The 57671-nt window shown below is 76.4% G+C and carries 30 protein-coding genes (2 of these 30 cut by a window edge); 7 read left to right on the forward strand and 23 right to left on the reverse strand.

What is annotated here, in order from left to right:
- Together MF672_RS20735 and MF672_RS20740 are read left to right on the forward strand one after the other, a co-directional pair.
- Positions 1-1935, forward strand: the 3' portion of a protein-coding gene (locus MF672_RS20735; RefSeq protein ID WP_247815341.1) for an SDR family NAD(P)-dependent oxidoreductase. The gene continues 654 nt to the left of window position 1, outside the view; the window shows 1935 of its 2589 coding nt (coding positions 655-2589); the start codon falls outside the window, past its left edge; the stop codon is at positions 1933-1935.
- Entirely contained in the window at positions 1935-3095 is a 1161-nt protein-coding gene (locus MF672_RS20740; RefSeq protein WP_242375675.1) for an acyl-CoA dehydrogenase family protein, read from the forward strand. The genes MF672_RS20735 and MF672_RS20740 overlap by 1 nt, the downstream gene beginning before the upstream one ends.
- Here MF672_RS20740 and MF672_RS20745 read toward each other — a convergent pair.
- The 13 genes from MF672_RS20745 to MF672_RS20805 form a co-directional block, all read right to left on the reverse strand.
- Complete coding sequence (locus tag MF672_RS20745; protein ID WP_242375676.1) at positions 3058-3903, reverse strand: 4'-phosphopantetheinyl transferase family protein; 846 nt, start codon at positions 3901-3903, stop codon at positions 3058-3060. The genes MF672_RS20740 and MF672_RS20745 overlap by 38 nt on opposite strands.
- Positions 3904-4208: 305 nt before the next feature.
- Complete coding sequence (locus tag MF672_RS20750) at positions 4209-4997, reverse strand: thioesterase II family protein (protein ID WP_242375677.1); 789 nt, start codon at positions 4995-4997, stop codon at positions 4209-4211.
- The gene (locus MF672_RS20755) at positions 4994-6073 is read right to left on the reverse strand and encodes an HAD-IIIC family phosphatase (RefSeq protein ID WP_242375678.1); all 1080 of its coding nucleotides are present in this window, start codon (positions 6071-6073) and stop codon (positions 4994-4996) included. Before MF672_RS20755 ends, MF672_RS20750 begins: the two co-directional genes overlap by 4 nt.
- Positions 6070-7212: an acyl-CoA dehydrogenase family protein gene (locus tag MF672_RS20760; protein ID WP_242375679.1), complete on the reverse strand. Its 1143-nt coding sequence runs from the start codon at positions 7210-7212 to the stop codon at positions 6070-6072. Before MF672_RS20760 ends, MF672_RS20755 begins: the two co-directional genes overlap by 4 nt.
- A complete protein-coding gene (locus MF672_RS20765; RefSeq protein ID WP_242375680.1) occupies positions 7209-7463 on the reverse strand; it encodes an acyl carrier protein in 255 nt (84 codons plus the stop codon). Before MF672_RS20765 ends, MF672_RS20760 begins: the two co-directional genes overlap by 4 nt.
- A 42-nt stretch (positions 7464-7505) precedes the next feature.
- Positions 7506-8357: a 3-hydroxyacyl-CoA dehydrogenase family protein gene (locus tag MF672_RS20770; RefSeq protein ID WP_242375681.1), complete on the reverse strand. Its 852-nt coding sequence runs from the start codon at positions 8355-8357 to the stop codon at positions 7506-7508.
- Positions 8358-8379: 22 nt separating this feature from the next.
- Positions 8380-18042, reverse strand: coding sequence for a type I polyketide synthase (locus tag MF672_RS20775; RefSeq protein WP_247815342.1), 9663 nt, complete (start codon positions 18040-18042; stop codon positions 8380-8382).
- An 8-nt stretch (positions 18043-18050) separates the two neighbouring features.
- Entirely contained in the window at positions 18051-23189 is a 5139-nt protein-coding gene (locus MF672_RS20780; RefSeq protein ID WP_247815343.1) for a type I polyketide synthase, read from the reverse strand.
- Between the two features lie 55 nt (positions 23190-23244).
- On the reverse strand, positions 23245-24564 hold the full coding sequence (locus tag MF672_RS20785; protein ID WP_247815344.1) for a type I polyketide synthase: 1320 nt from the start codon (positions 24562-24564) through the stop codon (positions 23245-23247).
- Between the two features lie 82 nt (positions 24565-24646).
- Complete coding sequence (locus MF672_RS20790) at positions 24647-28606, reverse strand: type I polyketide synthase (protein ID WP_247815345.1); 3960 nt, start codon at positions 28604-28606, stop codon at positions 24647-24649.
- Positions 28607-28622: 16 nt separating this feature from the next.
- On the reverse strand, positions 28623-32360 hold the full coding sequence (locus tag MF672_RS20795; RefSeq protein WP_247815346.1) for a type I polyketide synthase: 3738 nt from the start codon (positions 32358-32360) through the stop codon (positions 28623-28625).
- Complete coding sequence (locus tag MF672_RS20800) at positions 32333-33940, reverse strand: type I polyketide synthase (RefSeq protein WP_302893238.1); 1608 nt, start codon at positions 33938-33940, stop codon at positions 32333-32335. The genes MF672_RS20795 and MF672_RS20800 overlap by 28 nt, the downstream gene beginning before the upstream one ends.
- Positions 33930-42437: an SDR family NAD(P)-dependent oxidoreductase gene (locus tag MF672_RS20805; RefSeq protein WP_247815347.1), complete on the reverse strand. Its 8508-nt coding sequence runs from the start codon at positions 42435-42437 to the stop codon at positions 33930-33932. The genes MF672_RS20800 and MF672_RS20805 overlap by 11 nt, the downstream gene beginning before the upstream one ends.
- 276 nt (positions 42438-42713) lie before the next feature.
- On the opposite strand from MF672_RS20805, the gene MF672_RS20810 reads away from it, so the two are divergent.
- Together MF672_RS20810 and MF672_RS20815 are read left to right on the forward strand one after the other, a co-directional pair.
- Entirely contained in the window at positions 42714-44096 is a 1383-nt protein-coding gene (locus MF672_RS20810) for a condensation domain-containing protein (RefSeq protein WP_242381529.1), read from the forward strand.
- Positions 44097-44144: 48 nt separating this feature from the next.
- The gene (locus tag MF672_RS20815; RefSeq protein WP_242381528.1) at positions 44145-45665 is read left to right on the forward strand and encodes an amino acid adenylation domain-containing protein; all 1521 of its coding nucleotides are present in this window, start codon (positions 44145-44147) and stop codon (positions 45663-45665) included.
- 64 nt (positions 45666-45729) lie between these two features.
- On the opposite strand, the gene MF672_RS20820 is transcribed toward MF672_RS20815, so the two are convergent.
- Positions 45730-45981: a phosphopantetheine-binding protein gene (locus tag MF672_RS20820; protein ID WP_242381527.1), complete on the reverse strand. Its 252-nt coding sequence runs from the start codon at positions 45979-45981 to the stop codon at positions 45730-45732.
- A 194-nt stretch (positions 45982-46175) separates the two neighbouring features.
- Here MF672_RS20820 and MF672_RS20825 point away from each other — a divergent pair, with 194 nt between their 5' ends.
- The 3 genes from MF672_RS20825 to MF672_RS20835 are packed head-to-tail and all read left to right on the forward strand — an operon-like array spanning position 46176 to position 49856.
- Positions 46176-47792: a condensation domain-containing protein gene (locus MF672_RS20825; protein WP_242381526.1), complete on the forward strand. Its 1617-nt coding sequence runs from the start codon at positions 46176-46178 to the stop codon at positions 47790-47792.
- Between the two features lie 5 nt (positions 47793-47797).
- Positions 47798-48688 (forward strand): LPD16 domain-containing protein, encoded by an 891-nt coding sequence (locus tag MF672_RS20830; RefSeq protein ID WP_242381525.1) that lies wholly within the window; start codon positions 47798-47800, stop codon positions 48686-48688.
- A gap of 4 nt (positions 48689-48692) precedes the next feature.
- Positions 48693-49856 (forward strand): cysteine desulfurase family protein, encoded by a 1164-nt coding sequence (locus MF672_RS20835; RefSeq protein ID WP_242381524.1) that lies wholly within the window; start codon positions 48693-48695, stop codon positions 49854-49856.
- A 38-nt stretch (positions 49857-49894) separates the two neighbouring features.
- Here the strand turns inward: MF672_RS20835 and MF672_RS20840 are convergent, their stop codons facing one another.
- The 9 genes from MF672_RS20840 to MF672_RS20880 all read right to left on the reverse strand — a co-directional run.
- Positions 49895-50752: a hypothetical protein gene (locus tag MF672_RS20840; RefSeq protein ID WP_242381523.1), complete on the reverse strand. Its 858-nt coding sequence runs from the start codon at positions 50750-50752 to the stop codon at positions 49895-49897.
- Positions 50749-51645, reverse strand: coding sequence for a glucose-1-phosphate thymidylyltransferase RfbA (gene rfbA / locus MF672_RS20845; RefSeq protein WP_242381522.1), 897 nt, complete (start codon positions 51643-51645; stop codon positions 50749-50751). Before rfbA ends, MF672_RS20840 begins: the two co-directional genes overlap by 4 nt.
- 30 nt (positions 51646-51675) lie before the next feature.
- Positions 51676-52863, reverse strand: coding sequence for an ABC transporter permease (locus MF672_RS20850; RefSeq protein WP_247815348.1), 1188 nt, complete (start codon positions 52861-52863; stop codon positions 51676-51678).
- Positions 52860-54035, reverse strand: coding sequence for an ABC transporter permease (locus MF672_RS20855; protein WP_242383243.1), 1176 nt, complete (start codon positions 54033-54035; stop codon positions 52860-52862). Before MF672_RS20855 ends, MF672_RS20850 begins: the two co-directional genes overlap by 4 nt.
- A 2-nt stretch (positions 54036-54037) precedes the next feature.
- Positions 54038-55000: an ABC transporter ATP-binding protein gene (locus tag MF672_RS20860; RefSeq protein WP_242383245.1), complete on the reverse strand. Its 963-nt coding sequence runs from the start codon at positions 54998-55000 to the stop codon at positions 54038-54040.
- A complete protein-coding gene (locus MF672_RS20865) occupies positions 54997-56121 on the reverse strand; it encodes a right-handed parallel beta-helix repeat-containing protein (protein WP_242383247.1) in 1125 nt (374 codons plus the stop codon). Before MF672_RS20865 ends, MF672_RS20860 begins: the two co-directional genes overlap by 4 nt.
- The gene (locus MF672_RS20870; protein WP_247815349.1) at positions 56118-56288 is read right to left on the reverse strand and encodes a hypothetical protein; all 171 of its coding nucleotides are present in this window, start codon (positions 56286-56288) and stop codon (positions 56118-56120) included. Before MF672_RS20870 ends, MF672_RS20865 begins: the two co-directional genes overlap by 4 nt.
- 276 nt (positions 56289-56564) lie before the next feature.
- A complete protein-coding gene (locus MF672_RS20875; protein WP_242383251.1) occupies positions 56565-57347 on the reverse strand; it encodes an alpha/beta fold hydrolase in 783 nt (260 codons plus the stop codon).
- A 14-nt stretch (positions 57348-57361) separates the two neighbouring features.
- Positions 57362-57671: the end of an ester cyclase gene (locus tag MF672_RS20880; protein WP_242383252.1), read on the reverse strand. It continues 539 nt past the right edge of the window; only the last 310 of its 849 coding nucleotides appear in the window; the start codon falls outside the window, past its right edge; its stop codon occupies positions 57362-57364.

Consider the following 57671-nt stretch of genomic DNA (forward strand, 5'->3'; position numbering starts at 1 on the left):
GAGCTGCCGACGTACCCGTTCCAGCGGCGCCGCTTCTGGGTGAAGGCCGCGCCCGCGCAGGCCGCGGCGCAGGCCGGCGAGGGCAAGACCTACGACCGCGACCGGTGGACGCACCTGCCGAGCTGGCGGCAGCGGCCGCTGCCCGTCGCCGGCCTGGACGAGCGGCTGCGCGAGGCCGGGCCGTGGCTGGTGCTCACGGCCGACGAGCGCGGCGAGGCGCTGGTGAGGCGGCTCGGCCGGGCCGGCGCCGAGGTGACCGCGGTGCGGTACGGCGACCGGTTCGCGCAGCAGGACAGCGGCGACTTCACGATCCGGGCGGGCAAGCCCGACGACGTGGCCGAGCTGATGTACTCGCTGGTCGCGATGCCCCGGGCGATCGTGCACGGCCTCAGCCTGGCCGCCGCGCCGCCCGCGCCCGGCGCCGACCCCGTGGAGCACTTCGCCGCCGCCCAGCACGACGGCTTCTACTCCGCGCTGGCCCTGGCGAGGGAGCTGGTGGACAACACCGGCGCCGCGCCGCGGGCCGAGCTGGTGCTGCTCACGCCGCAGGCCGTGAGCGTGGCCGGCCCCGACCTGCGCCACCCCGAGCACGCCACGCTCGCCGCGCTCGCGCCCAGCCTGCAGCAGGAGAACCCGCGGCTGCGCTGCCGCCACCTCGACCTGGACGCCGCCGCCGGCCCCGCCGCCGCCGACGCCCTGGCCACCCGGGTGCTGGCCGCCGCCGTCTGCCCGCACGAGGGGCCGATGGCGGTGCGCGGCGACGAGACGTGGCTGCGCCACTACGCGCCCTATCCGGTGCCGGAGCCGGCCGAGCCGCCCTTCCGCGACGGCGACACCGTGCTCGTCACCGGCGGGCTCGGCGACGTCGGCCTGGTCCTCGCCCGCCACCTGGCCGACCGGTACGGGGCCCGTCTGGTCCTCACCGCGCGCTCCCCGCTGCCGCCCCGCGCCGAGTGGGACGCCTGGCTGGCCGCGCCCCCGCCCGGCGGCGAGCGCGCCGCCCGGCACGTCGCCAGCATCCTGGACCTGGAACGCCGGGGCGCGAGCGTGCTCGCCCTGTCGGCCGACGTCGCCGACGAGGACGCCATGCGCGCCGTCGTCGAGGCCGCGGTCGAGCGGTTCGGCGGCATCGACGTCGTCGTGCACGGCGCCGGCGTCCAGGACGGCGCCTACTTCAACTTCGCGCACCTGATGGACCGGCCGCAGTGCGAGGCGCACCTGGCCGCCAAGGTGACCGGCTTCCACGTGCTGCAGAAGGTGCTCGGCGAGCACGCCGCCGACCGGCGCATCACGTTGTCGTCGATCGCGGCGGTGCTCGGCGGCATGACGCTCGGCCCGTACGCGGCCGCCAACGCGGCGCTGGACGCGTACGTGCGGACCGCCCGCGCCGAGGGCGCCGGCCGCTGGGTGACCGTCGACTGGGACACCTGGAACATCGACCCCGACCGGGTCGCCGGCCACAGCGGCGCGGTCGTGGACTACGCGATGACCCCGGCCGAGGGCATCGACGTGCTCGAACGGGCGCTGTCGGCCGCCGACCGGGTCGGCCACCTGGTGATCTCCACCGGGTCGCTGGAGGCCAGGCTCGCGCAGTGGGTCACCGGCGACCTGCACGAGGGCGACGACGACTTCGACGACCGCGAACGCCATCCGCGTCCCGAGCTGAACAACCCGTACGTCGAGCCGCGCCCCGGCACCGAGGCGGCGCTCGCCGACATCTGGTCGCGGGTGCTCGGCATCGACCCCATCGGGGCGCTGGACAACTTCTTCGAGCTCGGCGGCCACTCGCTGCTGGCGATCGAGCTGACCACCAGGATCCGGCGCAACCTCGCCGCGTCGGTGCCGGTCACCGGCCTGCTGGAGTGCCCGACGGTGCGCCAGCTCGCCGAGCTGCTCGACGACCGCGACGACGACGTCAGCGGCGGTGAGAGCTGATGAAGCAGCCCGACTACCTGCGGACCGTGCAGGGCTTCGCCCGGCGCGAGCTGCTGGGCAAGGAGCCCTACCTGGACTCGCTGGCCGAGGCGCCGCTGCCGCTCTACCGGCGCTTCGCCGAGACGGGCCTGGCCAACTGGTGGATGCCGAAGGAGTTCGGCGGGCTCGGCATGGGGCTGGAGGAGAGCGTCAGGATCTCCGCCGAGCTGGCCTACGCCGACGCCGGCGTCGCCTTCACCCTGTTCATCCCGGTGCTGGCCACCAGCATGGTCACCTGGTACGGCGAGGCGGCGCTCAAGGAGCGCCACCTCGGGCCGCTCGTCGCGGAGCACGGCTTCGCCGCGACGCTCGGCAGCGAGCACGCGGCCGGCAGCGAGCTGGCCCGCATCTCCACCACCGCCCGGCGCGACGGCGGCGACATCGTCCTGGACGGGCGCAAGGCGTTCTCCACCGACACCGACTTCGCGCGGTTCGTCGTGGTGATCGCGCGCGCCGAGGACGACCCGGCCGGCTACCTGGCCGTCCTGGTGCCGCGCGACACGCCGGGCGTCGCCGTGGAGAAACGGTGGGACGTGATCGGGCTGCGCTCGTCGGCGACGTACCAGGTGTCGCTGTCCGGCGTGCGCGTCCCGGCCGGGAACGTGCTGCGCGGCAACGGCCTGCGCCTGCTGGAGGTCGGCCTGAACGCCAGCCGCATCCTCATCGCCGCCACCGCGCTCGGCATCGCCCGCCGGATCAGGGACGTGTGCATGGAGTACGCCAAGTCCAAGTCGGTCAAGGGCGCGCCGCTGACCGCCAACGCGGTCTTCGCGGGGCGGCTCGGGCAGTTCGAGATGCAGATCGAGGTCATGGCCAACCAGTGCCTGGCGGCGGCGCGCGCCTACGACGAGATCGCCTCCCGGCCGGACGCGGGCGAGGAGTTCCTGCGCGTGGGGACGCTCAAGCAGGCGCTGACCACCAAGATGTTCTGCGGGCAGACGGGCTGGCAGATCGCCTCGGCGGCGTCGGAGATGTTCGGCGGCCTCGGGTACACGCACGAGTCGGTGATCGGCAAGCTGCTGCGGGACATGCGGTACGTGTCCATCGTGGAGGGCGGCGACGACGTGCTGCGCGACCTGGTGTTCAGCCGGTACGTGGTGCCGGTGTCGAAACGATCGTGACCAGCGCGGCGGCGTAGCCGGGGGCGACCCGGAGCCAGCGGACGGGACCATGGAGGGAGCGCGGGCCGGTGGAGGCCGCGCTCCCTTCGTCGTGCCCGTGGTCGGCGACGCGGACGGCGGACAGGCCCGCCAGGCCGGCGCCGGTCGCCTTGACGAACGCCTCCTTGGCGGTCCACAGGCGGAAGTAGCCCGTCAGGGCGGCGGCGGGGGCGGCGGCGCGCAGACGGGCGGCCTCCTCCGGCTGGTACAGGCGGTCGGCCATGGCCAGGGGGTCGAGGTCGGCGCGGATCCGCTCGACGTCCACGCCGGCGCGGACGCCCGGGGGCGCGAGCGCGATCAGGGCCCAGGAGTCGGAGTGCGACAGGTTGAAGTCGACGAGGCCGCCGGGGAGGTGGTCGTGCGTGCCGGGATGCAGGCAGGGGCGGCCGGCGTCGTCCGTGGCGAGGCGCACCTCGTGCGGGGGGAGGCCGCAGACGCGGCCCAGCACCGCCCGCAGGGCGGCGTGGGCGGCCACGTACCGGCGCCGGTCCAGCTCGCCCGCCAGCGCCAGCGCTCGCTCCCGTTCCCGCCCGGACAACCACTCCCACCCGCCCTGCCACCGGGGCCCGTCCAGGAACACCTTCCACACCCGCACCTCGGGCAAGGCCGGGAAGGACCCCCGCCCGCCCACCGGCGACGGGCGCGGGGCGCGCGACCCGATGCCCGCCCCCAGCCGGCGCACGACGAAGGGCCGCGCGCCCACCGGCAGCGGGCGCGAGGCGGGAGGCCGCTCCCCCGCGCGGGATCGACGCAGGACGAAAGACCGCACGCCCACCACCGACGACGGCAGCACCGAAACCCGCACACCCAGCGGACGCGCTCCCGTTGACCGCACACCCGAGGCAAGCCGGCGCAGCGCGAAGGACCCCGCACCCGGCGCCGGCGCAGACCGCGCAGGCGCAGGCAGCGGGCGCGAGGTGACGGGCGCACGAGCGGGGGCCGGGGTGGGCGTCGGGGTTGGGGAGGGCGTCGGGGCCGGGCCGGGAGCCGGGGTGGGGGTGAGGGTTGGTGGGGTGGGGGTGGGGGGACCCGCGGGGACCGCCGCCGGGCGGGGCGGCGGGGCCGCGGGTCCGGTCATGCCCACGGCCGCAGCGCCTCCGCGACGATCCCCTGGGTCCGCGCGGCCTGCTCGAAGACGGCGAAGTGCCCGCCCTCGAACGGGTGCAGGTCGAACGGCCCGGTGGTGAGCGCCCGCCATCCGGCCACCTTGGCGAACGCCACCCGCGGGTCGGCGTTGCTGGGCAGCGCCGTGACCGGCACCTCCAGCGGCGGCTCCGCCTCGTACTCGTAGGTCTCCTTCACGGTGAAGTCGGCCTGCACCGCCGGCAGGATCATGGCGAGGGCCTCCTGGTCGGCGAGCAGCCACTCGGGGGTGCCGCCGAGCGTGCGCAGCAGCTCGACGACCTGTTCCCTGCCCATCTGCCCGACCGGCGGCCCGTCCTCGTAGGTGAGGTGGGGCGCGTCGGAGCCGGAGACGAACAGGTGGACGGGCTGCGGCCCGCCGCGCCGCCGGATCTCGCGGACCAGCTCGAACGCCACGATCGCGCCGAGGCTGTGCCCGTACAGGGCGTAGCGGCGGCCGGCGGCGGCCGTCTCGACGTCGGTGAGGACGGCGTCGGCCAGGTCGGACACCAGCGGCGCCATCCGCCGGTAGGGCGGCTCCCGGTGCCGGGACTCCCGGCCGGGCGGCTGGACCGGCTGGACGGCCACGCCGGGCACCTTGCCCTGCCAGGCGCGGAAGGCCGAGGCCGCGCCCCCGGCGTGCGGCAGGCAGTACAGCGGCAGCGCGCCGGGCTCGGCCCCGGTGAGGGCGCGGAACGGCAGCCACCGCGCCAGCACGTCGTCGCCGGTGAGCACGCTCATGTCCCGATCTCCAGCCGCACGTAGGGCGGCGGCGGCTGCACCGCCTCCAGGTCCGCCTCCAGCACCACGGCGGCGCCGTCCCGCTGGATCTCGCGGAAGCCGGCGAAGGCGTAGGTGATCTGCATCATCCGGTTGCGCCCGGTCTCGACGAAGTCGGCGCGCAGCGCGACGCCCTCGGCGGCGGCCAGGCGCAGCAGGTGGTTGAGCAGCACCATGCCGACGCCGCGCGACATGACCCGGCACGACATCAGCATCATGCGCAGCCACCAGGCGTCCGGCCCCTTCTCCACCAGGGCCAGCCCGATCTTGCCGTAGCTGCCGAACCGGTCGGTGAGCGAGGCGACCAGCAGCAGGTGGTCGGGCGACTCCCGGAGGGCGTCCAGCTCGTCGTAGGAGTAGGTGCGGCCGGTGGAGTTGAGCTGGTTGGTGCGGACGGTCAGCTCCTCGGCCCGCTGCAGGTCCTCCCGGCGGGCGGGCGCGATGGTGAACTCCATCTCCAGCCCGGCCAGGAACTCCTCGTTGGTGCCGACGAACGTGCCCTCCAGCTCGTCACGGGCGAGCTGCCCCCGGTACATCTCGCGCCGCCGCGCCGACTCGTCGGTGACGAAGCGCGGCCGGAACTCCGGCCTGGCCAGCGCCTCCTCCAGCTCCAGCACGTCGACGCAGATGACCTCGGGCAGCTCGTGCGCCACCTCGGCGCGTTCGAACTCCTGGTCGTCGACGAAGGCGAAGGCGTCCACGCCGAGGTTGAGGGCCTTGGCGATGGCCTTGATGGAGTCGGACTTGGCGTTCCAGTTGATCTGCGGGTAGAGGAACATCTCGGTGAGGCCGAGCGCGGCCAGGCGTTCCATGGCGGCCTCGCGGTCGTTCTTGCTCGCGATGGAGTGCAGCACGCCCATGCGGTCGAGCTCGTGGATGCGCTCGACCACCTCGGGGCGTACCCGCACCTCGCCGTCCTCCAGCAGCACCCCGTCCCACAGGGTGTTGTCGAGGTCCCAGACGACGCACTTGACGCGGCCCCGCCTGGGCTTCTCGGGCAGGACGAGGGCGCCGGGCCGTTCGGTGGTCACGCTCATGAGGTCGTCTCCCGTTCCGCCTGGCCGGCGATGGTGATCCGCTGGATCTCGTTGCTGCCCTCGATGATCTCCATGACCTTGGCGTCCCGGTACAGCCGGGCGACCGGGTAGTCCGGGCTGCACCCGTTCGCGCCGTGGATCTGCACGGCCTCGGCGGCGTGCCGGACCGCGGCCGTGGAGGCGAAGTACTTCGCGATCCAGGTGGCCATGAGGGTGCCCGACTCGCCGGCGTCCTTGAGCCGGCCGGCCTCGGCCAGCAGCAGCCGCGCGGCCCGCGCGTCGGTCACCATGTCGGACAGCTTGGCCTGGATGAGCGGCAGCTCGGCGAGGGCCTTGCCGCCGACGCGGCGCTCGGCGGCGTACGCGGCCGACGCCTCCAGGCACGCCTGCACGATGCCGACCGAGCCGGCCGCCACGCTGTAGCGGCCGAGGTCGAGGGTGCCGGTGAGCACCATGCCGGCGGTGAAGCCGCTCGGGCCGAGCAGCGCGTCGGGGCCGAGCGCGACGTCCCTGAAGGAGATCTCGGCCAGCATGGACGCCCGGGTGCCCAGCATGTCGTCGATCGGCCGCACCTCGACGCCGGGCGCCTCACGCGGCACGAGGAACGCGCCGATGCTGGTGGCGGTGCGGGCGAACACCAGGAACAGGTCCGCCCGCTGGCCTCCCGTGGTCCACTTCTTGACCCCGTTGAGCACCCAGCCGTCGCCGCGCGCGGCTGCGGTCGTGGTGATGCCCGCGGTGTCGCTGCCCGCGCCCGGCTCCGACAGGCAGAACGCGCCGAGCGCGTCGCCGGCGGCGAGGGCGGGGGCCCAGCGCTCGCGCTGCGCCGGGGTGCCCCACCGCTGCACGGTCCAGGCCACCATGGTGTGCACGGTCAGCAGGCTGCGCAGCGAGGAGCAGCCGCGGCCCACCTCCTCGTGCACCTCGCCGAGCGTGACCAGGTCCATCCCGGCCCCGCCCGACTCCGGGGGCAGGAACGGCGCCCAGAGGCCCGCCGCGGCGACCTGCCGCAGCAGGTCCTCGGGGACCCGGCCGCTCCTGTCGTAGTCGTCGGCGTACGGCACGACGTGGGTGTCGACGAACGCCCGGGCCGAGCGCCGGTCGACGACCCGGGGCGGCGCCGTGGCGATGAGCGTCACGCGACGGCCAGCGTCGGCGAGAGCCTGGCCACCAGCTCGGCCATGGCGTTGGCGGTGCGGAAGTTGTCGATCTTCAGCTCCTCGTTGGGGATGGTGACGCCGAACGTCTTCTCCACGAACATCACCAGCTCCATCGCGAACAGCGAGTTGACGAAGCCGAGCGCAAAGATGTCCTGCGTCTCGTCGATCTCCGCCTGCGGGTACCGGCCGCGGACGAAGTCGAGGATCTGCTCCTTGGCGGTGTTCGACATGTGCGATGACTCCTTCTGTGCGTTCAGTTGGCTGGTGTGCGTTCAGTTGGCGGTGCTGTAGGTGTAGAAGCCGCGGCCCGACTTGCGGCCGTGCAGGCCCGCGTCCGTCATCTGCTTGAGCAGCGGGCAGGGGCGGTACTTGCTGTCGGCGTAGTGCTCGTAGAGCACCTCGACGCTGTAGAGGATCGTGTCGACGCCGATGAGGTCGGCCGTCTCCAGCGGGCCCATGGGGTGGCCGAAGCAGCTGCGGAAGACCTCGTCGACCGACTCGGCGTCGGCGACGCCCTCGTGCACGAGGTAGGCGGCCTCGTTGACGGTGAGCATGAGGACGCGGTTGGAGATGAAGCCGCAGGAGTCCTTGACGTCCACCGACTTCTTGCCCATCGCGGTCAGCAGGTCGCGGGTGCGCTGGACGGTGCCCGGCGAGGTGTGGAAGCCGGGGATCAGCTCCACGGCGGGCTTGGCGGGCACCGGGTTCATGAAGTGCACGCCGATCACCTTGTCGGGGCGGCCGGTGACGGCGGCGACCTTGGTGATGGGGATGGCGGAGGTGTTGACGACGAAGACGGTGTCGGGGCCGCAGGCGGCGTCCAGCGCCTGGTAGACCTCCCGCTTGACGTCCCAGTTCTCCGTCACGTTCTCGATGATGAGGTCGCACTTGGCGGCGCCGCCGACGCCGACCGAGGTGGTGATCCTGGCCAGCACCTCGTCCGGGTCGAGGGCGGGGCCGCCCATGAGCCGGCTCATCCGCGCGTTGCGGGCGATGGTGCCCAGCGCGTCGGCGAGGATCTGCTCGTCCTTGTCGACCAGCACCACGTCGTGGCCGGTCGAGGCGAGGTTCTGCGCGACGCCGACGCCCATCACGCCGGCGCCGATGACTCCGATCACGGTCATGTCCGCTCCGTTCACTCGTTCGCTATCGGGTCGTTTCCTGGGGGTGCCGTCCGCGTCGGCGGGCGGCGGAGGCTTCGAGGCCGCTGCGGCGCAGCTGGGCGCGCACCTGGCTGCCGCCGTCGGCGCCGGCCAGGGCGGGCGCGGAGCCCTCCCGCAGCGCCTCGACGGTCCGGCTGAGCGCGGCCACGGTCGGGGCCTCGTAGAGGATGTGCGGGGGCAGCTCGTCCAGGTCGAACGCGTTCCGCACGGCGGCGACGATCGCGACGCCGAGCAGGGAGTTGCCGCCGAGCTCGAAGAAGTTGTCGAGCGCGCCGACCCGGTCGAGCCGCAGCGACTCGCGCCAGATCGCCGCGATGGCCTCCTCCTCGGGGCCGGCCGGCTCCTGGTAGGCGGTGACCAGCTCGGGCCTGGGGTGCGACTCGCCGGCCGCGCCGCCGGCGGGCGCGGTGACGGCCTCCAGGGTGAACCTGGCGCTGCCGCGGACGAGGGTGGCGAAGTCCTGGGTGGAGACCACGACGCGCGGCTCGCCGGCGGCGAGGGCGCGGCGCAGGGCGCGCCAGCCGTCGGGGAAGCCGATGCCGATCCTGGAGCGGTTCTGCTTGAAGAACGCGCGCAGCGCCTCGTCGTAGCCGTCGAGGCCGGCCTCCCAGGCGTTCCACGTCCACTCGCCCCAGTCCACGGCGACGACGCGGCGGCCGGTGGCGGCGAGCTTGGCGGCGTAGGTGTCGAGGAAGGCGTTGGCGGCGCAGTAGTCGACCTGGCCGGGGCCGCCGCCGGTGGCGGAGGTGATGGAGGAGAACAGGACGAGGAAGTCCAGCTCGATCTCGCCGGGCTCGCCGAGGCGCAGCGCCTCGGCCAGGGCGAGCGTGCCGGCCACCTTGGGGGCGAGGACCTGCTCCAGCTCCTCGGGCCGTTTGAACTGCATGAGCCCCATGCCGGGGACGCCGGCCGCGTGCAGCACGCCGTGCAGCGCGCCGAAGCGCTCCAGCGCGGTCCCGACCGCGCGGCGCACGTCGTCGGGGTCGGCCGCGTCGCCGGTGACGATCTCCACCTGGGCGCCCAGCTCGACCAGCTCGGACACCTGGCGGACGCGCCGCCGGGTCGTCTCGTCGCCGTCGCCGGCGAGGACGGCGGGCCACTCCTCGCGGGGCGGCAGGCCGTTCCTGGCCAGCAGGACCAGCCGGGCGCGGTGCTCGCGGGCCAGCCGGCCGGCCAGCCCGAGCGCGACGCCGCCGAGGCCGCCGGTGATCAGGTAGACGCCGTCCTCGCGGAACGGGTCCGGCTCGGCGGGCCCGGGGTCGAGGCTCTCGTAGCCGGGCAGCCAGCGGCGGCCGCGGCGCAGCGCCACGACCCGGTCGGCGCGGGGGCGGGACAGCTCGGCGGCCAGCGCGGCCAGGTCGGCGTCCGCCGGGCCGGCGGGCAGGTCGATCAGGCGGGTGGCGACCTTGGGGTACTCCAGCGGGATCACCAGGCAGGGGCCGGTCAGCGTGGCCAGCTCGGGGTGGACGGCGTCGCCGCCGGTCACCTCCTGGGTGCCGGAGACGGCGACGTCGAGCGTCCACTCGGTGACGCCCGCCTCGCCCGCGGCCCTGGCCAGCGCGACGAGGGTGTGCAGGCCGAGCGCGGTGGCGTCCGGCGACGGCTCCAGCGTCCACAGGTGCAGCGCCCTGGTGAGGGGGTGGCCGGCGGCGCGCAGGTCGCGCAGCAGGGCGCGCAGGTCGGCGGCGTCGCCGGGCCGGACGGTGTAGCCGTCGGGCCCGGCCCGGTAGGCCTCGCCCGGCCGGACCGCGACGACCCGGGCGCCGGTGGCGCGCAGCCGGTCGGCGGCGGCGTCGGCGCGGCCGTCGCGGGTGAGGACCAGCCACGGGGCGCCGTCGTCCGGGGCGGGCGCGGGCGGGGCGCTCTGCCGCCACACCGGCAGGTGCAGCCAGCGGTCCTCGGGCAGCTTGGGCAGGCTGGTGATCGCCTCGAACAGGTCGTCGGGCTCGGCCGCGACCACCTGGCCCGGCCTGGGCGGCTCCAGCCAGTGGCGCTCCCGCTGGAAGGGGTAGGTGGGCAGCGGGACGCGGCCGGGCAGCGCGGCCGGGTCGGCGCCCGCGGTCCTGCCGTGGTAGGCGTCCCAGTCGAGGGTGACGCCGCACAGCCACAGCCGGGCCAGGCAGTCGGCGAGCACCTGGTCGCCGGGGCGGGGGTCGCTCGCGGCGGGCAGCGTCGCGGTGATCAGCGGCCAGCGCTCGGGCGGGCAGCCCGCGCCGCGCGCGAGCGCGCCGAGCGACTGGCCGGGGCCGATCTCCACCAGGGCGAGGCCGGGGTCGGCGAGCAGGCGGTCCACGCCGTCGGCGAAGCGGACCGTGCCGCACATGTGGCGGGCCCAGTAGCCGGGGTCGCAGACGAGCCCGGCGTCGGCGAGGCCGCCGGTCACGTTCGACACGTACGGCAGGGCGGGCGGGTTGAGCCGGACGTTGGCCTCGACCCAGCTCGTCAGCTCGGCGGCCAGGGGCTCCAGCATGCGGGAGTGGAAGGCGTGCGTGGTCTCCAGCGGGCGGCAGGGGACGCCGGCCGCGCGCAGGTCACCGGCGAGGCCGGTGACGGCGTCGGGCGGGCCGGCCACGACGGTGACCTGGGGGCCGTTGAGCGCCGCCACGTCCAGGCCGCGCGCGTCCAGCTTGAAGCGGCGGCGCAGCGCGTCGGCGGGCAGCGACACGGCCAGCATCGCGCCCGGCGGCAGCTCGGCGATGAGCCGGGCCCGGTGGGTGACCAGGGCCAGGGCGTCCTTCAGCGACAGGACGCCGGCCAGGGTGGCGGCGACGTACTCGCCGAGGCTGTAGCCGAGCATGAGGGCCGGGCGCAGGCCCCAGGAGATGAGGGTGCGGGCCAGGGCGTACTCGACGGCGAACAGGGCGGGCTGGACGACCTCGGTGCGGCCCAGCTCGGCCGCCCGCCCGCCGCTCCCGGCCGCGCCGCTCCCGGCCTCGTCCCTGCCGCCGGGTCCTTCGCGGCCGAGCAGGGCGGCGAGGGACGCGCCGCCGCCGTCGCGCTCCCCGGCGAGCAGGTCGGCCAGGCCGGGGACGGACTCGGCGAGCAGGCCGAGGCATTCGTCCAGCGCGGCGCGGAAGGCGGGCTCGTGGCGGTACAGGTCGGCGGCCAGCCCCGGGTACTGCTCGCCGACGCCGGCGAACAGGAAGGCGACCTGGCGGCCCTGGGCGGTGTCCACCCGGCTCATCGCCCCCGCCTCGCCGGTGAGCGCCTCGGCCGCCGCGGCGGTGCTCGCGGCGACGACGGCGCGGCGGTGCTCGAAGACCTTGCGCCCGGCCTGCAGCGTGTACGCCACGTCCGCGAGCCGCAGGCCGGGCGTGCCGGCCAGGTGCCGGCCGAGCCGGTCGCGGGCCTGGTCGGCGGCGGCCGCGCCGCGGGCGGAGACGGGCAGGACGTGGTACCGGTGCTCGGCCGGGCTCCCCGCCGGGCGGCCGGGCGGCTGCTCGACCACCATGTGGACGTTGGTGCCGCCCATGCCGAGCGAGTTGAGCCCGGCGATGCGGGGCCGCGCGTCACGGGTGCGCCACGGCGACAGCTCGGTGTTGACGTAGAACGGGCTGTCGTCGAAGTCGATCTCCGGGTTCGGGCGGGTGTAGTGCAGGCTCGCCGGGATGACGCCCTCGCGCAGCGCCAGCGACGTCTTGATCAGGCCGCTGGCCCCGGCCGCCCGGTCGAGGTGGCCGACGTTGGTCTTGACCGAGCCGATCGGGCAGTAGCCCTTGGCGGTCGTGGGGCCGAAGGCCCGGGTCAGGGCCGCCACCTCGATGGGGTCGCCCAGCTCGGTCGCGGTGCCGTGCGCCTCGACGTAGCTGATGTCGTCGCCGGTGACGCCCGCGTCGGCCATCGCGTCGGCGATCACCCGGGCCTGGCCGACGACGCTGGGCGCGGTGTAGCCGACCTTGAGCGCGCCGTCGTTGTTCATGGCCGAGCCGCGGATCACGGCCCAGATGTGGTCGCCGTCGCGCAGCGCGTCGGGCAGCCGCTTGAGCAGCACCACGGCCGCGCCGTCGCCGAACATGCTGCCCCTCGCCTCGGCGTCGAACGTGCGCACGTGGCCGTCGGGCGACTCCTGCCCGCCCGGCCCGTACAGGTGGCCGACCCGGTCGGGCACCCGGATGGACACGCCGCCGGCCAGCGCCAGCTCGCACTCGCCGTTGCGCAGGCTCTGCACCGCCAGGTGCGCGGCGACGAGCGAGGTGGAGCAGAAGGTCTGCACGGCGACGCTCGGGCCGTGCAGGTCGAACAGGTACGACACGGTCGTGGGCAGGGCGTCCTTGTCGTTGCCCATGATGACCTCGAAGTCGCTGAACTCCTGCTTGCCGCCGCCGAGCAGGCGGGCCGTCTGGCGGAGCAGGTACGTGCTGATGTTCGCGCCGCCGAACACGCCGACCCGGCCGCGGTGCTCCGGCGCGGCGTACCCGGCCTGCTCCAGCGCCTCCCAGCACACCTCCAGGAAGGCCCGCTGCTGCGGGTCGGTGACGGCGGCCATGCGGGGGCTCATGCCGAAGAAGGCGGCGTCGAAGCCGGCCACGTCGTCCAGGACGGGGCGGGCGGGCACGTAGGCGGGGTCGCGGAGCTGGTCGGGGTCCACGCCGGCGGCCAGGAGCTCGTCCTCGGAGAAGAAGCTGATGGACTCGACGCCGTCGCGCAGGTTGCGCCAGAACGTCTCGACGTCGGGCGCGCCGGGGAACCGGCCGGCCATGCCGACGACGGCGATCCGCCGGTCGTCGGCGTCCGCGTGGCTCTCGGGGCTACCGGGGCTTCCGGCGCTCTCGGCGCTTTCGGGGTTTCCGGCGCTTTCGGGGCTACGCGGGGCGGGCTCGGTCACACGGGCGGGCGGGCGCGGGGCGGCGCGCTCGCCGAGGACGGCGGCCAAGGTGTGCACGGTCGGCGCCTCGAACAGCACCACCGTCGGCACCGCCACCCCGAACCGCTGCTTCACCAGCGCCAGCATCTGCAACGCCACCAGGGAGTTGCCGCCCAGGTCGAAGAAGTTGTCCCGGGTGCCGACCGGCTCGACGCCGAGCACCTCCGACCAGAGCTCGGCCAGGTCGCGTTCCGCCTGGGTGAGCGGCGCGGCGTACGGCTGGGGCAGCTCGGGGCGGGGAAACCGGTCGCGGGTCCCGGGCGCCTCGGCCGTCGCCCGCCGGGGCAGGCGGTCCTCCAGGCCGCCGGCGGCCACCACGACGTCCGGCCGGCCGGCGGACAGCAGCCGGTCGAAGGCCGCCAGCGCCTCCCCGGCGGACATGGCGTGCGCGGCCATGGCCGCGCCCAGCCCGCCGTCCAGCCGGTCGAGGGTGACCTGCCAGGTGTCCCAGCTCGCCGCCGTCCAGCCGGGGTTGCGGTGGGCGAGCGCGGTGAGCGCCGCGTTGGCCGCGGCGTAGCTGCCGAACGTGATGCCGCCGAGCAGCGCGGAGGTGGAGGAGAACAGCACGCAGAACGCGGGCCGCTGCCCCGTCTCCGCCAGGACCCGCTCCAGGACCAGGGCGCCGGTGACCTTGGCGGCGAAATGCCGGGCCACGGCGGGCCCGTCGAGGTCGCGGAGGGGGAGGAAGGTGCCGGGAGAGGTCTCGGCGGCGGCGTGCACGACGCCGTCCAGCCGCGGCTCCCCTTGCGACGGCTCCCCTTGCGACGGCCCCCCTTGTGACGGAGCGGGGCCGGGGGTCAGGGCCTCGGTGAGGGCCCGGCGCATGGCGGCGGGGTCGGTGACGTCCACGCGCGGGGTCAGGACCTCGGCCCCGGCCTCCCTCAGGCGATCGACGGCGCGGCGACGCGGGTGGTCCGGGTCGGCGGGCAGGCCGGCGCGGCTGGTCAGGACGAGGCGGCGGGCGCCCTGGCGTACCAGGTGCTCGGCCACGAGCAGGCCGACGTCGCCGAGACCGCCCGTGATCAGGTAGGTGCCGCCCTCGCGGACGGCGGGCGCGGGCGCGTCCGCCGGCTCGGCCGGGACGTGAGCGCGCACGAGCCGGGCCCCGTCGCGGTAGGCGACGAACGTGTCGTCGCCGGTGGAGCCGCCGGCCTCGGCGGCGAGGAGGTCCGCCACGTCCTGCGGGGTGTCGCCGGGGGCGAGGTCCACGGTGCGGCAGTCGAGGGTGAGGTACTCCTGGTTGGCCACCATCGGGAGGGTCGCGGCGGCGGCCTGGCCGGGCTCGGGGGCCTCGCCGTCCCGCACCGCCTGGCCGCCCCTGGTGACCAGGACGACGCGGGTGGCGTCCCCGCCCTCCTCGCCCCAGGCGTGCAGCAGGCGGGCGACGGGCAGCAGCGCGTCCCGCCCGTCGGGTGCGGGCTCCTCGGGGCGGTCGAGCAGGCGAAGGTCCAGGACGACGGCGGCCTCGCGCAGGCGGCGGGCCAGCGCGGCGTGGTCCGCCGCCGAGCCCGGGTCGATGACGACGCCGGTGGCCGTCTCGGCGAAGGCGGCTCCCGGCAGCACGGTCACGACCTCCCCGCCCGCGCCGCGCAGAGCCTCCACCACCGGCTCGGCGGTGGCGGCCTCCCCCGCGAGCACCACGCACGTCCCCGGGGACCCGGTGGTGACGGCAGGGAGCGGGGACGGGACCCAATGGGGGGTCATCAGCCGCACGTGCGGAGGCGCGACGGCGGACGCGCCGGCCGGCACGGCACCAGGCACGGCCGCTCGTGCGTAGGCGGAACCGGAGGCGGAAACGACCGGGTCCCCGGGCGCCGCGGACCCCGCCGCCGTCCCCCCGGCCGGCAAAACGGCCGCAGACCCCGCCACCCCTCCCGCCGGGGAGACGGCCGCGGACCCCGCCACCCCTCCTTCCGAGAAGGCGGTCGCGTCCCCAGGCGGGGAGACGGTCGCGCCCGCGGACGGGGCTGCGGCGTGGGAAGCGGGTGACGTCCCGGCGCGGGCGGGCTGGGGGCGGGCGGGGGCGTCGATCCAGTAGCGGGCGCGCTGGAACGGGTACGTGGGCAGGGCGACCTTGGCGACCGGCCGGTCCTGCCGGTAGCCGGACCAGTCGACCGGGACGCCGCAGAGCCACAGCCGCCCGGCCGCCTCGGCCAGCACCTCCCGCGCCCCCCGCGGGTCGTCGGCCCCGGGCAGGGTGGCGACGACGAGGGGCCAGCGGCCGGGCGGGCAGCCGCGGTGGCCGCGGGCCATGGCGCCGAGCGAGCGTCCTGGCCCGAGCTCCAGCAGCGCCGCCTCCTCGTCCAGCCTGAGCAGCGTGTCCAGGACGGCGTCGAAGCGCACCGGCGCGCACATGTGCTCGGCCCAGTACGCCGGGTCGGTGGCCTGCTCGGCGGTGATGAGCTGGCCGGTGACGTTCGACACGTACGGGATCGCGGGCGCGCGCAGGGTGACGTTCGCGGCGATCCAGGCGGTGAGCCGGTCCCTGGCGGGCTCCATCATGCGGGAGTGGAAGGCGTGCGTGGTGGCCAGCGGCCGGCACGGCACCGCCTCGGCCGCCAGCAGCTCGCGGGCGGCCCGCATGGCGGCGGGCTCGCCGGACAGGACGGTGAGGTCGGGGCCGCTGACCGCGCCCACGTCCACGCCGGTGATGCCGGCGCGGCGGAGCCGGTCGGTGAGGTCGGCGGCGGGCAGCGGGACGGCGCTCATCTCGCCGGCGGGCAGCTCGCCGATGAGGCGGGCGCGGTGGGCGACCAGGGCGAGGGCGTCCTCCGGCGTCAGCACGCCGGCGAGGGTGGCGGCGACGTACTCGCCGAGGCTGTAGCCGGCCAGCGCGGCGGGGCGGACGCCCCAGGACAGCACCAGCTCGGCCAGGGCGTACTCGACGGCGAACAGCGCGGGCTGCAGGATCTCGGTCGGGGTGGCGGCGTCGGGGGTGGCCGCGCGGCCGAGCAGCCGCCCGAGCGCGGTCCCGCCCCCGTCCCCGCCCCCGTCGCCGTCGCCGTCGCCGTTCCCGGGACGGGAGCGGGGGGCGAGCATCTCCGCGAGCGGGTCCGCGGCGCCGGTGTCCAGGTGGCGGCGGAGCGCGGCCCGGCAGCGGTCCAGGGCGTCGCGGAAGACCGGCTCGGCGTGGTACAGCTCCTCGGCCAGGCCCGGGTACTGCTCGCCGGTCCCGGCGATGAGGAAGGCCACGGGACGGTCGGCGCGGCTCTCGGCGCGGCTGAGCACGGCCGGGCCGCGCAGCGCGGCGGCGGCCTCGGCGGGGGTCGCGGCGACCAGCAGGCGGCGGTGCCCGAACACCTGGCGGCCGGTCTGCAGGGTGTGCGCCACGTCCGACAGCCGCTGCCCGGCGCCGTCGCCCGCCAGGTGCTCGGCGAGGCGGGCGGTCATCGCGTCGGCGGCCTCGGCCGTGCGGGCGGACCAGATGATCGGCTCGGGCCGGGCGGGCTCCTCGGTGCGCGGCACCAGCGGCGCCTCCTCCAGCACGACGTGCGCGTTGGTGCCGCCGATGCCGAACGCGCTCACCCCCGCCCGCCGGGTCCGGCCCGCCTCGCGCGGCCAGCTCCGCAGGCCGGTGACGACCTCCAGCCGGGCCTCGCCGGCGGCGAGCTGCGGGTTCGGCTCGGCCAGGTTGAGCGTGGGCGGGATCTCGTCGTGGCTGAGGGCGAGGGCGGCCTTGATGAGGTTGGTGACGCCGGCCGCCCGGTCGAGGTGGCCGACGTTGGTCTTGACCGAGCCGAGCAGCAGCGACTGGCCGCGGAAGACCTGCTGCAACGCGGCCAGCTCGGCGGCGTCGCCGAGCGCGGTGCCGGTGCCGTGCGCCTCGACGTAGTCGATGTCGGCGGGCGTCAGGTCGGCGCTGGCCAGCGCCTCGGCCATGACGGCGGCCTGCCCCTGGACGCCGGGCGCGGTGAAGCCGACCTTGCGCCCGGCGTCGTTGTTGACCGCCCAGCCGCGGATGACGGCGTAGATCTGGTCGCCGTCGGCGAGCGCGTCCTCCAGCCGGCGCAGCGCGACCACGCCGACGCCGCTGCCGAGCGGCGCGCCGAGGCCGCCCGCGTCGAAGGCGCGGCACTCCCCGTCGGGCGGCGCGATGCCGCCCTGCTGGTAGAGGTAGCCGACGCGGTGCGGCACGTTGACGGCGACGCCGCCGGCGAGCGCGAGGTCGCACTCGAACCCGGCGAGGCTGGTGGCGGCCGCGCACGCCGCGACGAGCGAGGTGGAGCAGTAGCTCTGCACGCCGTAGCTGGGGCCGGACAGGCCGAGGGCGTGCGCGACGCGGGTGGTGAGCGAGTCCTTGTCGTTGGCGAGGCCGAGCGCGAGGTCGCCCATGACGGCGGCGAGGCCGCCCGGCAGGAGGTTGTTCTGCAGGTACGAGCTGTGGGCGCAGCCGCCGAACACGCCGATCGCGCCGTCGAACCGCTTGGGGTCGCAGCCCGCGTCCTCCAGCGCCGCCCAGCTGTGCTCCAGGAACAGGCGGTGCTGCGGGTCGAGGATCTGCGCCTCCTTCGGGCCGAAGCCGAAGAAGGCGGCGTCGAACAGCTCCACGCCGTCGATGACGGGGGCGGCCTTGACGTACGCGGGGTCGGCCAGCACGTCCTCGGGCACCCCGGCGGCGCGCAGCTCGTCGTCGCCGAAGCGGGTGATCCCGGAGCGGCCCGCCCGGATGACCGACCAGAGCTCGGCGACGTCGGACGCCCCGGGGAAACGGCCGGACATCCCGACGATCGCGATGTCGCTGCCGGGGCTCTCGATGTCGTCGTTCACGTCTAGCGTCCTCATTTCCGGCCTCATTTGCGGTTGCTGGAACGGGCCCGGCGCCGCCGCTGCCCCCGTGCCGAACTGGTGGTGAGCGTCTCCTCCTGGTCCGCGCCGCCGTGCAGGGCCGCCGCGAACTCGGCGACGGTGGGGTGCTCGAACAGCAGCGCCGGCGGCACCGGCCGGCCGAGCTCCTTCTCCAGGGCGAGGACCATGGCCATGCCGAGCAGGGAGTTGCCGCCGAGGTCGAAGAACGGGTCGTGCACTCCGACCCGGTCGATGCCGAGGTAGGCGCCCCACAGCTCGGCGATCTCGGTCTCGGGCTCGGTGCGGGGGGCGGCGTAGTCGGTGCGGAGCTGCGGGCGGGGGAAGCGCTGCCCCTGCGGGACGACGGTGGCCGCGCCGACGAGGTCGTCCAGGTCGAGCATGGCCGACCAGGCGCGCAGGACGTCGCGCAGCGGCTGCCGGACGGCCAGGACGCTGCCGTGCCCGGCGGCGGCGAGGCGGTCCAGCAGGGCGCAGCCGGCGTCGTCGGGGAAGCCGTGGCGGGCGCGGTAGTCCGCGACCTTCCCGGCCAGGCCGCCGCCGGTCGCCTTCAGCCCTTCGGACTGCCACACGTCGTGCTGCCAGGGCCCCCAGGCGACGGACACGACCCGGGTGGCGGGGGCGGCGGCGGCCAGGGCCTGGCCGTAGGCGTCGAGGAGGGTGTTGGCGGCGCAGTAGTCGGCCTCGCCGACGCCGCCGTACGCGGTGACGGCCGAGGAGTAGAGCACCAGCAGCTCGGGACGCTCGCCGGGCGGGGTCGCGGGGCCGGTCAGCTCGGCGAGGGGGCCCATGGCGAGCACCTTCGGCGCGAGGACGCGGCGGGCCTCCGCCGGGGTGCGGCGGCGCAGCATCCCGCCGGCGGGGAGGCCGGCGGCGTGGATGACGCCGGTGAGTGCGCCGAAGTGCTCGCGGGCACGGCGCAGGGCCGCGCGCAACTCGCCGGGGACGCCGGTGTCGGCGGCGAGCAGCAGCACCTCGACCCCGGCCGCCTCCAGCTCGGCCACGTCACGCAGGGTCCGCGCGGCGGACGTCAGGCCCTCGCCCGCGGGGGCCTCCGCGACGGCGGGCGGGATGGCGGGCGGGATGGCGGGCGGGATGGCGGGCGGGGCAGCGGGCGGGGCGGCCTCCGCGACGGCGGCCGGAATGGCGGCCGGCGTGCGGTCGGCCGGGGCGGTCGGGCGGGTGATGGGGGTGCGGGCGAGGAGGGCGAGGCGGCGGACGCCGGCGCGGGCCAGGTGCTTGGCGAGGGCCATGCCGAGGCCGCGGGTGCCGCCGGTGATGAGGTAGGCGCCGTCCGCCCGCCAGACGGGGGCCGGGGGCGGCGGGACGGCGGCCTCGGCCCAGGTGCGGGCCCAGCGGCGGCCGCGGCGCCAGCCGGTCAGCGGGTCGGGGGCCTCGGGGGTGGCGGCGTCCTCCTGCGGCGGGGTCGTCAGCTCCAGGGCGAGCTGGGCGGCGGCGGACGTGGCGGCGCAGCCGGTCTCGGCGTCCAGGTCGACGCCGCTCCAGGTGAGGGCGGCGTACTCGTGGCGGGCGGCGCGGCCGAGGCCGTGCGCCAGCGACTGGTGCGGGGCGGGGACGTCGCCGCCGAGGATCTCGCTCGCGCCCCGGCTCACGGTCAGCAGCCGGGCGGGACGGTCGCCGAGGGCCTGGAGGGCGAGCATGAGGCTGTCGAAGCCGAGCCCGATGGCCTCCCGCAGCTCGTCGTCGCCGGGCAGCGCGGCGGTGGTGGCGAGGCTCCACAGGTGGACGACGTGCACCGGGCCGGGCGGGAGGCCGGCGAACGCCTCCGCGTAGTGGGCGGGCACGGCCGGGTCGACGGTCAGCCGGCGGCCGTCGCGGCGCGGCTCGGGCGTCGTCCCGGCGACCACCTCGACGACGGGGGTGCCGGAGGCGGCGGCCAGGTCGGCGAGCGCCGCCCCGATCCCCTCGGGGTCGGCGAGGACGACCAGGGGGCCGGGCAGGGTCAGGGCGGCGGGGAGCACGGCGGGGCACGCGGCGTCACGCCGCCAGACCGGCACGAAGGCGAAGTCGGCGGCCTGGGCGTCCCTCGGCCCTGCACCGCCCATCCCGGCGGCGCTCATCTCAGCGGCGGCGCTCAGTCCAGCGGCGGTCCCCCCGGTGGCGTTCGCCCCGGTGGTGCTCGGTCCGGCGGCGTCCGACCCGGTGGTGTTCGGTCCGGCGGCGTCCGACCCGGCGGTGCTCACGTCGGGGGTGTTCGGCCCGGCGGCGGGCGGCTCGAGGGTGCTCGTACCGTTCGCGGAGCGCCCAGCGGCGGCGGGCAGGGGGTCGGGCCAGAAGCGGGTGCGCTGGAACGGGTACGTGGGGAGGCTCAGGACGCGGCCCCCGGCCGGACGGGTGCGCTCCCAGGCGACGCCGGCGCCCAGCTCCCACAGCGCGGCGCAGGCGGCCAGCACGTCGGCGCGGGCGTCGCGCGGCCCGGGCCCGGCCGTCCAGTACGGCGGCAGCGTCCCGAGCACGGCGGCGGGCTCGCCGCCCGCCAGGTTCTGCCGCACCAGCCCGCCGAGGGTCTGCCCCGGCCCCAGCTCGACGAAGGCGGTCACGTCCTGGTCCAGGCAGTGCCGGACGCCGTCGGCGAAGCGGACCGTGCTGACGAGCTGGTCGGCCCAGTACGAGGTGCCGGTGGCCTGCTCGGCGGTGAGCGGCCGGCCGGTGAGGTTGGCGACGACCGTGACGGCCGGCGGGTCGCGCCGGACCGTCTCCAGCACCGCGACCAGCTTCTCCCTGGCCGGCTGCAGCAGCGACGAGTGGAAGGCGTGCGCGGAGCGCAGGGGACGGCAGGCGACGCCGTCGGACGTCAGCAGCGCGGTCGCGGCCTCGATCTCGGCGGGCAGGCCGGACAGGACGGTCATGGCCGGACCGTTCAGCGCGGCGACGTCCACCTCGACGCCGGCCGCGGCGAGGGCGGCCCGGACGCGGTCGCCGGGGGCCGCCGCGGCGACCATGCGGCCGGCGGGGACGGCGGCGATGAGGTGGGCGCGCTCGATGACGACGTGCAGCGCGTCCTCCAGGCTGAAGACGCCGGCCAGGCAGGCGGCGACGTACTCGCCGAGGCTGTAGCCGATGAGCAGGTCGGGGGTGAGGCCCCAGTGGCGGAGGAGGCGGGCCAGGGCGTACTCGGCGGCGAAGAGGAAGGGGTGGGCCACGGCGGCGTGGCTGAGCGGGTCGTCGGCGGGGGCCGCCGGGGCGTCGCCGCGTCCCAGGAGGGCGGCGAGGTCGCCGTGGGGAGCGGCGGCGGTGGCGGCGAAGTGCCGGCGGAGGTCGACGCCGGTGCGGGCGCGTACCAGGTCGGCGCACTGGTCGACGGCTTCGGCGTAGACGGGCTCGCGGGCGTACAGGTCGCTGCCGAGGCCCGCGTACTGGTCGCCGACGCCGGGGAGGAGGAAGGCGACGCGGGGGGCGCCCTTGACGCGGTGGCCGCCGCCGTCCTCGGCGAGGGCGCGCAGCCGGCGGACGGCCTCGCCGGGGTCGGCGCAGAGGAGGGCGCGGCGGTGGTCGAGCTGGGCGCGGCCGGTCTGGAGGGTGTGGGCGAGGTCGGCGAGGGGGGTGCCGGGGTGCTCGGTCAGCCAGCCGGCCAGGCGTCCGGCCTGCTCGCGGAGCGCGTCGGGAGCCGCCGCCGACACCGGCAGCACGTACGGCCCCTCGGGGGTGGCGGCACCGGTGGTGCTCGTGGCGGTGCTCGTGGTGGTGGTGCTTCGGGTGGTGGTCGCGGCCTCGGCGGCGGCGAGGGCGGCGGGGGCGGACTGGAGGACGAGGTGCGCGTTGGTGCCGGACAGGCCGAAGGAGCTGACGCCGGCGAGCGTCACGTCCCCCAGCGGCGCCGCCGCCGTGACGGGCAGGACGGTCCCGTCCTCCGGGATGGCGGCGGCCGGGGTGGACAGGTTGAGGCTGGGCGGGATGAGCCCGTTCTCCAGCATGAGGATGGTCTTGATGACGCCGGCCACCCCGGCGGCGGCCTGGGTGTGGCCGATGTTGGTCTTGACCGCGCCCACCCGCAGCGGCCGCCCGGCCGGGCGCCGCCCGAAGACGTCGTGCAGGGCCGACAGCTCGATCGCGTCCCCGAGGTGGGTGCCGGAGCCGTGCGCCTCGACGTAGCCGATCTCGTCGGGCGAGACGCGGGCCGCCGCGAGCGCGCGGGTGATGACGTCGGCCTGGGCGCGCCTGCTGGGGGCGGTGAGGCCGTTGCTGCGGCCGTCCTGGTTGACGGCGGAGCCGCGCAGCACGGCGCGGACGCGGCGGCCGTTGGCGAGCGCCTTGGACAGCGGCTCCAGCACGAGCAGGCCGCCGCCCTCCCCCATGACGTAGCCGTCGGCCTGCTCGTCGAAGGTCTTGCACCGCCCGTCGGCGCACATCATGAGCCCGGCGCAGGCCTGCTGGAAGGTGGTGGGGTGCAGGGTGAGGGACGCGCCGCCGGCGAGGGCGAGGTCGCACTCGCCGCGCCGCAGGCTCTCGACGGCGAGGTGGACGGCGATCAGGGACGAGGAGCAGGCGGTGTCCACGGTGACGGTGGGGCCGACCAGGTCGAGCTGGTAGGCGATGCGGCCGGCCGCCACGCTGGGGATGGAGCCCTGCCCGAGGTAGGGGTCGGAGGCGGCCTCGCCGCCCTGGCGTTCGAGCTGGATGCGGCCGTACTGGAGGGTGTCCATGAAGCCGACCAGCACGCCGGTGCGGCTGCCCGCCATCCGGGTGGGCGACAGGCCGGCGTTCTCCAGGGCCTCCCAGGCGAGCTCCAGCAGGAGCCGCTGGTGCGGGTCCATGCGCAGCGCCTCGCGGGGCGACAGGCCGAAGAAGGCGGCGTCCCAGCCGGCGACGTCGTCGAGGAACGCGCCGTAGCGGGTGTACATGCCGCCGGGGACGCCGGGCCGGGGGTCGTAGTAGGCGTCGATGTCCCAGCGCGCGGCGGGCACCTCGCGTACGGCGCTGCCGCCGCGCCGCAGCAGGTCCCAGAAGCCCTCGACCGACTCGCCGCCGGGGTAGCGGCAGGCGATGCCGACGACGGCGACGGGCTCGTGGCGGCGTTCCTCCACGTCGGCGAGCCGCTGGCGGGTCTGAGCCAGTTCGACGGTCACGCGCTTGAGGTAGGAGCGGAGCTTTTCCTCGGTCCCCATCGGGAAGCCTTTCCGGTCGCGGTCGTGGGCGCTGTGGTGGGGCGGCGGGCAGGGGTCACAGGTCGTTGTCGATGAGGGCGAAGATCTCCTCGTCGGACGCGGAGTCGATCTTGTCCATGACGCCTCCGGCGGTCGCGAGGACGGAGCCGAGCCTGGTGAGCGCGTTCTGCAGGAGGGGCACCACGCGCTGCCGGATGGCGGCGGCCTCGCCGTTGGCGTGTTCGAGCACCTGGTCGAGGCGGTCGAGGGCGGCGCGGAGGGTGTCCTCGGGGGCGGACTCGGGGGCGGTCGACGGGGTCACAGACGGGGCGAGCGCGCCGATCAGGTGCGTGGCGAGCGCGGCGACGGTGGGGTGGTCGAAGACGAGCGTGGGGGGCAGCCGCAGCCCGGTGTCGGCGTTGAGCCGGTTGCGCAGCTCGACGGCGGTGAGGGAGTCGAAGCCGAGCTCGTTGAAGGGGCGGTCGATGTCGACGCCGTCGGCGCTGCCGTGGGCGAGGACGGTCGCGACGTGAGCCTGCACGGTCTCGGTGAGCACGCGCAGCGCCTCGGCGCGCGGCAGGGCGGACAGGCGCGCGACGAGCCCGGCGGCCGGGGCGGCGGCCTGCGGCCCGGTGGCGGCGCTCTGGCGTGGGGCGCGGACCAGGCCCTTGAGCAGGTGCGGCAGGTCGCCGTTCGCGGCGCGGGCGCGCAGCCCCGAGGTGTTCCAGCGGGCGGCGACGACGAGCGGGTCGGGCGCGGTGAGGGCGGCGTCGAACAGGGCGAGGCCCTGCTGGACGTCGAGCGGGGCGATCCCGGCGCGGGCCAGCCTGGCCCGGTCGGCGTGGCCGAGGGCCCCGGTCATGCCGGACTCGGCGTCCCACAGGCCCCAGGCGATGGAGACGGCGGGCAGGCCGAGGTCGTGGCGGTGCTCGGCGAGGGCGTCGAGGAAGGCGTTCGCGGCGGCGTAGTTGCCCTGCCCGGCGTTGCCCAGCACCCCGGCCAGGGACGAGAACAGCACGAAGAGGGACAGCGGCCGGTCGCGGGTCAGCTCGTGCAGGTGCCAGGCCGCGTCCGCCTTCGGGGCGAGGACGGTGTCCAGGCGGGTGGCGGTGAGGTCCTGGACGAGGGCGTCGTCCAGGACGCCGGCCGTGTGCACGACGCCGGTGAGGCCGGGGGTCGCGTCCAGGACCTCGCGCAGGGCCTCGCGGTCGGCGACGTCGCAGGCCAGGACGGTGACGTGCGCGCCCAGGGCCTCCAGCTCGGCCGTCAGGGCGGGCGCGCCGGGGGCGTCAGGGCCGCGCCGCGAGAGCAGGACGAGGTCGCGGACGCCGTGCCGCCGCACCAGGTGCCCGGCGACCAGCGCGCCGAGGCCGCCGGTGCCGCCGGTGACGAGCACCGTCCCGGCCGGGCCGGGGTGGCGGTCGCGGGGCGCTCGTCAGGCCGGGGTGGCCGCTGCGGCGGGGTCGCGGGGGCGCTCGTCAGCCGGGGGTGGCCGCGGCGGCGGGCGTCGCGGCGGCCAGCCGGGGCACCAGGAAGGCGCCGTCGCGGACCAGGACGCGCGGCTCGCCGACGGCGGCGACCTCCCGCCAGGGGACGTCGGCGTCGTCGGTCTCGACGATCGTGAAGCGGCCGGGCTGCTCGGCCTGCGCCGCGCCGACCAGGCCGCGCACGGCGGCGCCGGCCAGGTCGCCGGGCCGGGTGACGAACATGACGGGCACGTCGTCGGGGTGGGCGGCGACGGCGTCGAGGACGCGGGCGGTCAGGTCGCGGGCGGCGGCGGCCGGGTCGGGGTCGTCGCTGACGCAGGGGACGACGACGGGCTCGGGGGCTCCGGCGGCGGTGAGCGCGGCCTCGGTCCAGTCCACCCCGTACGGGACGGGCGCGGCGGCGGGAGCGGGGGCGGCGGCCCGGGTGCGCAGGGCCTCGATCGCGAGCACCGGCGCGCCGGCCGGGTCGGCGGCCTCGACGGTGGCGTCCTGGTCCGCGCCGGACAGCCGGACGCGGAGGACGCCTGCCTCGGCGGTGTGCAGCCGCACGCCGGAGAAGGCGAACGGCAGCCGCAGCTCGCCGTCGTCGCGGGCCAGCACCAGGGGGTGGAAGGCGGCGTCGAGCAGCGCCGGGTGCACACCGAAGCCGGTCACGTCGAGCCCTTCCGGCGCGGCGACCTCGGCGTACAGGTCGTCGCCCGACCGCCACAGGGCGCGCAGCCCCTGGAAGGCGGGGCCGTACTCGTAGCCGCGCTCGGCCAGGCGGGCGTAGCCGTCGGCGAGGTCCACGGGGGTCGCGCCGGGGGGCGGCCAGGCGGCGGCCCACGCGTACGGCGCGGCGGGCGCGGGGTCCTCGGCGAGGACGCCGCTGGCGTGCCGCTGCCAGGCGTCGCCGCCGGGCGGGCGGGACCAGATCGCGACCTGGCGGCGTCCGGCGTCCGCCGGGCCCACGGTGACCTGGAGGGCGAGCGGCCCGGACAGGTACAGCGGGGTCTCGATGACCAGCTCGTCGAGGCGGTCGCAGCCGGCGTGGGCGGCGGCTTCGAGCGCGAGGTCGGCGAAGGCGGCGCCGGGCAGCAGGACGCCGCCGCGCACGGCGTGGTCGGCCAGCCAGGGCGCGCCGGACCGGGCGAGCCGGCCGGTCAGCACGTGGGAGCCGTCGGCGGCGGACACCACCGTGTCGAGGAGGGGGTGGCGGGAGCCTTCGACGCCGGCGCCGGCCGGGCGGCCGACGGCGAGGCCGTCACCGAGCCAGTAGCGGCTGCGCTGGAAGGCGTAGGTGGGGGGCTGCGGCTCGGGACGGGGGCCGTCGCCGAGCACCGTGGCCCAGTCGACCGGCGCGCCCTCGGCCCACGCCTGGGCGAAGGAGGCGAGCAGGCGGGCGGGGCCGCCCTCGCCGCGCCGCAGCGACCCGGTGACGCCCGCCTGCACCCCGGCGTCCTCGCAGATCGCGGTGACGTCGCCGACGAGCACCGGGTGCGGGCTGGCCTCGACGAACACCGGCCGCCGCACCTGGGCGGCGGCGGCCCGCACCGCCGGGTCGAAACGCACCGGCAGGCACAGGTTGTCCACCCAGTAACGGCCGGTCAGCTCCGGCCCCTCCAGCAGGGCGCCGGTCACCGAGGAGCAGAACGCCACCGTGGCCGGGCCGGGCCGGACGTCGGCCAGCGCCTGGTTCAGCTCGGCCTCCAACGCGCGCATGTGCGGGGTGTGCGAGGCGTAGTCCACCGCGATCCGCCGCACCCGCGCCCCCGTCACCTCCTCCAGAGCCGCCGGGTCACCCGCGACCACGCAGCCGGCCGGGCTGGACTCCACCGCCACCCACAGCCGCTCACCGTCGATCAGCTCCCGCGCCACCGACGCCGGGACATCGAGCGCCGCCATCGCGCCGGTGCCGGTCATCCGCTCCAGAGCGCGGCTGCGCAACACCACCACGCGGGCCGCGTCCCGCAACGACAACGCGCCCGCCACACACGCCGCCGCGATCTCGCCCTGCGACTGGCCCACCACGAGCTGCGGCGACACCCCGGCCGCCGCCCACACCTCGGCCAGCGACACCATCACCGCCCACAACACCGGCTGCACCACGGCGGTCCCGGACAGCTCCGGCGCGCCCGCCTCCTGCCGCAACACCGCACTCGCCGTCCACCCCGTCAACGGGGCGAGCACCCGGTCACACCGCTCCAGCGCCGCCCGGAACACCGGGCACGCATCCAGCAGGCCGGTCGCCATGCCCGTCCACTGCGAGCCCTGGCCGGGGAACACCAGGACCACCCCACCGGCCCCCGGCGCGACCCCGCTGACCACCGAGGCGTGCGGACGGCCGCCGGCCACCGCGTCCAGCCCGTCCAGCAGGTCGTCCCGGCCGGCGGCGACCACCACGGCCCGGTGCGGGAAACGGGCCCGGCGGGCGAGCGTGCGGCCGGCCGCCGCCAGGTGCTCCTCCCCCAGGCCGGCCGCGTAGTCGCGGAGCCGGGCCGCCTGGGCGCGCAACGCCTGCCCGCTCTTGGCCGACACCACCCACACCAGCACACCCGCACCCGCCAACGGCTCACCCCGCGAAACCTCCTGCACGGGCGCCGACTCCACGATCACATGCGCGTTCGTGCCGCTCACCCCGAAACTCGACACCCCCGCCCGCGCCGCACCCGCGAGCCGCACCGGCTCCGTCAGCAACCGCACCCCACCCGCCGACCAGTCCACATGCGGCGTCGGCTCGCTGACGTGCAACGTCCGCGGCAACACCCCGTGCCGCAACGCCATCACCATCTTGATCACACCCGCCACCCCCGCCGCCGCCTGCGTGTGACCGATGTTCGACTTGACCGAGCCGAGCCACAGGGGCCGGTCGGCGGGGCGCATCCGGCCGTAGGTGGCGAGCAGGGCCTGGGCCTCGATGGGGTCGCCGAGGGTGGTGCCGGTGCCGTGCGCCTCGACCACGTCCACGTCGCGGGTGTCGAGCAGGGCGTCGGCGAGCGCCTGCCGGATGACCCGCTCCTGGGCGGGGCCGCTGGGGGCGGTCATGCCGTTGCTGGCGCCGTCCTGATTGACCGCCGTGCCCCGGACGACGGCGAGCACGCGCCGCCCGTTGCGGAGGGCGTCCGGCAGCCGCTCCAGGACGAGCACGCCCGCCCCCTCGGCCCAGGCGGCCCCGTCGGCGCTCGCCGAGAACGACTTGCACCGCCCGTCGGGCGCGAGCGCGCGCTGCCGGGAGAACTCCACGAACGGCACCGGCGACGACATCACCGTCACGCCGCCCGCCAGCGCGAGCGCGCACTCGCCGCGCCGCAGCGCCTGCACGGCCAGGTGCAGCGCGACCAGCGAGGACGAGCACGCCGTGTCCACCGTCAGCGACGGCCCCTCCAGGCCGAGCGTGTAGGAGACCCGGCCGGACACGACGCTGGGCGCGCTGGAGGTGAACAGGGTGCCCTCGACCGACTCGGGCGCGCCGGCGAGGAACCGGGTGGAGTAGTAGTCGTACATGTTGCCCGCGTAGACGCCGGTGCGGGTGCCGCGCAGCGCGCCGGGCTCGATCTCGGCCCGCTCCAGCGCCTCCCAGCAGGTCTGCAGGAACAGCCGGTGCTGCGGGTCGGTGGCGAGGGCGCTGCGCGGGCTCATGCCGAAGAACGCCGCGTCGAAGTCGGCCGCGTCGGGCAGGAAGCCGCCGTGCCGGGTGGAGGACTTGCCGAGCGCCTCGGGGTCGGGGTCGTACAGCCCCTCCACGTCCCAGCCGCGGTCGTCGGGGAACTCGCCGATCGCGTCCACCCCGCCCGCGACCAGCTCCCACAGGTCCTCCGGCGAGCGCACGCCACCCGGGAACCGGCACGCCATGCCGACGATCGCCACCGGCTCGTGCCGGCGGCTCTCCTCGTCCGCCAGCCGCTGCCGGGTCTCGGCGAGCTCGACGGTGGCCCGTCTGAGGTAGTCGCGGAGCTTGTCCTCGGTGCGCATGGGTGGTGCCTTCCGCTCACAGTTCGTTGTCGATGAGGGCGAAGATCTCCTCGTCCGAGGCGGCGTCGATCTTCTCCATGACGGTGTCGGGGGCGCTCTGGGGGGCGCCGAACCTGGCCAGGCCGCTCTGCAGCACGGCGACGAGCTTGCTGCGGATGGCCTCGCCGTCGTCCTTGGCGCTGCTGAGCATGGAGCCGACGCGTTCGAGCGCGCCGCGCAGCGTCTCCTCGGGCGAGGGGGCGGACGCGGCTGGGGCCAGCGTGCTGAACAGGTACTCGGCGAGCGCGCCGACCGTGGGGTGGTCGAAGACGAGCGTGGCGGGCAGCCGCAGCCCGGTGTCGGCGTTGAGCCGGTTGCGCAGCTCGACGGCGGTCAGGGAGTCGAAGCCGAGCTGGGTGAACGCCCGGTCGACGCTGATCTTCTCGGCGCTGCCGTGCGCGAGGACGACGGCGACGTGCCGGCGGACCCGGTCGGTGAGCAGCCGCAGCCCTTCCTCCCTGGTCAGCTCGGCCAGGCGGGACATCAGCGAGGACAGGCTCTCGCCCTGCTCGCCGCCGCCCGCGGCCCTCCTGGGCGTCCTGACCAGACCCTTGAGCAGGTGCGGCAGGTCGCCGTCCGCGGCGCGGGCGCGCAGCCCCGAGGTGTCCCAGCGCACGGCGACCACGACCGGGTCGGGCGCGGCCAGCGCGGCGTCGAACAGCGCGAGGCCTTGCTGGACGTCGAGCGGAGCGATGCCGGCGCGGGCCAGCCTCGCCAGGTCGGCCTGACCGAGGGTGCCGGACATGCCGGACTCGGTGTCCCACAGGCCCCACGCGATCGACACGCCGGGCAGGCCCAGGTCGCGGCGGTGCTCGGCGAGGGCGTCGAGGAAGGCGTTCGCGGCGGCGTAGTTGCCCTGCCCGGCGTTGCCCAGCACCCCGGCCAGGGACGAGAACAGCACGAACATCGACAGCGGCCGGTCGCGGGTCAGCTCGTGCAGGTGCCAGGCCGCGTCCGCCTTCGGGGCGAGCACGGCCGCGACGCGTTCCGGCGTCAGGTCCTCCACGAGGCCGTCGTCGAGGACGCCGGCCGCGTGCACGACCCCGGTCAGCAGCGGCACGGCGGCGAGCACCGACTCCAGCGCGGCCCGGTCGCCGGCGTCGCACGCCTTGACCGTGACGCGCGCCCCCAGCTCCTCCAGCCCGGCCGTCAGCTCGGCCACGCCGGGCGCCTCCGGGCCGCGGCGGGACAGCAGCAGCAGGTCGCGGACGCCGTGCCGCTCCACCAGCCGCCGCGCGACCAGCGCGCCGAGCCCGCTGGTGCCGCCCGTCACCAGCACCGTCCCCGGCAGGTCGGGCGAGGCCGCCGGGGCGGGCTCGCGCCAGGCCAGGCGCGGCACCAGGAGCCGGCCGGCGCGGACCCGGACCTCCGGCTCGCCGACGGCGGCGACCCGCGACCAGTCCGCGTGCCCCTCCTCGGCCTCGGCCAGCACGAACCGGCCCGGCTGCTCGGCCTGCGCCGCCCGCACCAGACCCCGCACGGCGGCGCCGGCCAGGTCTCCCGGCCGGGTGACGAACATCAGCCTCGACCCGGCCAGCCGCTCGTCCTGGACGGCGTCCAGCACCTGCGCGGTGAGCCGCCGCAGCGCGGCGGGCACGCCGTCGCGGCCGCTCGCGCACGGGATGACGACGGCGTCGGCGTCGCCGGGCTCGGCGGCGGCCTCCACCCAGTCCACGCCGTAGGCGGCGGGCGCGGCGGCCCGGCCGAGCGCGCCCGCGGGCAGCGGCCGGGTGCGGACCGAGGCCAGCGCGAACGCGGGCCGCCCCGACGGGTCGGCGGCCTCGACGGCCCACCCGTCGCCGCCGGCGGGGGTGAGCCGCACCCGCAGCCGGGTGGCCCCGGCGGCGAGCAGGCGCACCCGGCGCAGCTCGAACGGCAGCCGCAGGCCGTCCCCCGGCTGGTCGCCGGCGACCAGCAGCGGGTGGAACAGGGCGTCCAGCAGGGCCGGGTGGATGCCGTAGCCGTCCGGGTCCACGTCGCCGGGCAGCTCCACCTCGGCGTACAGGTCCTCGCCGCGCCGCCAGGCGGCCCGCAGGCCCTGGAAGGCTGGGCCGTACTCGTAGCCCTGCTCGGCCAGGCGCTCGTACCCGCCGGACAGCTCGACCGGGGCGGCGTCGGCGGGCGGCCAGGCGGCGGCCCAGGCGGCGGGGGCGTCGCCGGCCTGGTCCTGGGCGAGCAGCCCGGACAGGTGGCGGGTCCAGGCGGCCTCGGGGTCGCCGGCCGGGCGGGAGTGCACCCGGACGGGCCGCGCGCCCGAGGCGTCCGGCGGCTCGACGACGACCTGCACGGCGACGTCGCCGCGCTCGGGCAGGATCAGCGGCGCCTCGAACATCAGCTCCTCGGCCAGCCCGTGCCCGGTGCGGGCGCCGGCGGCCAGGGCGAGGTCGGCGAGCGCCGCGCCCGGCACCACGACGGACCCGGCCACGACGTGCTCGGCCAGCCAGGGGGCGGCGGCGGCCGACAGGCGGCCGGTGAGCGCCACGGGCCCGTTGTCGGCCAGCTCCACGGCCGCGCCGAGCAGCGGGTGCCCGGCCTCGTGCAGCCCGGCGGCGGACAGGTCGGCGCCGCGGGCGGGCGCGCCGAGCCAGAAGCGCTCGCGTTCATAGGCGTAGCCGGGCAGGTCGACGCGGCGGCCGTGGCGGGCCAGCTCAGCCCAGTCGACCTCGGCCCCGGCGGCCCAGGCGGCGGCGAGGCAGGCCGCCAGGGCGTCCGCCTCGTCGTGGTCGCGGCGGTGCAGGGCGAGGATCACGGCGTCCTCGCGGGTGACGCAGTCGTGCGCCATGCCGGCGAGCACGGCCTGCGGCCCGACCTCCAGGTAGACGCCGGCGCCGCCCTCCTCCAGCGCGCCGACGGCCTCGTGGAACAGGACCGGCCGCCGGATCTGGTCGAGCCAGTAGCCGGGGTCCGACCAGTCGCCGGGGGTGCCGGTGACGTACGGCACCTGGCGGCGGCCGAACGTGACCCCGGCCAGCTCGCCGGCGAACGCGGCCAGCATCGGCTCCATGAGCGGCGAGTGGAAGGCGTGGCTGACCGGGAGCCTGCGGACGCGGCGGCCCTGCGCCCGCCACTGCTCGGCGACGGCCAGGCAGGGCCGCTCGGCGCCGGAGATCACGACGCTCGCGGGGCCGTTGACGGCGGCGATGCCGACCTGGTCGGCCAGCCCGGCGAGGGTGGGCGCGACCTCGTCGGCGCCGGCGTTGACGGCGACCATGGCGCCCGGCTCGCACAGCTCGCGCATGAGCCGGCCGCGGGCGGCGATCAGGCGGGCCGCGTCGGCGAGCGACCAGACGCCGGCGACGTGCGCGGCGGCGTACTCGCCGACGGAGTGCCCGGCGACCACGGCGGGCCGCACGCCCAGGGACTCCAGCAGCCGGTGGGCGGCCACCTCGAAGGCGAACAGCGCGGGCTGGGTGTAGGCGGTGTCGTTGAGCAGCTCGGCCCCGGGGCTGCCGGGCTCGGCCCACATGACGTCGCGCAGCGGGCGGTCCAGGTGGGGGGCGAGCGCGGCCAGCACCTCGTCGAGCGCGGCGGCGAACACCGGGGAGGCGGCGGCGAGGCCGCGTCCCATGCCGGGCCGCTGCCCGCCCTGGCCGGTGAACAGGAACGCCGGGCGGGGCTGCTCGCCGGCGACGCCCTCGACGACGTCGGGGACGTTCTCGCCGCGGGCGTAGCGGGCCAGCCGGTCGGTCAGGGCGTCGTGGTCGCGGCCGAGCACAACGGCGCGCTGCGGGAGGGCGGCGCGGCCAGCCAGGGAGCGGGCGACGTCGGCCGGGTCGGGCCGCTCCCCCTCGGTGACGCGGGCGTGCAGCCGCGCCGCCTGCGCGGCCAGCGCCTCTGGCCGCGGGCGCTGATGGGCCAGGCGAGCGGGCCGGTGAAGGCGGGGGCGGGGCGCGGCCCGGGGGCGGGCTCGTACTCCTCGACGATGGCGTGGGCGTTGGTGCCGCTGATACCGAAGCTGGACACCCCGGCCCGGCGCGGCTGCTCGCCGCGCGCCCAGCCGGCCTGCTCGGTGAGCAGCCGGACGTTGCCCGCGGACCAGTCCACGTGCGGGGTGGGCTCGGTGACGTGCAGGGTGCGCGGCAGGACGCCGTGCCGCATGGCCATGACCATCTTGATCACGCCGGCCACGCCGGCGGCGGCCTGGGTGTGGCCGATGTTGGACTTGACCGAGCCGAGCCAGAGCGGCCGGTCGGCGGGGCGCATCCGGCCGTAGGTGGCGAGGAGGGCCTGGGCCTCGATGGGGTCGCCGAGGGTGGTGCCGGTGCCGTGCGCCTCGACGGCGTCGATGTCGCGGGTGTCGAGCAGGGCGTCGGCGAGCGCCTGCTGGATGACGCGCTCCTGGGCGGGGCCGCTGGGGGCGGTCATGCCGTTGCTGGCGCCGTCCTGGTTGATCGCGGTGCCGCGGACGACGGCGAGGATGCGCCGGTTGTTGCGGCGGGCCTGGGACAGGCGTTCCAGGACGAGCACGCCGACGCCCTCGGCCCAGGCGGCCCCGTCGGCGGTGGCGGAGAACGACTTGCACCGCCCGTCGGGGGCGAGGCCGCGCTGGCGGCAGAACTCGACGAAGGCGTCCGGCGAGGCGAGCACGGTGACGCCGCCGGCCAGCGCGAGCGCGCACTCGCCGCGCCGCAGCGCCTGCACGGCCAGGTGCAGCGCGACCAGCGAGGACGAGCACGCCGTGTCGACGGTCAGCGACGGCCCCTCCAGCCCGAGGGTGTAGGAGACCCGGCCGGACAGCACGCTCGGCGTGCTGGAGGTGAGCAGGCTGCCCTCCAGCGACGGCGGGACGGCGCCGTGCATGAAGCGGGAGGAGTAGTCGTTGTGCATGTTGCCGGCGTAGACGCCGGTCTCGCTGCCGCGCAGGCGGGCGGGGTCGATGCCGGCGTGCTCCAGGGCGTCCCAGGACGACTCCAGGAACAGCCGGTGCTGCGGGTCGGTGGCGAGGGCGCTGCGCGGGCTCATGCCGAAGAACGCCGCGTCGAAGTCGCCCGCGTCGTGCAGGAAGCCGCCGTGCCGCGTGTACGTCTTCCCGATCGCCTCGGGGTCGGGGTCGTACAGCCCGTCCACGTCCCAGCCGCGGTCGCCGGGGAACTCGGTGATCGCGTCCACCCCTGAGGAGACCAGCTTCCACAGGTCCTCCGGCGACTCCACGCCGCCGGGGAACCGGCACGCCATCCCGACGATCGCCACCGGCTCGTGGCGGCGGCTCTCCTCGTCCGCCAGCCGCTGGCGGGTCTCGGTCAGCTCGACGGCGACCCGCTTCAGGTATTCGCGAAGCTTGTCCTCATTGGCCATGGCCAGGCCCTTCCAGGGAGGTCCTCAACGGGGATGTCATCGATCGGTTGTCGATCAAGGCGAAGATCTCCTCGTCCGATGCGGACACGATCTCCTCGGCGGCCCCGCCCGAGCCGGGTCGCGTGGTGGCCGGGTCGGCGGCCGAGCCGGCGCCGATCCTGGCCAGGGCGCTCTGGAGGATGGCGACGAGCCGGCGGCGGACGGCGTCCGCCTGGCCGTTCGCGGCCTGGAGCGTCGACTCGGCCTGGTCCACCGCGGCCCGCAGCGCGTCCTCGGGCGAGGGCCCGTCGGGGGCCAGCGAGTGGAACAGGTAGTCGGCGAGCGAGGTGACGGTGGGGTGGTCGAAGACAAGCGTGGCGGGCAGCCGCAGCCCGGTGTCGGCGCCGAGCCGGTTGCGCAGCTCGACGGCGGTCAGCGAGTCGAAGCCCAGCTCGTTGAAGGCGCGGTCCACCTCGACCTGGTCGGGGCTCGGGTGGGCGAGCACGGCGGCCACGTGGCCGCGGACGAGCTGGATGAGGTGCAGGCGGCCGTCCGCCTCGCTCATCGCGGCCAGCCGCTCGGCCAGCTCGGGGCCGTCCGCCGGGGCGGCCGCGGTGGCCTGGCGGGTCTGCGCCGCCGCCCGGCGGGGCGCGCGGACGAGTCCGCGCAGCACGGGCGGCAGGTCGTCGCGTTCGGCCCGGGCGCGGAGGCCGGCGTTGTCCCAGCGGGCGGCGACGACGAGCGGGCCGGGCGCGGTGAGGGCGGCGTCGAACAGGGCGAGGCCCTGCTGGACGTCGAGCGGGGCGATGCCGGCGCGCGCCAGCCTCGCCAGGTCGGCCTGGTCGAGCGTGCCGGTCATGCCGGAGTCGGCGTCCCACAGGCCCCAGGCGATGGAGACGGCGGGCAGTCCGAGGTCGCGGCGGTGCTCGGCGAGAGCGTCGAGGAAGGCGTTCGCGGCGGCGTAGTTGCCCTGCCCGGCGTTGCCCAGCACGCCCGCCACCGAGGAGAACAGCGCGAAGAGGGACAACGGGCGGTCGCGGGTCAGCTCGTGCAGGTGCCAGGCGGCGTCCGCCTTGGGGGCCAGCACGGACGCCACCCGGTCCGGGGTGAGGTCCTGCACGAGAGCGTCGTCCAGGATCCCGGCGGCGTGCACGACGCCGGTCAGGCGGGGCGCGGCGTCCAGCACCCGGCGCAGGGCCTCGCGGTCGCCGACGTCGCAGGCGGCGACGGTGACGTGCGCGCCCAGCTCCTCCAGCTCGGCCGCCAGGTCGAGCGCGCCGGGCGCCTCGGGGCCGCGCCGGGACAGCAGGATCAGGTCGCGGACGCCGTGCCGCTCGGCCAGCCGCCGCGCCACCAGCGCGCCGAGGCCGCCGGTGCCGCCGGTGACGAGCACCGTCCCCGCCAGGCCGGAGGTGACCGGGTCGGGGGCGCCTGTCTGATCGGGCGTGGTCGTCGTGGCGGGGTCGCGGCGGGTCAGCCGGGGCGCGCGCAGGGTGCCGCCGGTCGCGGCGAGCTGGGTCTCGCCGGCCGCGATCGCGGCGGCCAGCCGGTCCCAGGCCGTGAAGCCCGCCGGCAGCTCGGCCAGCGCGAACCGGCCGGGCTGCTCCGACTGCGCCGACCGCACCAGGCCCCGCACCGCCGCGCCGGCCAGGTCGCCGGGCCGGGTGACGAAGACCAGGCGGGAGCCCGTCAGCCGCTCGTCGCCGAGCCAGCCCTGCACCAGGTCGAGCGCCTCGCCGAGCGTGTCGTGCGCGGCGTACGGCAGGTCGCCGGGGTCGCCGCGCAGCGGGGCCAGGACCAGGTCGGGGGGCTCGCCCGCGGCCATGTCGGCGAGGGAGACCAGATCGTAGGAGCGGGGGGCGGCGATCCCCGCCGCGGCGAGCTCCGCCTCGACCTCGTCGGCGAGCGCGGCCACGCCGGTCACCGCCCAGCGCCGCCCGCCGGTGGCGGGCGCGGCCGCCTCCGTCCACTCGATCGTGTACGCGGGCACGGCGGCGGGGCCGGCGGCGGCGGTCCTGCGCAGCGCCAGCGTCTCGACGCCGCCCACCCATTGGCCCGAGGCGTCGAACAGGGCCAGCGCCACCCGGTCGTCGCCCAGGTCGTCGAGGCGGACGCGCAGCGTGCCCGCGCCGGAGGCGGCCATCCGCACGCCGCTCCACGAGAACGGCAGCAGCAGGCCGTCGGCGCCGGCCACGGCCAGGTGGAGCGCGGCGTCCAGCAGGGCCGGGTGCACGCCGAAGCCGGTCACGTCGAGCCCTTCGGGCGTCGCGACCTCGGCGTACGCGGGACCGCCGGGGACGCGCCAGGCGGCGAGCAGGCCGCGGAAGGCGGGGCCGTAGCCGTAGCCGCGGGCGGCGAGCCGTTCGTACAGGTCGCCGGAGTCCAGCTCGTCGCCCTCCGGCGGCCAGGACGGCAGGCGTTCGGCGGGGGGCGCGGGGGCGGTGGCGAGCAGGCCGTGCGCGTGCCGGGTCCAGGGGTCGTCGCCGGCGCGGCGGGCGTGCACGGCGAGGGCGCGGCGGCCGTGCTCGTCGGGGCCGCCGACGGTGACCTGCACCTCGGCCGGGCCGGTGTCCGGCAGGACCAGGGGGGCCTCCAGCGTCAGCTCCTCGACCAGGTCGCACCCGGCGCGGGCGGCGGCCTCCAGCGCCAGCTCGGCGAAGGCGGTGCCGGGCAGGAGCACGACGCCGTCCACGACGTGGTCGGCCAGCCAGGGGGCGGCGGCGCGGGACAGGCGGCCGGTCAGCAGGAAGCCGTCGTCGGCGGCCAGCGGGACGGCCTGGCCGAGCAGGGGGTGGCGGGCGGCGTCGGCGTCCAGCCAGTGGCGGGTGCGCTGGAAGGCGTAGGTGGGGGGCTGCTCGGCGGGACGGGGGCCGTCGCCGAGCACCGTGGCCCAGTCGACCGGCGCGCCCTCGGCCCACGCCTGGGCGAAGGAGGCGAGCAGGCGGGCGGGGCCGCCCTCGCCGCGCCGCAGGGTCCCGCACACTCCGGCGCCGGTGTCGCGGCAGATCTCGGTCACGTCGCCGACGAGCACCGGGTGCGGGCTGGCCTCGACGAACACCGGCCGGCCCGGCACCTGCGCGACCGCCGTCCGGATGGTGGGGTCGAAGCGCACCGGCAGGCACAGGTTGTCCACCCAGTAACGGCCGGTCAGCTCCGGCCCCTCCAGCACAGTTCCGGTCACCGAGGAGCAGAACGCCACCGTGGCCGGGCCCGGCCGGACATCGGCCAGCGCCTGGCCCAGCTCGCCCTCCAACGCGCGCATGTGCGGGGTGTGCGAGGCGTAGTCCACCGCGATCCGCCGCACCCGCGCCCCCGTCACCTCCTCCAAAGCCGCCGGGTCACCGGCCACCACGCAGCCGGCCGGGCTGGACTCCACCGCCACCCACAGCCGCTCACCGTCGATCAGCTCCCGCGCCACCGACGCCGGGACGTCCAGCGCCGCCATCGCGCCGGTGCCGGTCATCCGCTCCAGAGCGCGGCTGCGCAACACCACCACGCGGGCCGCGTCCCGCAGCGACAACGCGCCCGCCACACACGCCGCCGCGATCTCGCCCTGCGACTGGCCCACCACGAGCTGCGGCGACACCCCGGCCGCCGCCCACACCTCGGCCAGCGACACCATCACCGCCCACAACACCGGCTGCACCACGGCGGTCCCGGACAGCTCCGGCGCGCCCGCCTCCTGCCGCAACACCGCACTCGCCGTCCACCCGGTCAACGGCGCCAGCACCCGGTCACACCGCTCCAGCGCCGCCCGGAACACCGGGCACGCATCCAGCAGGCCGGTCGCCATGCCCGTCCACTGCGAGCCCTGGCCGGGGAAGACGAGCACGGTCCCGGTCTCGGCCGGGGCCACGCCGGTGATCACGGAGCTGTGGGGGCGGGCGGCGGCGAGCGCGTCGAGGCCGGCCAGCAGGTCGTCCCGGCCCTCCGCGACCACCACGGCGCGGTGCGCGAGCTTCGCCCGGCGGGCGAGGTCGCGGCCGGCTGCGGCCAGGTCGTCGTCCGCGAGGGTCGCCGCGTAGTCGCGGAGCCGGGCCGCCTGGGCGCGCAACGCCTGCCCGCTCTTGGCCGACACCACCCACACCAGCACACCCGCACCCGCCAACGGCTCACCCCGCGAAACCTCCTGCACGGGCGCCGACTCCACGATCACATGCGCGTTCGTGCCGCTCACCCCGAAACTCGACACCCCCGCCCGCGCCGCACCCCCCAACCGCACCGGCTCCGTCAGCAACCGCACCCCACCCGCCGACCAATCCACATGCGGCGTCGGCTCGCTGACGTGCAACGTCCGCGGCAACACCCCGTGCCGCAACGCCATCACCATCTTGATCACACCCGCCACCCCCGCCGCCGCCTGCGTGTGACCGATGTTCGACTTCAGCGAGCCGAGCCAGAGCGGGCGGCCGGCTGGCCGGTCCTGGCCGTAGGCGGCGATGACCGCCTCCGCCTCGATCGGGTCGCCGAGCCGGGTGCCGGTGCCGTGCGCCTCGACCGCGTCCACGTCGGCGGCCGACAGCCCGGCGTCGGCCAGGGCGCGCCGGATGACCTCCTGCTGGGCCTGGCCGCTGGGGGCGGTGAGGCCGTTGCTGGCGCCGTCCTGGTTGACCGCGCCGCCCCTGATCACGGCCAGCACGGGGTGGCCGCGGCGGCGGGCGTCGGACAGGCGCTCCAGGACGAGCACGCCCGCGCCCTCGGCCCAGCCGGTGCCGTCGGCGGCGGCGGAGAACGCCTTGCAGCGGCCGTCCGGGGCCAGGCCGCCCTGCCTGCTGAACTCCACGAACATGCCCGGGCTCGACATCACCGTCACGCCGCCCGCCAGCGCCAGCTCGCACTCGCCGCGCCGCAGCGCCTGCGTCGCGAGCACGATCGACACCAGCGAGGACGAGCACGCCGTGTCGGTGGTGATGGCCGGGCCGCGCAGGCCCAGGGTGTAGGCGACGCGGCCGGAGACGACGCTGAGCGCGGTGCCGGTGAGCAGGTGGCCGTCGGCGGCGCCGGTGGGCTGGTGCAGGCGGGGGCCGTACTCGGGGGCCATCGCGCCGGCGAACACGCCCGTGGATGAGCCGCGCAGCGCCGCCGGGTCGAGGCCGGCCCGTTCCAGGGCCTCCCAGCACACCTCCAGCAGCAGCCGCTGCTGGGGGTCCATGGCGGCGGCCTCGCGCGGGCTGATGCCGAAGAACGCGGCGTCGAACAGGTCGGCGTCGTGGACGAAACCGCCGTGCCTGGTGTCGCTGGCGCCCGGGCCGCCGGGGGCGAAGAGGGTGTCGAGGTCCCAGCCGCGGTTGGCGGGGAACTCGCCGACGGCGTCCGCGCCGGTCGCGACCAGCCGCCACAGGTCCTCCGGGGAGGCGACGCGGCCGGGGTAGCGGCAGCCGATGCCGATCACGGCGATCGCGTCGTCGTCGTGGTCGTCGTGGTCGGTCGGCGCGGCCCCGGCGGCGACCGTAACGGCCGCGGCGCTGGTGGTCGCCGGGGCGTCGGTGCCGGCGGCGAGCTGGGCGCAGAGGTGGTCGGTGAGGCGGTCGGGGCTCGGGTGGTCGAACAGGAGGCCGGTCGGGAGCCGCAGCCCGGTCGCCGTGCGCAGGCCGTCGCGCAGCTCGACGGCCGCCGCCGACTCCAGCCCGAGGTCCTTGAACGAGCGCCCGGGCGGCACCTCCGCCGGGTCGGCGTAGCCGAGCAGCCGGGCGGTCAGGTCCAGGACGAGGCGGCGCACCTCCTCACGCGAGCGGACCGGCGTCGCGGCGACGCGCTCGCGCGCCTCGGCACCTGCGTCGGGCGGGGTCGCGGCGGGCCCGGTCTCCCGCCGGACCGTGACGGCCGCGCGGGGCGGGGTGTGGGGGCGGCGCTGGAACGGGTACGTCGGCAGGTCCACCGTCCGCGCCCCCGGGCAGAGCCGCGACCAGTCCACCGGCGCGCCCCACACGTACCCCTGGGCCAGGGCGCGCGTCACCCGTCCCGGCCCGCCGTCGTCGCGGCGCAGGGTGCCGAGGGCGGTGACGTCCCGACCGGCGGCCTCCGCCGTCTCCTCCACGCCCGCCACCAGCACCGGGTGCGGGCTGCACTCCACGAACAGGTCGCAGCCGGCCGCCAGCGCCGCCCGCACGGCCGGCTCGAAGCGGACCGGGCGGCGCAGGCTGCGGTACCAGTAGGCGGCGTCGAGGCCGGCGGTGTCCATGGGCTCGCCGGTCAGCGTGGAGACGAACGTCGTGGCGGTGCTGACCGGCCGGATCGGGGCGAGCGCCGCCAGGACCTCGTCGCGTACCTGCTCGACCTCGGGCGAGTGCGAGGCGTAGTCCACCGGGAGGATCTTGGTGGGGTGGCCGTCGAGCCGGGCGGCGAGCGCGGTCAGGGCCTCGCGCGGGCCGGACACCACGACGGCGCGCGGCCCGTTGACGGCGGCGACGTGCACGGGCCCGGGCAGCCCCGCGGCGGCCTCCTCCACGACGGCGAGCGGCGCGGCCACGGACATCATGCCGCCCCGCCCGGCGATGCCCGCGATGGCGCGGCTGCGCAGGGCGACGACCCGGGCCGCGTCCTGGAGGGACAGGGCGCCGGCGACGGTGGCGGCGGCGATCTCGCCCTGGCTGTGGCCGACGACCACGCCGGGCTCGACGCCGTGGGCCCGCCACAGCTCGGCGAGGCCGACCATCACGGCCCACAGGGCGGGCTGGACGACGTCCACGCGGTCCAGGCCGGGGGCGCCGGGGCTGCCGCGGAGCACGTCCAGGAGGGAGAAGCCGGTGAAGGGGGCGAGCGCGCCGGCGCACTCGGCCAGGCGCGCGGCGAACGCGGGCGAGGCGGACAGCAGGTCGCGGGCCATGCCCGGCCACTGCGAGCCCTGCCCGGGGAAGACGAACGCGGTCCCGCCGCCGGTCGCGGTCCCGGTGACGAGCGCGTCGTGCGGGCGGCCGGCGGCCAGGGCGCGCAGCGCGGCCGCGCGGGTCTCGCGGTCGGCGGCGAGGACGACGGCGCGGCGTTCGAACGCCGACCGGGTGGCGGCCAGGCTGTACGCGACGTCGCCGGGCTCCGTCTCCGGGTCGGCGGCCAGGGCGGCCAGGCGGGCGGCCTGCTCCCGCAACGCCCCTTCGTCCCGCCCCGACACCACCCACGGCACCCCCGCCCCGGCCACCCGGAGTGGCGGTTCGGCGGTGAGGGGAGCGGACGGCCCGTCAGACGCTCCGGCGGCGGAGGAAGCGGGCGGCACAGCACGCCGTTCAGGGGCGGGGGGCTCGGTGAGGAGGAGGTGGCAGTTGGTGCCGCCCATGCCGAACGAGCTGACCCCCGCCACCGCCGGCGCCCCGTCCGCCCCCGGCCAGGGCCGGGCCGCCCGTACGACGTCCAGCCGCAGCTCGTCCAGGGGGATCTCGGGCGGCGGCGCGGTGAAGTGCAGGCTGGGCGGCAGCTCGCGGTGCTTGAGCGACAGCACCACCTTCAGCAGGCCGGCGATGCCCGCCGCGCCCTCCAGGTGGCCGATGTTGGTCTTGACCGAGCCGACCAGCAGCGGCTCGCCGTCGGGGCGGGCCGCGCCGTAGGCGGCGCCCAGGGCGGCGGCCTCCACCGGGTCGCCGACCTTGGTGCCGGTGCCGTGCAGCTCGACGTAGCGGACCTGCTCGGGCCGCACCCCGGCGCGGGCGCAGGCGAGCGTGATGACCTCCTGCTGGGCGCGGGCGCTGGGCACGGTGAGCCCGTCGCCGCCGCCGTCGTTGTTGACGGCGCCGCCGAGGAGCACCGCGTGCACGGGGTCGCCGGCCGCCACGGCGTCCGCCAGCCGTTTGAGGACGACCAGTGCGCCGCCCTCGCCGCGCACGTAGCCGTTGGCGCGGGCGTCGAAGACGTGGCAGCGGCCGTCGGGCGACAGCGCGCCGAAGCCGGCGATGGCCTCGGTGGTCTCGGGCAGCAGGTTGAGGTTGACGCCGCCGGCGAGGGCGAGGTCGCTCTCGCCGCGGCGCAGGCTCTCGGCCGCCATCCAGACGGCCACCAGCGACGACGACTGCCCGGTGTCGAGGGTCAGGCTGGGGCCGCGCAGGCCCAGCACGTACGACACCCGGTTGGCGATCATCGCCCGGTTCGCGCCCGTGTAGGCGTGCCGGCTGAGCGCGCCGAGGCCGAGCCGGTCCTGGAGGGCGGCGTAGTCGTTGGAGATGGCGCCGAGGAAGACGCCGGCGGCGCTGCCGCGCAGCGCGGCGGGCACGGCGCGGGCGCTCTCCAGCGCCTCCCAGGCGAGTTCGAGCGCCAGCCGCTGGTGCGGGTCCATGACGGCGGCCTCGTTGGGCGAGATGCCGAAGAAGGCGGCGTCGAAGCCGTCCACGTCGTCCAGGAACCCGCCGCGCGGGTGGGCGGCGCCCGGCGCCCGGCGGCCCTCCGGCGCTTCGGTGACCGCGTCCTCGCCCTCGCGCAGCAGCTCCCAGAACCGGCCGGGATCGGCGGCGCGCGGCAGCCGGCACGCCATGCCGACGACGGCGACGGCCACCGGCTCGTCCTGTACGGCCCCCTGCCTCGACTCACCAGCCATCAATGCGCCACCTCAAAGCCTCGGGAATCGTCGTTGCACGACGCCGGCGGTTTATCCGGACGGCCGCGTGGAATTACTCGACAGCCGTGCAGTTCGCGGCTATTACATAGACATTGCGACTTTAAGGTGGCGGTCCGCCCCGGCACACGCCCGCGCCGCCGGCATGAAGTTGCCGCCATTTGTGGCCACCGCTCCGCGCGCGTCCCGGTCTTGACCCCGGCCATTCGCCTCCGCGATGAATGACGGACGGGAAAAGGCTGCGGAGGGGGATGACCGATGTCCGTCGAGGCGCGGCTCAGCCATGGCCAGCTCTTCAGCTGGCGGGAGATCGAGCGGTATCCGGAGGACTGGCTGGCCGAGGCCAACCTGCCCAGCACCTGGGACCTGCGCGGCAGCTCGGTGGAGCACGTCCTGCGCACGCTGCGGCGGCTGATGGACCGCCACGAGGCGCTGCGCACGACGTACCACGTGGTGGGCGGCGCGCCGGTGCAGCGCGTGCACGCGGCGATCGAGCCGCCGGTCGAGGTCGTGGACCGGGTGGTGACCGACCCGGGCGAGCACGAGCTGACCAAGGCCGAGCTGCTGGCGGTGCCGTTCGCGATGGAGGGCGACCTGAACTGGCGGGGGCGGCTGGTCGCCATGCACGGCTCGCCGCTCTACCTGTCGCTGACGTTCTCGCACCTCATCGTGGACCTGTGGTCGATCCACCACGTCCAGGACCAGTTCAAGGCGCTGCTGGCCGACCCGGGCGCGACCGCCGTCACCGGGCCCGCGCCGCGCGAGCTCGCCCGGCGGCAGCGGGAGGAGTCGTGGCGGCCCCGGCAGGAGGGCGCGGAGCGCTACTGGCGGGGCGTGCTGGCGCAGGGCCTCACGGACGCCCTGCCCACGCTGCCGGCGAAGGCGAAGCGCAACCGGCTGGAGCTGACGCTGCACTCGCGCGCCCTCGGCGGGTGGGCGGCCGAGGCCGGGCGGGTGCACGGCGTGACGGCTCCCGCCGTGCTGATGGCGTTCGTGGCGGCGGGCCTGGCCCGGCACCTGGGCACCGACCGGGTCACGATGAGCCTGATGTCGTCCAACCGGTTCGCGCCCGAGGACCAGCACAACGTGGGCACGATGAACCAGCTCGTGCCGTTCGTCGCGGGCGTGGACCCGCGCGCCACGCTCGCCGAGCACGTCAAGCGCCTGCACTGGGCGAGCGCCAGGGCCTACCGGCACTCCTGCTACGACTTCGACAGGATCGCCGGGCTGGCGGCGGAGCTGGGCGAGCGGCCGGAGCACGGCTGCTGGATGAACCACCTGTTCCGGGCCTGGTTCAACTACATCCAGGTGGACCGCAGGCCGAGCGACGCCCGCGACCCGGAGCCGGCCGAGCTGGCCTGGACGCCGCTGGCGCAGCAGTACGGGCAGGCGTTCCGGGTGCGGGTGGAGGTGCGCGGCGGCCGGACCAGCGTGCTCATGCTGGCCGACCCCGACGTGCTGCCCGCCGAGGCGATGACCGACGTCATGCGGACGGTGGCCGCCGGGGCGCGGCTGGCGGTGACCGATCCCGGGCGCGCGCTGAAGGACCTGTGGGACGGAACGGACCCGGCGCCGCCGCCCGCCCTGTTCCCGCCCGACCCGCCGCCTTACACCCCGTCCCCCCTGGCCCCGGCCCCGTAGCCTGCCGCCCCCGTAACCCCCAGCCCCGCAGCCGATCGTGGAGAGGCCATGGAACGCACGCTCTACCGGTGGTTCGCCGACTCCGCCGCCCGCCACAGCGACCTGGTCGCGCTGGAGACGGGGGACGGCCGGCACACCTACGCCGAGCTGGACGCGCTCTCCCGCCGGCTGGCCGCCGAGCTCGCCGACGCCTGCGGCGGCCCGCCGTCCAGGGTCGGCCTGTACGCGGCCCGCAACCTGCTCGCCTACGCCGGGTACCTGGCCGTCCAGCGGCTCGGCGCGACCGTCGTCCCGCTGAACCCGGCCGCCCCGCCGGCCCGCAACCGGGCGGTGGCGGCGGCGGCCGGGCTGGACCTGGTGCTGGCCGACGCGACGCTCGCCCCGCCGGTGCTGCCCGCCGCGACGCTGGCGGTCCGCCTGGACCGGCTCGGCCCGGGGCCGCGCGGCGTGCCCGACACCGTCGCCGCGAGCCTCGACGCGCCCGCGTACGTGCTGTTCACCAGCGGCTCGACCGGCGTGCCGAAGGGCGTGCCGGTGCGGCACCGCAGCGTGGACGCCTACCTGGCGCACGTCGTGCCCCGCTACGGGCTGGGGCCGGGCTGCCGGCTGTCGCAGACGTTCGACCTGACCTTCGACCTGTCGGTGTTCGACATGTTCGCGGCGTGGGGCAGCGGCGCGACGCTGGTCGTGCCGGGCCCGTACGACCTGCTGAAGCCGGTGGCGTTCGTCGCCAGGGAGCGGCTGACGCACTGGTTCAGCGTGCCGTCGGTGGTGTCGCTGGCGATGCGGCTGCGCCGGCTGGCGCCGGGCTCGATGCCGTCGCTGCGCTGGAGCCTGTTCTGCGGGGAGCCGCTGACGCTGCGGCAGGCCGCGGCGTGGGCCGCCGCCGCGCCGGGCAGCGTGCTGGAGAACCTGTACGGGCCGACGGAGGTCACGATCAGCTGCACCCAGTACCGGCTGCCCGCCGACCGGGAGCGCTGGCCGGTGACGGCCAACGGGACGGTGCCGATCGGGCTGCCGTACCCCGGCGTGGAGCACCTGGTGCTGGACGGCGACGGCCGGCCCGCGGCGGAGGGCGAGCTGTGCCTGCGCGGCGTGCAGCGTTTCCCCGGCTACACCGACCCGGAGGTGAACGCGGGCCGCTTCGCCCGCTCCGACGGCTCCCCCGCCGGCCCGCCGCCGGACGGCGAGGTGCCGCCCGGGCTGTGGTACCGGACCGGCGACCGGGTGGCCTGGCGCGACGGCCTGCTGGTGCACCTCGGCCGGCTGGACCAGCAGGTCAAGATCTCCGGCCACCGGGTGGAGCTGGGCGAGGTCGAGGCGGCGCTGCGCGAGCAGCCGGGCGTGCACGAGGCGGTGGTGCTGGCGGTGCCGGACGCGGACGGCGAGCTGCGGCTGGAGGCGGCCTGCACGGGCGCGGGCCTGGACCCGCCGGCGCTGGTCAGGGGCGTGGCCGCGGTGCTGCCCGGCTACATGGTGCCCCGCTCGGTCACCCTGCTCGACGCCCTGCCGCTGAACGCCAACGGCAAGGTCGACCGCCGCGCCACCGCCGCGGCCCTGCACCCGTAGCGGACAGTGCGACGGCCGCCCCGGTCTCCGGGGCGGCCGCCGGGCGACGCGGTGCGGGCCGGTCTCAGCGCAGCGGCGGCCACACGGTGGCCAGCGTCTGCCAGAGCGACCCGACCGTGGCGAACGTGGACTCGTTCAGCAGGTCGTCGGGCAGCTCGACCCCGTACGCGTCCTCGACGTCCACCAGCAGCCGCACGACCCCCATCGAGTCGAGCCCGAGCGCGCCCAGCTCGTCGTGGGCGGTCAGCTCACCGGAGTCGGCGTACGGCAGATGCGTGCGCAGAATGCTCTGGAAACCGTCGGGTATATCCAGCATGGCGCAGCCCCCATCTCACGATGTCAACCCTTCGGGAAAAGGCTGCCGAAATGGCCGGGCCGCGGTCAATGCCGGCCCCGCTGGCAGGTTGTGCCCCGCCGAACAGGTCAACGCGCGGCCGTTGCCCGATAACCGGGAAACGCCGATTCTCGGGTTATTGGGGTATCACGAATTCCGGCCGAGGTGAATGTGCGATGAAATCCGCGAGCCTGTGCTGGGGGCAGCGCTACATGTGGCTGCGCGTCCACCAGCTCCCGCCGGAGCACCAGCACGAGACGCACGTCGTGCTGCGGTTCCAGGTGCCCGGCGGGCTCACCGTCGCCCAGTGCCGGGCGATCCTCACCCACCTCGCGCGCCGCCACGAGATCCTGCGCACGACCTTCCCCCTCGACCCGGAGCCCGCGCAGCGGGTGGAGCCGCCGGCCGCGCTGCCGGTTACCGTGGCCACCACGGAGCGGGACGGCACGCCCGGCCCTGCCGGGGTGCTCGACGACCTGACCCGCCGCCCGTTCGACCTGGCCGCCGAGTGGCCGGTCCGGGCCTGCCTCATCACCACCGGGGGCCTGCCGCGGCAGTGCGTGCTGGTCTTCAACCACCTGGCCGTGGACGCCTGGACGATCGAGGAGATCAAGCGGGAGCTGCGCACGCAGGCCGCCGGCCTGGCCGCCCGCCGCCCGGCCGCGCTGCCGCCGGTCCGGCACCAGCCGTCCGACCTGGCCCGGCACGAGGCGTCGGCGGACGCGGCGATCGTCGCCGCCCGGTCGATGGCGCACTGGCAGGAGGGGGTGGCGCGGCTGCCGCGCGACCCGTTCGCCCGCCGCCGCCGGGACGCCGAGGGCGCGGGGCACGCGACGCTGATCTCGCCCGCGCTGCTCGCGGCCGGGCGGCGGGTGGCGGCCCGGCACGGGGTGTGGCCGTCGCTGGTGCCGGTGGCGGCGTACGCGGCGATGACCGCCCGCTACACGGGGCAGCGCACGGTGGGGTGGCTGGCGTTCGTCAGCAACCGCGGGTCGCATCCGTACCCGGACGTGCTGACCTGCATGTTCTCGCCGATGCTGGTGACCGTGGACGCCTCCGGCGACCCGCCGTTCGGCGAGCTGCTGCGGCGGCTGGCCGGCGCCTTCGAACAGGCCGGTGAGCACGCGTACGTGCCCTACGACAAGGTCGTGGAGATGGTCTCCCGCGAGGGCTCGCGGCGCGGCGGCGAGGTGCGGCTGGGCTCGGAGGTCAACTTCATCAAGCAGCGCAGCAAGGAGTACGGCGGCCGGCGCACCGCGTTCACCTGGAACCCGGCGCCGCTGTCGTGGGCGCGCTGCGGCCTGGACACCTACCTGCGGATCGACGAGTGGCGGGACGCGGTGTCGCTGTCGCTGCACGCCGCCGCCGCGGTCATGGGGCCGGCCGAGGTCGAGTGGTTCCTGCGCGGCATGGAGGCCCTGGTGCTGGCGCACGACGAGGGCCGCGAGACGCCGGCGGCCCCTCCCCCGCTCCCCCCGCCCCCGCTCCCCGCTCCCCCGCCCGTCGCTGCGCCGGTCCCCGCGGGGCCGGCCCCGGACGCCGCCGTGGCGGCGCTCGCCGAAGCCGTGCGCGAGACGCACGGCCTGTCCCGCGTCGACCCGTCCGACAGCTACGTGCTGGCCGGCGGCCAGGCCCTGCGCGCCCCGCAGGTGCTGGCCCGCCTGGCCGGGCGCGGCTGGACGGGCCTGACGCTCCAGCAGCTCACCGGGCCCGCGCCGCTCGGCGCGCTGGCCGCCAGGCTGGCGCCCGGCCCGCGTACTCCGTCCACCCAGATCCCCAGCAACTCGGAGTGAACCTCATGAACGACACCCTGACCGGCCAGGTGGCCAAGAGCCGCCGCCTCGTCGCCTCGGAGCAGGAGCTGCGCCAGGCGATCGCCCGCGAACTGCCCGCCGACGGCCTCGCCGACCTGGTGGTCATGGGCGGCCACTTCATGCTGTTCGAGGACCCGTCCTCCGGGCGGCTGACGCCGGGCGTCATCGAGGAGCAGCGGGACGAGACCATGCGCGGCCGCATCGCCGGCCGGGTCGGCGTCTTCCCCGGCTACACCTGGCGGATGTCCATCGAGCTGCTCAACGAGTACGCCGCCGCCGGCGCGGACGCCCGGCTGCTGCTGCTCGTCAACGACTGGCAGTACGTGCCGACCGGCGGCCGGCCGGCGAGCGAGCTGCGGGCGGAGTTCTTCGCCGGCCTGACCGCGCTGCCCGCCTCGTACGAGAAGGCGCTGCGCGAGGCCGGCCTGACGCAGGACGTGGTCCTGCCCAGCAGGAAGCACCCGCTGGCCTTCCCCGAGACCTGGCTGAAGTACCGCTTCCAGAAGGCCGCCGACCGCTTCGTCAAGGAGGGCCGCCTGGAGAAGCGCTACCTCGACTCCGGCCCGCGCGACACCGAGGTGGCCTTCCTGGACGCCGACGGCAACTACCGCACGCTCATCAGCTGCGGCATCACCGGCTGCGCCGGCGAGATCACCGAGATGGTGTCGGAGGTGTACAAGGCGGGGCACCGCAACCTGCTGATCTTCGCGCCGGGCGAGTGCCTGATGCCGGTGGAGACGGGCGTGGACATCGCGCTCAGCCTGTACGACCTGCCGGGCATGCGGGTGGTGATCGCCGACCCGGGCGGCAGCGGCGAGATGTCCGCCGAGGAGATCTACGGCAACCTCGTCACCGTCAGCACGTTCCGCAGGTGACGCCATGAAGGTCATCTACCTGGACGGCTGCGCCACCACCCGCGTGGACGACGAGGTGTTCGACGCGATGCTGCCGTACCTGCGGGAGGAGTTCGGCAACCCGTCCTCGCCGCACGTGCTGGGCAAGCGGGCCCGGCGCGCGGTGGACGAGGCGGCCGAGTCGGTGGCGCGGCTCATCGGCGCCGACCCGGCGGACGTGGTGTTCACCTCGGGCGCGACCGAGAGCAACAACCTCGCGCTGCTCGGCATGTTCGGCCACGACGAGCGGGCCCCGGTCAACGGCTTCTTCTGCCCGATCGACCACAAGTCCTCCCTCGCCGTCGGGCAGGCGCTGGCCGCCCGGGGCGTCGAGACGCGCACGGCGCGGGTGCGGCCGAGCGGCCAGGTGGACCTGGACGACCTCGCCGCCCGCCTCGACCTGCACACGAGGGTGGCCACGGCCGCCTGGGTGAACAGCGAGATCGGCGTCGTGCAGCCGGTCGCGGCGATGGCGGCCCTGTGTCACGCCGTGGGCGCCATGCTGCACGCCGACGCGGCGCAGGCGGCCGGGCGCATCCCGATCGCGGTGCGGGAGGCGGAGCTCGACACGTTGTCGCTGTCGGCGCACAAGATCCACGGCCCGAAGGGCGTCGGCGCGCTGTACGTGCGGCCGGAGATCCGGCACCGGCTGCGGCCGGTGCTGTACGGCGGCGGGCAGCACGCGCTGCGCAGCGGCACGATCCCCACGCACCTGGTGGTGGGGATGGGCAAGGCGGCCGAGCTGGCCGCGGCCCGGCTGGACACCGAGTGGCGGCGGGTCAGGGAGCTGCGCGCGACGGCGCTGGACGTGCTCGCGGCCGGCGTCCCCGGCCTGCGGGTCAACGGCGACCCGGACGCGAGCGTGCCGCACGTGCTGAACGTGGTGCTGCCGGGCGTGCGCGGCGAGAGCCTGGTCGCCGGGCTGCGGACGGTGGCGGTGTCGACGGGGTCGGCGTGCAACTCCGGCTCGCAGGAGCCCTCGTACGTGCTGACCGCCATCGGCGTCCCGGCCGAGGACGCGAACTGCTCGGTGCGGATCTGCCTGGACCCCGCGATGAGCTTCGCGGACCTGGTGCTGGGCGTCGAGCTGCTGGTGGAGCGGGCCCGCGCCCTGGCCGGGGTGGCGGTCGCCACGCCCGGCCAGGTGTGAGCCCTCGGGACGCGCCGGGACCTGCCTCGATCCGCGCCTCAGCCGGCGTTGAGGAAGGTCCTGGCCGCCTGGACGCCCGCCTGGAACCGGCTGGTGGCGTCGAGGTCGCGCATCATGGTCGCGATGTGCCGGCGGCAGCTCCGCACCGACATGCCGAGCTTGCGCGCCACCACCTCGTCGGTGTAGCCCTTGGCCATCAGCGCCGCGATGGACTGCTGCAGGTCGTCGGCCACCCCCGCGTAGCCGAAGTCGATGCCCTCCAGCGGCGTCGCCATCTCCCACAGGTGGTTGAACAGGTCGAGGAAGAACTGCGCGATGCCCTGGTTGTGCACCCGGGCCACGTTGGCCTCCTCGTCCTGCACGCCGAACAGCACCACCAGCGACCGGTCGAAGACGATCGCCGAGCGGGGCACGTGGCTGACGGTGTAGATGATCGCGCCGGCGTCGGTGAGGCGCTTCATCCGCATCCGGGTGGCCACGTCCGCGCGGTTGCGGTGCTGGCAGATGATGCGGACCGTCACGCCGCGCGCCACCAGGCCGAGGTAGGTGTCCGACAGCTCCTCGACCACGCCGCCGGCCTGCAGCACCAGCACCTCCTCGCGGCAGCCGTCGGAGGCGGTCTTGAGGAAGCCGCGCACCTCCAGCGTGCCCTCCAGGTACTCCACGGTGCTGCGGGGCTCGCCCTCGCCGTCCCGGCGCGGCTCGAACAGGGTGATGCGCTCGCGGATCTGGTCGATCAGCTCGCGCCGCCGGTAGATCTCGCGTTCCAGGTCCCGCACCGCCTCGCGCAGCTCCCCCGTCCCCATCACGCGGTCGGCGGCCCCGGCCGGCCCGAGCGCGCCGGGTCCGCCCTCTCCTGCGGGCGGCCCGCCCGCGTACGACGTCGTCAACGTCATGGTCGTGCCTCCTGCTGTCTGTTACCGAACTGCTCGGCCACCGAGATCACGTACTGGCCGTAGGCGGACTTGCCGAGTGCGGCGCCGAGCCGGTGGCAGTCCTCGGCGCCGATGTAGCCCATGCGCAGGGCGATCTCCTCCAGGCAGGCGATCCGGACGCCCTGCCGCTGCTCCAGGAGCTGCACGTACTGGCCGGCCTGGAGCAGGGACTCCGGCGTCCCCGCGTCCAGCCAGGCGAAGCCGCGGCCGAGGTGGACCAGGCTCGCCCGGCCGCGTTCCAGGTAGGCGCGGTTGACGTCGCTGATCTCCAGCTCGCCGCGGCCGGAGGGGGCGAGGTTCTTGGCGATGTCGACGGCCTCGTTGTCGTAGAGGTAGAGGCCGACGACGGCGAGGTTGGAGCGGGGGACGGCGGGCTTCTCCTCGATGGACAGCAGCCGGCCGGCCGCGTCGGCCTCGGCGATGCCGTAGCGGTGCGGGTCGCTGACCGGGTAGCCGAACAGCACGCACCCGTCCACGTCGCGGCAGGCCTGCCGCAGCAGCTCCTGGAAGTTGTGGCCGTGGAAGACGTTGTCGCCGAGGACGAGCGCCACGGTGTCGTCGCCGATGTGGTCGGCGCCGATGATCAGCGCCTCGGCGATGCCGTTCGGCTCGGGCTGCTCGGCGTAGGAGATGGTGAGCCCCAGGTGGGAGCCGTCGCCGAGGAGCCGCTGGAGCTGGGGGGCGTCCTCGGGGGTGGTGATGAGGAGGATGTCGGTGATGCCGGCCAGCATGAGGACCGACAGCGGGAAGTAGACCAGCGGTTTGTCGTTGACCGGCAGGAGCTGCTTGGAGACCGCCAGCGTGGTGGGCAGCAGCCGGGTGCCTCTCCCGCCGGCGAGCAGGATCCCCTTCATCGTCCCCGTCCTTTCCTACAGGTGGCGGTGCTAGATGGCGGTCAGCGCGCGGCGGCGGAACAGGGCCAGCGCGCCGCCCAGCAGCAGCACGGCCATCCCGGCCAGCACGGCGAGCTGGGGCAGGATCGCGGTCAGGCCGGTGCCGGGCCGGGCGAGGGTGAGCAGCGCGTCCATGCCCCACGCGTGCGGGAACAGGTGGCCGAGGGCGTTGATGACGTCGCCGGACGACTCGCGCGGCCACAGGCAGCCGCCGAGCATGCCGAGGATCACGCCGAGCGGCGGGCCGATCGCGGGCGCCTGGTCGGGGGTGCGCAGCAGCGTGCCGACGAGCAGCGCCGCGCCGGTCGCGACCAGCGAGAACACCACCACGACGGCGGCGACGCCGAGCGGGTCGCCCCAGGTGACGCCGAACGCCGCCGCGCTGACCAGCACGATCAGCGCGGCCTGGGCGAGCGCCACGAGGAAGCGGCTCAGCGCCTCGCCGGCCAGCACCGACGCGCGCCGCACGGGAGCGGTGAGCGCGCGCTGGAGCAGGCCGAGGCGGCGGCTCTCGACCAGCGCGGCGGCCACCGCCATCGAGTTGATGAAGGTGAACAGCAGCAGGTTGGCGGGGGCGGTGTAGGCGAAGCCGCGCGGGTCGGCGGCGCCGGCGGCCGCGCCGGTCACCGCGACGCGGCCGGACTCGGCCTGCGCGCGCCGGACCAGGGCGGCGGCCTCGGCCGGGCTCGCGCCCGCGGCCTCGGCGGCGCGGGTGGCCTCCTGGACGGCGGCGACCCGGCCCACGGCGACGTCGATGGCGCTGCGGGCGGCCAGGCCGCTGCCGTTGGCCTGGGTGACGACGAGGTTGAGCCGGGTGGAGCCGGGCGGGATGACCAGGCCGGCGGCGAGCGCCCCCGACCGCACGCCCGAGCGCAGCTCCCGCGCCGAGCCGGCCGCGGTGACCTCCAGGTCGGGACGGGCGCGCAACTCGGCCAGCAGCGCGGCGGTGACGGCGTCGGAGCCGGGGGCGACCACGCCGACCGGCAGCCGGTCGGCGGTGTTGCCGATCGCCATGCCGACGAACACGATCGACACGAACGGCATGACGACCATGAAGAACAGGCCCACCCGGTCGCGCGCGTGCCGCCGCAGGTTGGCCGCCACCAGCGCGAGCACGGGCCGGGGGGTGCGGGGGCCGGGCCCGCCGGGGCGGGCGTCAGGCCGGGGGGCTCGGGTCACAGCAGCATTCCCTTCTTCAGCCCGGCGACGGCGAGCCCGCCGGCGACCAGGGCGATCGCGCACAGCACCGCGATCGGCCCGGCCACGGCGGCGAGGCCCGCGCCGCCGCCGGCCAGCTCGGTCAGCGCGGTGGAGGTCCAGCCGTTGGGGGTGAGCAGGGCGGCGGCCTGGAGCACGCCGGGCAGGTTGTGCATCGGCACGAGGCTGCCGCCGAGGAAGGCCATGACGAACGAGACCACCATGATCACGCCGTCGGCCTGGGCGTCCGTCCTGACGCGGGAGGTCACCAGCATGGTGATCGCGGCGGCGGCCAGCACGTGCGCCACCAGCACGGCGAGCACGGCCGGCGGGTCGCCCCACGTCGCCCCGGACACCAGGACGGAGGCAGCCCAGGTGACGCACACGCTGACCAGGGCCAGCGCGAAGCCGACCACGGCCTTGCCGGCGAACGGCACCCACACGGCGAGCGGCCCGGCCCGCATGCGGTCGAGCGTGCCGAGCTTGCGCTCGGTGAGCAGGCCGCGGAAGGACGCGCCGACGACGAAGAAGGCGAACAGCGCGGCCATGCCGGAGCCGTAGTAGACCGACAGGTCCACCTTGCCGCCGGCCAGCGGGTCGTCGCCGAGCGTCAGGGCGGGCCCGGCCGCGCCGTTGCGCTCGACCAGCTCCTTGACCTCGTTCCCCGGCACGCCGGCGAGCAGGACGGCCCGCGCCGCGAGGGTCCTCGCGTCCACCAGGGCGGAGATGCGGTCCACGATCGCCCGCGCGACCACGCCGGCGAGCGGCGAGCGGGGCGAGGTCAGCACGTCGAGCCGGCCGCCCTCGCCGGCGCCGACGCTGGTGCTGAACCCGGCGGGGAAGACGATGGCCGAGCCGATCTCGTCGGCGTCGAGGGCGCGCGCGGCGGCGTCCCTGCTGGGCAGGTCGCGCAGCGTGACGCTGCCCTTCAGCTCGGCGGAGGCGGCCACCTCGCGGCGCACGCTGGCCGGGAACTCGCCGCGGTCCAGGTCCACGACGCCGACGGTGGCCTGCAGCGGCGGGTCGTCGCCGCCGAGGGCGAGGCTGAACAGCGCGGCCAGCGCCACCGGGACGACGACCGCGATGACGAGGGCCGTGCCGTCGCGCAGCCGGGTGCGCAGCTCCAGCGCGGCCACGGTGAGGAGGGGTCTCATGGTCAGTCCCGCAGGGTGCTGCCGGTGAGGTGCAGGAACGTGGCCTCCAGGTCGGGTTCGATGACCCGGGTGGCGGTCACGGTGGCGCAGCCGTCCACGGCGGTGATGAGCGAGGGCAGCAGCCGCCGGCCGCCCTCGGTGATCAGCCGGATGGAGGTGCCGCCGGTCCTCGCGCCTTCGAGCACGCCCTCGACGGCGCGGAGCTTGGCGAGGGCGGTCTCGACGTCGCCGTCGAGGGACAGCTCGACCTTGTCGTGGCTGCCGACCAGCGCGATCAGCTCCTCGCGGGTGCCGTCGGCGATGATGCGGCCGTGGTCGATGATGGCCACGCGGTCGCAGACCCGTTCGACCTCCTCCATGTAGTGGGAGGTGTAGAGCAGCGACATGCCGCCCGCGACCAGGCGCTCGACGCCCTCCAGGATGGCGTTGCGGCTCTGCGGGTCCACGCCGACGGTGGGCTCGTCGAGGATCAGCACGTCGGGACGGTGCAGCAGGGCGGCGCCGATGTTGATGCGCCGGCGCATGCCGCCCGAGTACGTGCCGAGCTTGCTGTCGGCCCGCTCGGCGAGCCCGACCAGGTCCAGCACCTCCTCGATGCGGCCGGGCAGCTCGCGACGGGGCAGGCCGAACAGGCGGCCGAAGAAGCGCAGGTTCTCCCGGCCGGTCAGCTCGGGGTAGAGGGCGACCTCCTGCGGCACGTAGCCGAGGCGGGCCTTGGCCCGCATCGGGTCGGCGGCCAGGTCAACGCCGCCGACGGTGACGCCGCCCGCGTCGGGGCGCAGCAGGCCCACCAGCATGGAGATCGTGGTGGTCTTGCCCGCGCCGTTGGGGCCGAGCAGCCCGTACGCCTGGCCGGGCGCGACGGCGAAGCCGACGTCCTGGACGGCGACGAGGTCGCCGTAGCGTTTGGCGAGGCCGTGGCAGGCGAGCGCGGGGATCGGTTCCGTCGTCAGCACCGTCGTCATCGCCGCCACCCCTGGACCTCGGGCGGGTCGCCCGCGCCGGCGGTGTTGGCGGCGAAGCACTGGCGGCCGAGGTCGGCGCCGAGCTGGTAGTCCAGCGGGGTGTTGCCGTGGACGCGGTTCCACAGCGCGTACGTGTCGAGCACGTCGTCGCCGCCCCAGTCCTTGGACGAGCCGAGGACGAAGCCGGCGCCCATGACGGACTCGCCGGTGGGGTGGTTGCCGTGGATGTGGTTGTCGACGACGGCGACCCGGTGCGTCCCGATGAGCGCGAGGCCGACGCCGGAGATGGGCGGCCCGGCCGCGCCCAGCCCGTCCGGCTCGGCGCCGGCGGCCAGGTCGTTGCCGTGCAGGTCGTTGCCCGCCACCAGGCAGTCGGTGACGCCGCCCGGCGGCTCGCCCTCGTAGACCTGGTTGAGCAGCATGATGCCGATGGCGTTGCCGTGGCAGGCGTTGCGGAGCACCCGGGCGCCGGAGGAGTTGTCGACGAACAGGCCGAAGGCGTTGCCGTGCAGGTCGTTGCCCTCGACCAGGTGCTCCGACAGGGGGCAGAAGGAGAGGGCGGCGCCGGCGTACTGGCTGCCGGAGGCCCGGCAGGAGGTGATCCGGCAGCCGGTGGACTCGCGCAGGTAGACGCCCCAGACCGCGTTGTCCTCGGCGGTCACGTCGTGGACGGTGACGCGGGCGGCGGAGTGGGCGTACACGCCCGCGCCGGAGAAGCCGCGCACGGTGAGCCCTTCCACGCGGACGTCGGCGACGCCGTCGCCGTGCACGGTGACGCCGCTGACCACCTCGGGCCCGGCGTCGTGCAGGCGCGGCACATCGGGCCCAGCGTCCTCCCCCGGGCCTTCCCCGGGGACGAGGACCGTCCGGCCGGGGCCCGCGCCGGTCAGGGTCACGCCGGGGTGCCTGATCCAGAGGGCGCCGCGGTGCACGCCCTCGGCCAGCTCGACGCGCGCGCCCGGCCCGGCCTCGTCCAGCACCCGCTGCGCCGGCTCGCCGGCGGCCACGGTGAAGGCCGGGCCGGGGGCGGCCGGGGCGGGGCTGGCCGGGGTGGGGGTGTTCGTGGCGGGGGTGTTCGTGGCGGGGGTGTTCGTGGCGGGGACGGCCGTGGTGACGGTCATGAGGGGATCCCCTCCTCCTCGACGTAGACGATCGCCAGCGAGACGAACAGGCCGCCGCCCTCGCCCCAGCGGGCCGCGCCGGCGGCGGCGCCGGGGCCGAGGCGTTCGCGGGCGGCGGCGGCGCTCGCGCCGCGGACGGCGTAGGCGGCGCCGCCGGTCAGGCGCACGCCGGTGGCGTCGGCCAGCCGCGGCGGCCTCCGCCATGAGCCGGCCGGCCCAGTCGCGCGGCGGCGCGGCGAGGGCTTCGAAGTCGTGCCAGGTGAAGCCGGGCGGGCGCGCCCCGACGGCCTTGATCAGGCTCTCCTTGACGGAGAAGGCGGCCACGCCGGGCCCGCGCCCGCGCTCGGCGTCGGTGGTCAGGCGGCGGGTGAAGACGCTGCCGCCGCGCGCCGCGGCCCGGGCGAGCCGGTCGCTCGCCACGATGTCCACCCCGACGAGGACGCTCATGCGAGCGCTCCGGCGCAGCGGCCGGCGAAGTCCCGCAGCGCGGCGGTGTACTCCTCGGCCCGCTCGACCATGGGGATGTGGCCGCTGCCCTCGACCACCAGGACCTCGTTGTCCGGGTAGCCGGCCAGCAGCTCCAGCCACGGCGCGACGGGCGTCATACGGTCGTGGCGGCCCCACACGAAGAACGACGGGCAGCTCACCCGGTCCAGAGCGGGCCTGACCTGGTAGCGGCGGGTCGCCTTGAGGCTGCGGGCCATGCTGACCATGGACTCCGGCTGCCGCAGCAGGTCGCCGGCCTCGGCCATGCGCTCGGGCGCGAAGTGGCTGCGCCCGCTGTGGAACAGCGCGGCCACCATGCGCTCGCCGAAGTCGTCGCCGAAGGGCCGCACGCTGCCCCGCCGGTCGAAGCTCAGCCCCACGTCGGGGTCGGCGGTCAGGCCGGGCGCGCCGCTGACCACGATGCCGCGCACCCGGTCGGGGCACCGTCCGGCCAGGTCGATGGCGACCAGGCCGCCGAGGGAGTTGGCGCACACCACGGCCTCCCCGATGCCGGCCCGGTCGCAGGCGCGCAGGAAGGCGTCGCCGAGGCGTTCGATGGAGCCGGCCACCTGGCGGTCGAGGGCGCAGATGGCCTCGTTGGTGCGCAGCACGCTCCAGCCGTCGGCGTGCAGGGCGTGGAAGGGGTGGTCCCAGATCCAGCCGCCGGCGAACAACGCGGACACGAACACCACGGCCGGCCTGCCGTCGCCGGGCAGGTGCTCGGCGGTGAACTCGTTCATCGGGCTCTCCAGGGTCACAGGGTCGGGACGGCGGCCGGGCTCCAGCCGCAGCCGCAGGCCGCGTCGGTCCGCACGGCGGCGGAGCAGTCCGGGCAGCGGGCGTAGTCGCGGGCGCTGACGGGACGCCAGACGCTGGTGTGGACGCGGGTGCACAGGCCGGACTTGAAGAAGCGGCGCATGGCCCGCTGGTGCGGCCGGGCGTGGATGGCGCGGACCGACTCCAGCCGGTCGTAGGCGCTCAGCGTGTACTTGCGGTCGCCGAGGTCGAACGTGGTGACGCCGAGGAAGCCGCGGGCGGCGCGCAGCGACTTGACGATCTCGACG

It is taken from the genome of Actinomadura luzonensis (assembly GCF_022664455.2).
In the GTDB taxonomy this organism is placed as follows: domain Bacteria; phylum Actinomycetota; class Actinomycetes; order Streptosporangiales; family Streptosporangiaceae; genus Nonomuraea; species Nonomuraea luzonensis.

Excerpts from the sequence above, each read along its gene's own strand:
- MF672_RS20740 (WP_242375675.1), top strand. The coding sequence starts at position 1,935 with ATGAAGCAGCCCGACTACCTGCGGACCGTGCAGGGCTTCGCCCGGCGC.
- MF672_RS20750 (WP_242375677.1), bottom strand. The coding sequence starts at position 4,997 with ATGAGCGTGCTCACCGGCGACGACGTGCTGGCGCGGTGGCTGCCGTTC.
- MF672_RS20755 (WP_242375678.1), bottom strand. The coding sequence starts at position 6,073 with ATGAGCGTGACCACCGAACGGCCCGGCGCCCTCGTCCTGCCCGAGAAG.
- MF672_RS20765 (WP_242375680.1), bottom strand. The coding sequence starts at position 7,463 with ATGTCGAACACCGCCAAGGAGCAGATCCTCGACTTCGTCCGCGGCCGG.
- MF672_RS20770 (WP_242375681.1), bottom strand. The coding sequence starts at position 8,357 with ATGACCGTGATCGGAGTCATCGGCGCCGGCGTGATGGGCGTCGGCGTC.
- MF672_RS20775 (WP_247815342.1), bottom strand. The coding sequence starts at position 18,042 with ATGAGGACGCTAGACGTGAACGACGACATCGAGAGCCCCGGCAGCGAC.
- MF672_RS20780 (WP_247815343.1), bottom strand. The coding sequence starts at position 23,189 with ATGGGGACCGAGGAAAAGCTCCGCTCCTACCTCAAGCGCGTGACCGTC.
- MF672_RS20790 (WP_247815345.1), bottom strand. The coding sequence starts at position 28,606 with ATGCGCACCGAGGACAAGCTCCGCGACTACCTCAGACGGGCCACCGTC.
- MF672_RS20800 (WP_302893238.1), bottom strand. The coding sequence starts at position 33,940 with ATGGCCAATGAGGACAAGCTTCGCGAATACCTGAAGCGGGTCGCCGTC.
- MF672_RS20805 (WP_247815347.1), bottom strand. The coding sequence starts at position 42,437 with ATGGCTGGTGAGTCGAGGCAGGGGGCCGTACAGGACGAGCCGGTGGCC.
- MF672_RS20810 (WP_242381529.1), top strand. The coding sequence starts at position 42,714 with ATGTCCGTCGAGGCGCGGCTCAGCCATGGCCAGCTCTTCAGCTGGCGG.
- MF672_RS20815 (WP_242381528.1), top strand. The coding sequence starts at position 44,145 with ATGGAACGCACGCTCTACCGGTGGTTCGCCGACTCCGCCGCCCGCCAC.
- MF672_RS20820 (WP_242381527.1), bottom strand. The coding sequence starts at position 45,981 with ATGCTGGATATACCCGACGGTTTCCAGAGCATTCTGCGCACGCATCTG.
- MF672_RS20825 (WP_242381526.1), top strand. The coding sequence starts at position 46,176 with ATGAAATCCGCGAGCCTGTGCTGGGGGCAGCGCTACATGTGGCTGCGC.
- MF672_RS20830 (WP_242381525.1), top strand. The coding sequence starts at position 47,798 with ATGAACGACACCCTGACCGGCCAGGTGGCCAAGAGCCGCCGCCTCGTC.
- MF672_RS20835 (WP_242381524.1), top strand. The coding sequence starts at position 48,693 with ATGAAGGTCATCTACCTGGACGGCTGCGCCACCACCCGCGTGGACGAC.
- MF672_RS20840 (WP_242381523.1), bottom strand. The coding sequence starts at position 50,752 with ATGACGTTGACGACGTCGTACGCGGGCGGGCCGCCCGCAGGAGAGGGC.
- rfbA (WP_242381522.1), bottom strand. The coding sequence starts at position 51,645 with ATGAAGGGGATCCTGCTCGCCGGCGGGAGAGGCACCCGGCTGCTGCCC.
- MF672_RS20855 (WP_242383243.1), bottom strand. The coding sequence starts at position 54,035 with ATGAGACCCCTCCTCACCGTGGCCGCGCTGGAGCTGCGCACCCGGCTG.
- MF672_RS20860 (WP_242383245.1), bottom strand. The coding sequence starts at position 55,000 with ATGACGACGGTGCTGACGACGGAACCGATCCCCGCGCTCGCCTGCCAC.
- MF672_RS20865 (WP_242383247.1), bottom strand. The coding sequence starts at position 56,121 with ATGACCGTCACCACGGCCGTCCCCGCCACGAACACCCCCGCCACGAAC.
- MF672_RS20875 (WP_242383251.1), bottom strand. The coding sequence starts at position 57,347 with ATGAACGAGTTCACCGCCGAGCACCTGCCCGGCGACGGCAGGCCGGCC.